At 36.2% G+C, this 57,671-nt stretch carries 57 protein-coding genes, 5 tRNA genes and 2 other RNA genes (2 of these 64 only partly in view); 41 read left to right on the top strand and 23 right to left on the bottom strand.

Annotated elements, in window-relative coordinates:
* A protein-coding gene (locus tag TDE_RS01245) for a hypothetical protein (RefSeq protein WP_002681178.1) crosses the window boundary here: on the bottom strand, positions 1-1,065 show its 5' portion. 429 nt of this gene lie to the left of the window's left edge; the window shows 1,065 of its 1,494 coding nt (coding positions 1-1,065); the start codon lies at positions 1,063-1,065; the stop codon falls past the left edge of the window.
* Between the two features lie 70 nt (positions 1,066-1,135).
* Positions 1,136-1,954: a hypothetical protein gene (locus TDE_RS01240; RefSeq protein WP_002681177.1), complete on the bottom strand. Its 819-nt coding sequence runs from the start codon at positions 1,952-1,954 to the stop codon at positions 1,136-1,138.
* A 216-nt stretch (positions 1,955-2,170) separates the two neighbouring features.
* On the opposite strand from TDE_RS01240, the gene TDE_RS01235 reads away from it, so the two are divergent.
* The gene (locus tag TDE_RS01235; protein WP_010956705.1) at positions 2,171-3,550 is read left to right on the top strand and encodes a tryptophanase; all 1,380 of its coding nucleotides are present in this window, start codon (positions 2,171-2,173) and stop codon (positions 3,548-3,550) included.
* 81 nt (positions 3,551-3,631) lie between these two features.
* A complete protein-coding gene (locus TDE_RS01230) occupies positions 3,632-4,957 on the top strand; it encodes a sodium-dependent transporter (RefSeq protein ID WP_002681171.1) in 1,326 nt (441 codons plus the stop codon).
* Between the two features lie 157 nt (positions 4,958-5,114).
* Here the strand turns inward: TDE_RS01230 and TDE_RS01225 are convergent, their stop codons facing one another.
* Both TDE_RS01225 and TDE_RS01220 read right to left on the bottom strand, forming a co-directional pair.
* Positions 5,115-5,678: a flavin reductase family protein gene (locus TDE_RS01225; protein WP_002681169.1), complete on the bottom strand. Its 564-nt coding sequence runs from the start codon at positions 5,676-5,678 to the stop codon at positions 5,115-5,117.
* A gap of 102 nt (positions 5,679-5,780) precedes the next feature.
* The gene (locus TDE_RS01220; protein ID WP_002681167.1) at positions 5,781-6,149 is read right to left on the bottom strand and encodes a DUF488 domain-containing protein; all 369 of its coding nucleotides are present in this window, start codon (positions 6,147-6,149) and stop codon (positions 5,781-5,783) included.
* 101 nt (positions 6,150-6,250) lie between these two features.
* Between TDE_RS01220 and TDE_RS01215 the strand changes: the two genes are divergently transcribed.
* The 9 genes from TDE_RS01215 to grdD all read left to right on the top strand — a co-directional run bounded on the left by TDE_RS01215 (position 6,251) and on the right by grdD (position 16,439).
* Positions 6,251-6,493: a hypothetical protein gene (locus TDE_RS01215; RefSeq protein WP_002673015.1), complete on the top strand. Its 243-nt coding sequence runs from the start codon at positions 6,251-6,253 to the stop codon at positions 6,491-6,493.
* 108 nt (positions 6,494-6,601) lie between these two features.
* A complete protein-coding gene (locus tag TDE_RS01210; protein ID WP_002681165.1) occupies positions 6,602-7,171 on the top strand; it encodes a TetR/AcrR family transcriptional regulator in 570 nt (189 codons plus the stop codon).
* Between the two features lie 152 nt (positions 7,172-7,323).
* Positions 7,324-9,042 (top strand): ABC transporter ATP-binding protein, encoded by a 1,719-nt coding sequence (locus TDE_RS01205; RefSeq protein ID WP_002681164.1) that lies wholly within the window; start codon positions 7,324-7,326, stop codon positions 9,040-9,042.
* Positions 9,043-9,053: 11 nt separating this feature from the next.
* The gene (locus TDE_RS01200; RefSeq protein ID WP_002681161.1) at positions 9,054-10,778 is read left to right on the top strand and encodes an ABC transporter ATP-binding protein; all 1,725 of its coding nucleotides are present in this window, start codon (positions 9,054-9,056) and stop codon (positions 10,776-10,778) included.
* The gene (locus TDE_RS01195; RefSeq protein ID WP_002681159.1) at positions 10,766-12,241 is read left to right on the top strand and encodes an ABC transporter ATP-binding protein; all 1,476 of its coding nucleotides are present in this window, start codon (positions 10,766-10,768) and stop codon (positions 12,239-12,241) included. Before TDE_RS01200 ends, TDE_RS01195 begins: the two co-directional genes overlap by 13 nt.
* A 1-nt stretch (position 12,242) precedes the next feature.
* Entirely contained in the window at positions 12,243-12,953 is a 711-nt protein-coding gene (locus tag TDE_RS01190) for an energy-coupling factor transporter transmembrane component T family protein (RefSeq protein WP_002681157.1), read from the top strand.
* A gap of 10 nt (positions 12,954-12,963) precedes the next feature.
* Entirely contained in the window at positions 12,964-13,566 is a 603-nt protein-coding gene (locus tag TDE_RS01185; protein ID WP_002681155.1) for an MptD family putative ECF transporter S component, read from the top strand.
* A gap of 167 nt (positions 13,567-13,733) precedes the next feature.
* On the top strand, positions 13,734-15,272 hold the full coding sequence (gene grdC, locus TDE_RS01180; RefSeq protein ID WP_002681153.1) for a glycine/sarcosine/betaine reductase complex component C subunit beta: 1,539 nt from the start codon (positions 13,734-13,736) through the stop codon (positions 15,270-15,272).
* Positions 15,273-15,284: 12 nt separating this feature from the next.
* Positions 15,285-16,439, top strand: a complete 1,155-nt coding sequence (gene grdD, locus TDE_RS01175) for a glycine/sarcosine/betaine reductase complex component C subunit alpha (protein ID WP_010956704.1) — start codon at positions 15,285-15,287, stop codon at positions 16,437-16,439.
* 74 nt (positions 16,440-16,513) lie between these two features.
* On the opposite strand, the gene trxA is transcribed toward grdD, so the two are convergent.
* The gene (gene trxA / locus TDE_RS13225) at positions 16,514-16,837 is read right to left on the bottom strand and encodes a thioredoxin (RefSeq protein WP_010956703.1); all 324 of its coding nucleotides are present in this window, start codon (positions 16,835-16,837) and stop codon (positions 16,514-16,516) included.
* 239 nt (positions 16,838-17,076) lie between these two features.
* Between trxA and rny the strand changes: the two genes are divergently transcribed.
* Positions 17,077-18,606 (top strand): ribonuclease Y, encoded by a 1,530-nt coding sequence (gene rny / locus TDE_RS01165; RefSeq protein WP_002681149.1) that lies wholly within the window; start codon positions 17,077-17,079, stop codon positions 18,604-18,606.
* Between the two features lie 43 nt (positions 18,607-18,649).
* Here the strand turns inward: rny and TDE_RS01160 are convergent, their stop codons facing one another.
* The 3 genes from TDE_RS01160 to TDE_RS01150 are packed head-to-tail and all read right to left on the bottom strand — an operon-like array spanning position 18,650 to position 21,164.
* Entirely contained in the window at positions 18,650-19,060 is a 411-nt protein-coding gene (locus TDE_RS01160) for a type II toxin-antitoxin system VapC family toxin (RefSeq protein ID WP_002666459.1), read from the bottom strand.
* Positions 19,044-19,295, bottom strand: a complete 252-nt coding sequence (locus TDE_RS01155) for a hypothetical protein (protein ID WP_002676581.1) — start codon at positions 19,293-19,295, stop codon at positions 19,044-19,046. The genes TDE_RS01160 and TDE_RS01155 overlap by 17 nt, the downstream gene beginning before the upstream one ends.
* A 57-nt stretch (positions 19,296-19,352) precedes the next feature.
* A complete protein-coding gene (locus TDE_RS01150; protein WP_002681147.1) occupies positions 19,353-21,164 on the bottom strand; it encodes an ABC transporter ATP-binding protein in 1,812 nt (603 codons plus the stop codon).
* Positions 21,165-21,346: 182 nt separating this feature from the next.
* On the opposite strand from TDE_RS01150, the gene TDE_RS01145 reads away from it, so the two are divergent.
* Positions 21,347-22,480, top strand: a complete 1,134-nt coding sequence (locus tag TDE_RS01145; protein ID WP_002681145.1) for a Fic family protein — start codon at positions 21,347-21,349, stop codon at positions 22,478-22,480.
* On the opposite strand, the gene TDE_RS01140 is transcribed toward TDE_RS01145, so the two are convergent.
* A complete protein-coding gene (locus TDE_RS01140) occupies positions 22,473-23,003 on the bottom strand; it encodes an O-acetyl-ADP-ribose deacetylase (protein WP_002681144.1) in 531 nt (176 codons plus the stop codon). The genes TDE_RS01145 and TDE_RS01140 overlap by 8 nt on opposite strands.
* Positions 23,004-23,273: 270 nt before the next feature.
* On the opposite strand from TDE_RS01140, the gene dnaN reads away from it, so the two are divergent.
* The 4 genes from dnaN (at position 23,274) to TDE_RS01120 (ending at position 28,656) form a co-directional block, all read left to right on the top strand.
* The gene (gene dnaN, locus TDE_RS01135; RefSeq protein WP_002681136.1) at positions 23,274-24,377 is read left to right on the top strand and encodes a DNA polymerase III subunit beta; all 1,104 of its coding nucleotides are present in this window, start codon (positions 23,274-23,276) and stop codon (positions 24,375-24,377) included.
* An 8-nt stretch (positions 24,378-24,385) separates the two neighbouring features.
* Positions 24,386-25,468 (top strand): DNA replication/repair protein RecF, encoded by a 1,083-nt coding sequence (gene recF / locus TDE_RS01130; RefSeq protein ID WP_002681135.1) that lies wholly within the window; start codon positions 24,386-24,388, stop codon positions 25,466-25,468.
* Between the two features lie 52 nt (positions 25,469-25,520).
* Positions 25,521-27,401 (top strand): ATP-binding protein, encoded by a 1,881-nt coding sequence (locus TDE_RS01125; protein ID WP_002681134.1) that lies wholly within the window; start codon positions 25,521-25,523, stop codon positions 27,399-27,401.
* A gap of 262 nt (positions 27,402-27,663) precedes the next feature.
* On the top strand, positions 27,664-28,656 hold the full coding sequence (locus TDE_RS01120; protein WP_002681133.1) for a hypothetical protein: 993 nt from the start codon (positions 27,664-27,666) through the stop codon (positions 28,654-28,656).
* Here TDE_RS01120 and TDE_RS01115 read toward each other — a convergent pair.
* Positions 28,648-31,281, bottom strand: coding sequence for a DNA methyltransferase (locus tag TDE_RS01115; RefSeq protein ID WP_002681132.1), 2,634 nt, complete (start codon positions 31,279-31,281; stop codon positions 28,648-28,650). The genes TDE_RS01120 and TDE_RS01115 overlap by 9 nt on opposite strands.
* Positions 31,282-31,573: 292 nt before the next feature.
* On the opposite strand from TDE_RS01115, the gene TDE_RS01110 reads away from it, so the two are divergent.
* From TDE_RS01110 to TDE_RS01080, 7 genes are all read left to right on the top strand, one after another.
* Entirely contained in the window at positions 31,574-31,873 is a 300-nt protein-coding gene (locus TDE_RS01110; protein WP_002681130.1) for a hypothetical protein, read from the top strand.
* A 16-nt stretch (positions 31,874-31,889) separates the two neighbouring features.
* Positions 31,890-32,162, top strand: coding sequence for a type II toxin-antitoxin system Phd/YefM family antitoxin (locus TDE_RS01105; RefSeq protein WP_002681127.1), 273 nt, complete (start codon positions 31,890-31,892; stop codon positions 32,160-32,162).
* Between the two features lie 200 nt (positions 32,163-32,362).
* Positions 32,363-33,022 (top strand): hypothetical protein, encoded by a 660-nt coding sequence (locus TDE_RS01100; RefSeq protein ID WP_002681126.1) that lies wholly within the window; start codon positions 32,363-32,365, stop codon positions 33,020-33,022.
* Between the two features lie 24 nt (positions 33,023-33,046).
* Positions 33,047-33,571, top strand: coding sequence for a GNAT family N-acetyltransferase (locus TDE_RS01095; protein WP_002666489.1), 525 nt, complete (start codon positions 33,047-33,049; stop codon positions 33,569-33,571).
* Complete coding sequence (locus tag TDE_RS01090) at positions 33,571-34,221, top strand: hypothetical protein (protein WP_002681124.1); 651 nt, start codon at positions 33,571-33,573, stop codon at positions 34,219-34,221. The genes TDE_RS01095 and TDE_RS01090 overlap by 1 nt, the downstream gene beginning before the upstream one ends.
* Before the next feature lie 40 nt (positions 34,222-34,261).
* Complete coding sequence (locus tag TDE_RS01085; RefSeq protein WP_002681122.1) at positions 34,262-34,402, top strand: ribbon-helix-helix domain-containing protein; 141 nt, start codon at positions 34,262-34,264, stop codon at positions 34,400-34,402.
* Between the two features lie 20 nt (positions 34,403-34,422).
* The gene (locus TDE_RS01080; RefSeq protein ID WP_002681120.1) at positions 34,423-34,911 is read left to right on the top strand and encodes a DUF721 domain-containing protein; all 489 of its coding nucleotides are present in this window, start codon (positions 34,423-34,425) and stop codon (positions 34,909-34,911) included.
* A gap of 239 nt (positions 34,912-35,150) precedes the next feature.
* Here TDE_RS01080 and TDE_RS01075 read toward each other — a convergent pair whose 3' ends face one another.
* Together TDE_RS01075 and TDE_RS01070 are read right to left on the bottom strand one after the other, a co-directional pair.
* Positions 35,151-35,669, bottom strand: coding sequence for a methylated-DNA--[protein]-cysteine S-methyltransferase (locus TDE_RS01075; protein ID WP_010956700.1), 519 nt, complete (start codon positions 35,667-35,669; stop codon positions 35,151-35,153).
* 7 nt (positions 35,670-35,676) lie between these two features.
* Complete coding sequence (locus tag TDE_RS01070) at positions 35,677-36,912, bottom strand: class I SAM-dependent methyltransferase (RefSeq protein ID WP_002681116.1); 1,236 nt, start codon at positions 36,910-36,912, stop codon at positions 35,677-35,679.
* 214 nt (positions 36,913-37,126) lie between these two features.
* Between TDE_RS01070 and TDE_RS01065 the strand changes: the two genes are divergently transcribed.
* From TDE_RS01065 to ssrA, 11 genes are all read left to right on the top strand, one after another.
* Positions 37,127-37,211 (top strand) — tRNA-Ser (locus tag TDE_RS01065).
* 26 nt (positions 37,212-37,237) lie between these two features.
* Positions 37,238-37,324, top strand: a tRNA-Ser gene (locus TDE_RS01060).
* Positions 37,325-37,335: 11 nt separating this feature from the next.
* Positions 37,336-37,409, top strand: a tRNA-Arg gene (locus tag TDE_RS01055).
* Positions 37,410-37,450: 41 nt separating this feature from the next.
* Positions 37,451-37,535 (top strand) — tRNA-Ser (locus TDE_RS01050).
* A gap of 47 nt (positions 37,536-37,582) precedes the next feature.
* A tRNA-Ser gene (locus TDE_RS01045) sits at positions 37,583-37,669 on the top strand.
* An RNA gene (gene ffs / locus TDE_RS01040) (signal recognition particle sRNA small type) lies at positions 37,670-37,768 on the top strand.
* A gap of 49 nt (positions 37,769-37,817) precedes the next feature.
* A complete protein-coding gene (locus tag TDE_RS01035) occupies positions 37,818-38,762 on the top strand; it encodes a cyclic di-GMP binding protein (RefSeq protein WP_002681114.1) in 945 nt (314 codons plus the stop codon).
* 44 nt (positions 38,763-38,806) lie between these two features.
* Positions 38,807-39,949, top strand: a complete 1,143-nt coding sequence (locus TDE_RS01030) for a tetratricopeptide repeat protein (RefSeq protein ID WP_002681112.1) — start codon at positions 38,807-38,809, stop codon at positions 39,947-39,949.
* Between the two features lie 82 nt (positions 39,950-40,031).
* The gene (locus tag TDE_RS01025) at positions 40,032-41,009 is read left to right on the top strand and encodes an ABC transporter substrate-binding protein (protein WP_002681111.1); all 978 of its coding nucleotides are present in this window, start codon (positions 40,032-40,034) and stop codon (positions 41,007-41,009) included.
* Positions 40,981-41,712 (top strand): ABC transporter permease, encoded by a 732-nt coding sequence (locus tag TDE_RS01020; protein WP_002681110.1) that lies wholly within the window; start codon positions 40,981-40,983, stop codon positions 41,710-41,712. The genes TDE_RS01025 and TDE_RS01020 overlap by 29 nt, the downstream gene beginning before the upstream one ends.
* An 82-nt stretch (positions 41,713-41,794) precedes the next feature.
* Positions 41,795-42,145, top strand: a transfer-messenger RNA (tmRNA) gene (gene ssrA, locus TDE_RS01015).
* 5 nt (positions 42,146-42,150) lie between these two features.
* Here the strand turns inward: ssrA and cobO are convergent.
* The 4 genes from cobO to TDE_RS00995 form a co-directional block, all read right to left on the bottom strand.
* Positions 42,151-42,666 carry a cob(I)yrinic acid a,c-diamide adenosyltransferase gene (cobO, locus tag TDE_RS01010; protein WP_002666509.1) on the bottom strand — a complete coding sequence of 172 codons (516 nt, stop codon included), beginning with the start codon at positions 42,664-42,666 and terminating at the stop codon, positions 42,151-42,153.
* A 69-nt stretch (positions 42,667-42,735) separates the two neighbouring features.
* On the bottom strand, positions 42,736-44,022 hold the full coding sequence (locus TDE_RS01005) for an SLC13 family permease (RefSeq protein WP_002681109.1): 1,287 nt from the start codon (positions 44,020-44,022) through the stop codon (positions 42,736-42,738).
* A gap of 46 nt (positions 44,023-44,068) precedes the next feature.
* Positions 44,069-45,235, bottom strand: a complete 1,167-nt coding sequence (locus tag TDE_RS01000) for a glycerate kinase family protein (protein ID WP_002681108.1) — start codon at positions 45,233-45,235, stop codon at positions 44,069-44,071.
* Between the two features lie 24 nt (positions 45,236-45,259).
* Complete coding sequence (locus TDE_RS00995) at positions 45,260-46,615, bottom strand: GntP family permease (protein ID WP_002681107.1); 1,356 nt, start codon at positions 46,613-46,615, stop codon at positions 45,260-45,262.
* 184 nt (positions 46,616-46,799) lie between these two features.
* On the opposite strand from TDE_RS00995, the gene TDE_RS00990 reads away from it, so the two are divergent.
* Positions 46,800-48,596 carry a leucine-rich repeat domain-containing protein gene (locus TDE_RS00990; protein ID WP_002681106.1) on the top strand — a complete coding sequence of 599 codons (1,797 nt, stop codon included), beginning with the start codon at positions 46,800-46,802 and terminating at the stop codon, positions 48,594-48,596.
* Positions 48,597-48,608: 12 nt separating this feature from the next.
* Here TDE_RS00990 and TDE_RS00985 read toward each other — a convergent pair whose 3' ends face one another.
* Both TDE_RS00985 and gltX read right to left on the bottom strand, forming a co-directional pair.
* Complete coding sequence (locus tag TDE_RS00985; RefSeq protein WP_002681105.1) at positions 48,609-49,673, bottom strand: adenylate/guanylate cyclase domain-containing protein; 1,065 nt, start codon at positions 49,671-49,673, stop codon at positions 48,609-48,611.
* 55 nt (positions 49,674-49,728) lie between these two features.
* Entirely contained in the window at positions 49,729-51,249 is a 1,521-nt protein-coding gene (gene gltX / locus TDE_RS00980; protein ID WP_002681104.1) for a glutamate--tRNA ligase, read from the bottom strand.
* A 125-nt stretch (positions 51,250-51,374) separates the two neighbouring features.
* Here gltX and TDE_RS00975 point away from each other — a divergent pair, with 125 nt between their 5' ends.
* Positions 51,375-52,397, top strand: a complete 1,023-nt coding sequence (locus TDE_RS00975; RefSeq protein ID WP_002681099.1) for a hypothetical protein — start codon at positions 51,375-51,377, stop codon at positions 52,395-52,397.
* Between the two features lie 175 nt (positions 52,398-52,572).
* On the opposite strand, the gene TDE_RS00970 is transcribed toward TDE_RS00975, so the two are convergent.
* Positions 52,573-52,851: a flagellar biosynthesis anti-sigma factor FlgM gene (locus TDE_RS00970; protein ID WP_002676478.1), complete on the bottom strand. Its 279-nt coding sequence runs from the start codon at positions 52,849-52,851 to the stop codon at positions 52,573-52,575.
* A 73-nt stretch (positions 52,852-52,924) separates the two neighbouring features.
* Positions 52,925-53,581, bottom strand: a complete 657-nt coding sequence (rsmI, locus tag TDE_RS00965; RefSeq protein ID WP_002681097.1) for a 16S rRNA (cytidine(1402)-2'-O)-methyltransferase — start codon at positions 53,579-53,581, stop codon at positions 52,925-52,927.
* A 76-nt stretch (positions 53,582-53,657) separates the two neighbouring features.
* Between rsmI and TDE_RS00960 the strand changes: the two genes are divergently transcribed.
* Positions 53,658-54,068, top strand: coding sequence for a hypothetical protein (locus TDE_RS00960; protein ID WP_044971528.1), 411 nt, complete (start codon positions 53,658-53,660; stop codon positions 54,066-54,068).
* Between the two features lie 4 nt (positions 54,069-54,072).
* On the opposite strand, the gene TDE_RS00955 is transcribed toward TDE_RS00960, so the two are convergent.
* The 3 genes from TDE_RS00955 to TDE_RS00945 are packed head-to-tail and all read right to left on the bottom strand — an operon-like array spanning position 54,073 to position 55,646.
* Positions 54,073-55,062 (bottom strand): asparaginase, encoded by a 990-nt coding sequence (locus TDE_RS00955; protein ID WP_002681095.1) that lies wholly within the window; start codon positions 55,060-55,062, stop codon positions 54,073-54,075.
* 9 nt (positions 55,063-55,071) lie between these two features.
* Positions 55,072-55,452: a PIN domain-containing protein gene (locus TDE_RS00950; protein ID WP_002684748.1), complete on the bottom strand. Its 381-nt coding sequence runs from the start codon at positions 55,450-55,452 to the stop codon at positions 55,072-55,074.
* Positions 55,452-55,646: a type II toxin-antitoxin system VapB family antitoxin gene (locus tag TDE_RS00945; protein WP_002681091.1), complete on the bottom strand. Its 195-nt coding sequence runs from the start codon at positions 55,644-55,646 to the stop codon at positions 55,452-55,454. The genes TDE_RS00950 and TDE_RS00945 overlap by 1 nt, the downstream gene beginning before the upstream one ends.
* 145 nt (positions 55,647-55,791) lie before the next feature.
* On the opposite strand from TDE_RS00945, the gene TDE_RS00940 reads away from it, so the two are divergent.
* The 3 genes from TDE_RS00940 to TDE_RS00930 all read left to right on the top strand — a co-directional run.
* Positions 55,792-56,325: a GNAT family N-acetyltransferase gene (locus TDE_RS00940; RefSeq protein ID WP_164920588.1), complete on the top strand. Its 534-nt coding sequence runs from the start codon at positions 55,792-55,794 to the stop codon at positions 56,323-56,325.
* Positions 56,326-56,385: 60 nt separating this feature from the next.
* Positions 56,386-57,528, top strand: a complete 1,143-nt coding sequence (locus TDE_RS00935) for a vWA domain-containing protein (RefSeq protein WP_002681086.1) — start codon at positions 56,386-56,388, stop codon at positions 57,526-57,528.
* A 104-nt stretch (positions 57,529-57,632) separates the two neighbouring features.
* Positions 57,633-57,671 carry the 5' portion of a hypothetical protein gene (locus TDE_RS00930; RefSeq protein ID WP_002681085.1) on the top strand. Its footprint extends 1,983 nt past the window's final position, so the window shows 39 of its 2,022 coding nt (coding positions 1-39); it begins with the start codon at positions 57,633-57,635; its stop codon lies beyond the right edge, outside the window.

The following is a 57,671-nucleotide window of genomic DNA, read 5'->3' as shown; positions in this document are numbered from 1 at the left end:
ATTTTCCGGCAGGCTGCTCATCCAAAACCAATGTAAGTTAGGTAAACGATCCGGCTCCGGAATGTCTTCGGCAGAAAAACCGAATAAATCAACCGTAGTAAAGCCCTCCAATTTTCTAAATCGGGATAGCATAGAAAGGTTAGAAAGAATACCGGGTTTGCCCCATAGCCGCAATTCCCGCAGCATCGGGTATGCTTTTAAAATCTCGGCTACATCAAGTTCTGTAATCTCTGAGCAATGCAGTTTGCCCAAGTCTTTTAGCTCCTGTATTTTAGGCACTATTTTAGTTGCTGTTAAAAGTAATAAAGCTCCGTTTTCAACAGCATGTATTTTACAGTTATTTGTTACTTCACCTAACAGAATAAGTTCTTCCAATTCGTTATTCAGATACAGTTCTTCCACGCCGTTCATATCAATAGAAAGTCTGTGCAAATGCGCATTGGAAAAATCCAATCTTTTTTGCTGATGATTTTCAAGTACCAGCTCATCTAAAAACGGACATGATTGTAAATATTCATATAAACCGATATGCCATTTTTTACATGCCAAATAGGATAAGCATGGAAAGGCTTTTAATTCCAGCACATTTTCAAAAGGAACATCATCATGTATGCGATGTCTGGAAACCGCCATTTCTTTTCCGGCAAATATAATTTTTTCCTTACTGCTCTCCGCTTTTTTAAACGCATCTCTTTGCTCTTTAGGAATTTCCTGCCATTTAAGTTGACGATATACTTCGTATCCGTTTCCCCAAGACCTTGCATAGGTATTTGTGCTTTCATCGGTTAATGGCTGCATGTTACCGATTAACATATGGTTCGCAGGCACCATGACATCAACATTACAAAGATGCAGACCACGTTTCCAGTACATAAAGTCCTGATAAAGCGGCTTTAGTAAAGGTAATTCTTCCTCTTTGAGAGGCTGTTCACCCGACCAATCTAACCAGAGCTGCACTGCTTTCGGCTTTTTATCACCTTCCTCTATCTTGGTTATTTGGCACGCAGTATATTTTTTTAAATATGAATTATACACACAGTATACATCTCCGCTTTTAGCTTTCATCACCGGAATTCTCCTTGTCTTTTTTTTATTTTCTATAACTTCGTATCTTTCATATTGGAGCTTTTTTGTTCTATTCAACTACTACTTTTTCCAATCGTTTAATTAGTTGTTTCGGGTTTTTAAATAATTCATAGCCTTCTTTTGACAGAGTACACTCAGCCCAATCGGGAAATGATTTTGTGAGTACAGCTTTGTCAGTATTTCCGTAAATGTATATTCGGATAGTTTCATTGTTAAAACTCCAAACGGTATAACGGTATAGCAGTTGTCTTCCTTTGTGTACACTCTTTTCAGGTAAAACGCTTCCCGAAAATCGGTTTTCATATATATCACCGGAATAGATGTCCATTATTTTGCCGAACATTTCCAAGGCTGACGGAATACTCGCAGCAGATACCAGAAAACCTTTTGCATCATAGACAAAAATATTGTTATATCTATTTTGATACCGAATAAGTTCCTTTTTTAATAAAGCAGGCCTGGACAGTATGTTGTATGCTTCTCCAAAGAGCACCCATGCAAACACATCCGGCATATCATCGCTTTTCGGTGTATTGGGTATATATGCGATTTGACTGTTTGCATAGATAAGAAGGCTTATGCTGTTAGATGAATCTTTGAATATTTCATATCGATAGGCTATCTCGGCATTTGTAGGTGCCGGCACAAAAGCGGCATCGTCGACGGAAACCTCGACGCTCTCTAACAACAAATCATTAAAGGCTTTAATGTCTACGTCTTCTGTCAGTTCACACACCAGGACCTCTTTCGCATCATACACTCTAATAGCGGGTATATCTTCGACTTTATTGTCATCAGCAGCAAAAACGAACGCAGCACACAGTAAAAAAGCTGCACAAAAAAATATATGCTTTACCATTTTGATCATACGGTTCTCCATAATATATATATTATATCGATATGATATAAACATTGTAAGCAGGTAGTATAGGGCTCCCAAAATATTGAAATCAGTTACCCTCTATATATTGTATTAGATAAATAGTTATATGCTATTACCTACAGTATTAAAAAAAGAAGACCTTGACAGTACAAAAAAGGCATGGTACACTAAAAGCTATAATAATTTATAGGAGGCTTTTTAATGAAAAAGTATGTACCGGAACCTTTTAGAATTAAGATGGTTGAACCTATCAAAATGACAACACGTGAGGACCGCATTAAGTATCTTGAAAAAGCAAAATACAATATGTTTAACTTACGTGGAGAAGATGTCTACATTGACTTATTGACAGACAGCGGCACAAACGCAATGAGCGATAAGCAATGGGGAGGCGTTATGGTCGGAGATGAAGCCTATGCCGGAGGAAAAAGCTATTTCAAATTGGTTGATGCCGGAAAGGATATCTTCGGATATGAATTTATCCAGCCCGTCCATCAGGGCCGAGCAGCAGAAAAGGTTTTATTCCCCTTGTTGCTCAAAAAAGGCCAAGTTGCTATTTCAAATATGTTCTTTGACACAACCAGAGCTCATGTAACTCTGGCCGGAGGAAGACCTCTCGACTGCGTATGTAAGGAGGCAAAAAAACCTTCCGAATATGCACCTTTTAAGGGAAATATGGATGTTGAAAAGCTCGAACAGCTTATTAACGAGCATGGAAAAGAAAAGGTCGGAATGATTGTAATGACTATTACAAACAACTCTGCCGGAGGACAACCTGTTTCAATTCAGAACATCCGTGATGTTGCCAAAATTGCAAAAAAATACGGCATTTTGTTCAATATTGATGCAGCACGATTTGCAGAAAATGCCTACTTTGTAAAACAAAGAGAAGAAGAATTCAAGAACAAGCCCATTAAAGAAATTATTCGTGAAATGTTCAGCTATGCCGATACCTTTACGATGAGTGCAAAAAAAGATGCTATCGTTAATATGGGCGGTTTGATAGGTATTAAAAACAATCAAGAAATCTATCAGATGATTAAGGGCAACTGTATTTCTTTTGAAGGATTTATTACCTACGGAGGTCTTTCAGGACGCGATCTTGAAGCATTAGCCATAGGTTTATACGAAGGTATTGATGAAGAATATTTAAAATACCGAAACGCTTCTATGGAATACCTAGCCTCTCAGCTCCTTGATGCAGGCGTTGCCATTCAAAACCCTGCAGGAGGACACGGTGTTTATGTTGATGCCAACGCCATGTTCCCGCACATTCCCTATTATCAATTCCCCGGCCATACTCTTTGCGTAGAGTTATACAAAGAAGCCGGAATCCGAACATGCGACATCGGTTCCTTTATGCTCGGAAACGATCCCGAAACAGGAGAACAGATCAAATCGGAATTCGAATTTGCCCGTCTTGCAATTCCAAGAAGAGTATACACCCAATCTCACTTAGACGTTATTGCAGGAGCTTTAATTAACATTAAAGAAAGAGCCTCTCAGGTTAAGGGCTACAAAATTATCTGGGAACCACCGATTCTTAGACACTTCCAAGCTCATTTGGAACCCATAAAATAACCATTTAGCGGATGGATAGCCGTTAATTATCCTTCCGCCGGTTTGTATTGTATGTTGTATTTATAAAATAAGGAGGTCTATATGGCAAACATAGAATCAAAGCGAGATCAGTTTAACTCAAAGTGGGGCTTTATTCTTGCTTGTATCGGGTCCGCTGTCGGTATGGGAAACATCTGGCTTTTTCCCTTCCGCGTCGGACAATTTGGAGGAGCGGCTTTTTTAATTCCATACATTATTTTCGTTGCCGTTATCGGTTATACCGGCGTAGTTGAAGAAATGTGTTTCGGTAGGGCTATGAAAACCGGCCCCCATGGGGCATTTTTAAAAGCAACAAGAATGAGAGGAAGCGAAGCCGGTAATTATATCGGTTGGATTCCCGTTATCGGATCTTTAGGTATTGCTATCGGATACACTGTTGTTGTGGGATGGATTATCCGATTTGCAGTAGGAGCTTTTACAGGTTCTATGCTTGCTGCAGAAAACAGCGGTGCATATTTCGGTACTATCGCCGGACCCTTGTCAAGCTTACCTTGGCACATCATTGCTATTGCATTTTCATTCTTTGTGATGGTTGCAGGTGTTTCAGCAGGTATCGAAAAAATAAATAAAATTATGATGCCTACATTCTTTACCTTATTTATTATTCTTGCAATCCGGGTTGCAACGCTGCCTAAAGCCTTGGACGGTTATAAATTCCTTTTTAAAACGGATTGGTCTGCATTAGCCAATATCAAAACATGGGTATTTGCCTTAGGCCAGGCATTTTTTTCTCTTTCATTAGCAGGAAGCGGTACCGTTGTATACGGAAGCTATCTAAATGACAGTGAAGATGCTCGGACCAGTGCAAAGTACACAGCAATCTTTGATACCCTTGCAGCTATGATTGCAGCCTTGGTTATCATTCCGGCAGTTTTTGCTTATGGACTGGAGCCTGCCGCAGGACCGCCTTTGATGTTCATAACAATGCCTATGATCTTCAAAGAAATGCCCGCGGGAACCCTCTTTTCAATTATATTCTTCATTGCCGTATTATTCGCAGGTATTACATCTCTAATAAACCTATATGAAACCCCTGTAGAACTTATGCAGCAAAAGTTTAATCTCAGCCGAAAAGCAGCTCTTGCAATAGTTCTTGGCCTCGGCTTTGCAGTAGGTTTAGTAGTTGAGGACGGAAACGTACTTGGTACATGGATGGATGTAATTAGTATTTACATAATTCCTCTGGGAGCCTTACTTGCCGGAGTCATGTTCTTCTGGGTTGCCGGTAAAGACTTCGTTCTTAATGAGGTTTCAAAAGGCAGACTGAAAAGAGTCGGAGATTCGTATGCTATTCAGGGAAAATATATATATTGCGGTTTAACCTTAATAGTTTATATTCTCGGTATCTTCTATGGAGGCATCGGCTAGAATAAGCCGATCTTTTAAAGACTCAAACAAAAAAACCACCGATTAGCCAACAAGACTAATCGGTGGGGTAACATTCTGCTGTTCCTTCAGAAAAGGCGCCAAAATACTGTAAACAAATAGAACATATTTTAAATGAATATTATTAAACACCGGTTTATTATTTAAGCTTTAAACCGTCTTTAAAGGCTTCACCGACACGCTCTGATACTTTGTAATATCCGTGTGTATATGGATCAAAGGCTATGGCATTTACTAACGACATATCAAGCTTTCCATTCGGCATAACACTTTCGTCAGCAGTTACATTGACAACCTTTCCTATAACACCGCAACCATATTTATCATTCTGATACTCAATAAATTCACATTCCAGACAAATCGGAAATTCGTTTATAACAGGAGCGTCAACGGTTTCCGCCTTGCTTGCGGTAAGACCGGTCTTCTCCAGCTTATTAGGAACCTTATTGCCGGAAGCAACACCAAAGTAGTCGGCTTCAAGTACATGAGCAGCATCAGCAATACTAACGGTAAAAGCGCCTCTCGCCTTGATATTTTTTACTGTCTTATGTGTTTCGGTCAAATTAAGAGCTATAATGGAACGTTCTTGCATAGTTCCCCATGCAGCGTTCATAACATTTATGCTTCCATCATCATTATAGGTAGCAACCATTAATACGGGCATAGGAAAAATTCCGTCGGTAATATCTAATTTTTTTCTCATAGAAACCTCTTCTATACATAATTATATTCAAATTAACAGAAAAAACAAGTCTGATTTGCGCAAGATTTAATTGTATCAATTAAGATTACAGCAGCAGTGCTTTCAGCCGTTCAGAACTTTTTCGATAAAGCGTTGCAAAACGGGAATATGGCTTTGTTCAACATCTTTATTCGCATACAAAACTGTAACATTTCTATTTTTTAATTCGGCCTTGATTTTATCCGTAAAATCTTTTGTGCATGGATTTTGCACCAACTCTTTTGCGTACAGCTCCGAAAAAGTTTTGTAATCGATTTCGCTGCGGTGATAAGCTTGCCGCAAACCCGATGAAGGTGTAATTTCCTTTGCCCATTCGCTGATGCAGGCCTTTTCTTTCGAAATTCCGCGCGGCCACAGCCTATCCGCCAAAATCCTAAACCCGTCGCCTTTTTCCGGCAGATCGTACACCCGCTTCCACAACAATTTTCCCATAATTTCCCCTTTATTGATACTTATTATACGGCTGTTCTTTCATAGCTGCAAGGGCTCCATCCCTAGATACCCCTCTCCAAAAATGCTATACTCAAATCACTATGAAAAACTATCCCTTTACAGCCATCTTGGGGCAAGATGAAATGAAAGCAGCCTTGATTCTTAATTTGATTAATCCTAAGCTGGGCGGTGTTTTGATACGGGGACAGAAGGGAACCGCTAAATCGACAGCGGTGCGGGCTCTTGCGGACATCAGCATGATTAAAACAGCTCAAACAATAGCCGCTTACAAAAGTTTTTTATCTTTTATGTTAATCTTTTTAAGAGGCATAGAGGTAAAATAAATAAAATTTGTTTACCTCTATTGACAAATATCGAATAAAGATTTATTATTAAATTGTAATTCAGTATTGATAGAATAGAAAGGAGAACGTTTCGAGCGTGCAGGCGGTATGCAGGTATTAAAAGAAGAAGTCAAGGATAGAATTCTGACGGCTGCGGAAAAAGTATTTTATGAACAAGATTACAGAAGTGCAAAGCTGACGGATATTGCAGAACAGGCTGATATTCCCGTTGCGCTTATTTATACCTACTTCAAAAACAAAGAAGGATTATTTGATGAAGTAGTCGCAGGCGTATTGGATAAAATCATTAAGATGATGGAAGATGAGGAAAAGATGGAAGCCGGAAGCCCCTATGAAAGATTTAATCGGGGCGGAGCATCTCAACTTCCCAAACTGTTAAAAAACAGAATTAAACTCATCATTTTAATAGACAAGAGCTCGGGAACGAAACATGAGAATGCAAAAGATATGTGGGTTAAACGATTGGAACAGCATATAAAAGACGGTTTAAAAAGATATTCAAAAACCAAGCACGATCCCATGCTTGCTCATATTTTGGCAAATAATTATGTTGAGGGACTTATGGAAATTGCACGGCACTATAAAAATGAAAAATGGGCAGAAGATATGCTCTTTGTTCTTAACAAGTGCTATTTTAATGGAGTTGAATCATTGTAAGCTGTAATTACAGTAGTATAGAAGAGAATTTATTTTAGGAGCGTTCAACCGCTCCTCATTTTATCTATCAATATTGAATAAATATTCAATATTATTTGGTTTTAAAGATAAACGAATATACATGCGCATTATAGATGTAGAAAGGAGTAGATATGACTGAAAAGGAATTGAAAAAACAGGTAACGGGTAAAACCTTTTTGTCCAATGTGCTGCTTGCGCTTAAAATAGTGTTTGACTTACTACCGCAGGTTTTATTGGTACTGGTGATAAGCAGCCTATTTTCGGGAAAAGCGGAAAAGGAATATTTTAAAATGATTGCCGGAGGTATTTTCATCTCATTTATGCTCAAGGCGTGTTGTAATTATCTTGCCGTAAAGACAGCTCATGACAGGGCTTTTAGTACATTGACGGAATTACGGCTTGCCATAATTGAACACCTCAAAAAATTGAATTTAGGCTTTTTTAAAAAGCATACTACCGGCGAGCTTACAAGCATTGTTGAACACGATGTAGAGCAGATTGAAATATATCTGGCGCACGGTCTTCCGGAAATTATGGCGGCAACCCTTCTTCCTGTTCTGGTTTTTATTGCAATGCTTTTTATAGATTACCGGCTCGCATTAATAATGATTGCAGGGGTACCGCTCATGTTCCTTGTACAACAATTATCTGCAAAGACCATGCAAAAAAGATTTCAAATATATTTTGAACGAGAAATGCAGATGAGGGAAGACATGATGGAGTACGTAAAAAATATTGCCGTCATAAAAGCCTTTGCAAAAGAAGAGTGTTTTAGCGGTAGGACTTTGAATTCCGCACGCTCTTATGTGCAAGATGTAAAAAAGAGTATGGGTGCCGTTACGGGACCGATGGTGCTTATCGATATTTTTATGGAAGCCGGAGCGGTATCGGTTATGATGTTAGGAAGTATACTGCTGTTACATAACAATATTTCTACCGCTCAGTTTATATTGTCCGTTATCTTATCTTCGGTATTTGTGTCGGCAATAAGTAAAACCGCAACCCTCCATCACTTTTCCATCGTGTTTACTGAAAAGCTCAAAAGCATAGCGGTGATTCTCTGTGCGCCTCTTGCAAAAGAAAAGATCAGCGAAAAACTGAAAACGGGGGATATAGAATGCAAGAACGTACATTTTAAGTATGAAAAAGACGGCTTTGCGTTAAAAGATATTACGGTACAGTGTAAAGAAAACACTTTAAATGCGCTTGTCGGGCCGAGCGGTTGCGGTAAAAGCACGCTTGCGAATCTTATCATGGGTTTTTGGGATGTTGATTCAGGTGTGCTCACAATTTCGGGCAAAGATATTTCACACTATGATACGGACAGCATTTCCGCTCTTATCGGAAGTGTTCAGCAGGAAGTAATTCTTTTTAATATGAGCATCTTTGAAAATATCGCGATCGGTAAGGCGGGCGCTTCGGAAGCGGAAGTGATAGAAGCCGCTCAAAAAGCACGATGTCATGATTTTATTTCCGCCCTGCCTCGTAGCTACAACACAAGTGTCGGAGAGATGGGGGTAAAACTTTCGGGAGGAGAAAAGCAAAGAATATCCATTGCTCGGATGATTCTTAAAAATGCCCCAATTCTTATTTTAGATGAAGCGATGGCTGCCGTAGACAGCGAAAACGAAAAACTCATAAACGCGGCGATTGAAGAATTAAGAAAAAACAAAACGGTCATCACGATTGCGCATCACCTGAACACCGTACAAAACGCGGACAAAATAATCGTTATGGATAAAGGCCGCATACTGGATTCCGGCACACATGAAGAATTGATTTTGCGATGCACCTTTTATAAAGAAATGGTCGAAGCCCAAAACAAAGTAGACAACTGGCGGGTGGAATAAAGGAGACATTTATGTATAAAGAATTATTTGCATTTTTGAGTAAGAGGGGAAAAATCGATGTATGTATTTCTTCTCTGTTTTTTACCTTGTACGGATTGAGCTCCGTGGGGATGTTACTTACGGTGTTTTCGATTTTGTTTAAGATTGCTGCCGGGACTGATGTTCAGGGGCTCTACGGGGCTTTTGCAACGCTGATAGGCTTGGTCGTTTTTAAGGGACTTTGCAATATGATTGCCGACTTAAAAAAGCACGGAGCCGGCTTTGATGTGGTGCAGCAAATACGGGAGCGGATGATTGTAAAATTAAAGCTGTTTAGTTTGGGCTTTTATACGAATGAACGGCTGGGAGAATTAAATACGATTCTTCATAAAGATGTGGACAATATGTCCATGGTAGTCGGTCATATGTGGCCGCGGATGTTCGGTGATTTTCTCATTGCTCTTGCGGTATTTATAGGTCTTTGCTTTATCAACCTTAGTGCAGCCCTTGTTATGGCCGCGTCGATTCCGCTTCCGCTTGCCTACCTTTTTTACACAATTAAGGGAGCACAAAAAACGGAGCATAACAATAATTCCGCACTTGCCGATATGGTGAGCTTATTTGTTGAATATGTACGCGGTATTCCGGTGCTCAAAAGTTTTTCGCATAATAAAAGTCTGGATAATGAACTTTTTGAAAAGACAAAAAAATTCGGAGAAACAAGTAAGGCTGCTTCCCGGTTTAAGGCCAGACAGCTTTCGGTCTTTTCGTTTTTAATCGATGCAGGGTATTTTGTTCTTTTTATTTATTCCGGTCTTGCCGCATTACGTGGAAGCATTGATGTGCTCAGCTTTATGATTATCGCAGTCATTTCAAAAGAATTTTATAAACCTTTTGCAGCGATGGAAACACACTATATGTATTATGTGTCTGCCGTAGATAGCTATCACCGCTTGGGAAAAATTCTTCATGCGGAGGTAATAGCCGATAAAACGGACGGAGTTACTCCTGCACAAAACGATATTGTTTTTAAAGATGTAGCATTTTCTTATGAAGAAGATGAGTTCAAAATGAATGGAGTAACTTTTTCCGTTCCGGAAAAAACGATGACCGCGCTTGTAGGAGAATCGGGAAGCGGTAAGACGACGGTTACGAATTTGCTGTTGCGGTTTTACGATGTGCAAGGCGGAAGTATTACGCTCGGCGGAATTGATATACGAGATATTCCCTACGATGAACTTTTAGATCGCATCAGCATTGTTATGCAAAATGTTCAGTTATTTGATAACACCATCGAAGAAAATATCCGAGTAGGAAAAAAAGGAGCAACGAAAGAAGAAATCATCGAAGCTGCAAAAAAGGCAAGGATTCACGATTTTATTATGAGCTTGCCGAAAGGCTATGAAACAGATATTGGAGAAAACGGAGGTCTCTTATCCGGCGGGCAAAGACAGCGGATTTCCATTGCACGAGCATTTTTAAAAGACGCTCCGATTTTAATCCTCGACGAGATGACCAGTAATGTCGATCCCGTAAACGAGTCTTTAATACAGGATGCCATTACAGAACTTGCAAAAAATAGAACGGTCATAGTGATCGCTCATCATTTAAGGACTATTCAAAAGGCAGATCAAATTCTTGTCTTTCAAAAAGGCTGTCTTATCGAAAAAGGAAAACACGATGAACTTTTGGAAAAGGACGCTTACTATGCGCGGCTTTGGAAAGCACAATACGGGAGCGGAATGTGCTCTCGCTAAAAGATATTTCGTATAAAACAAGGACAGGTCTTCTCATTCTCGACAATATAAACCTCGAAATAAAAAAAGGAGAATTTGTTGTCATTACCGGAAAAAGCGGAAGCGGGAAGAGCACACTCGGCTCTGTTATCAACGGCCTTATCTCGCATTACTATGACGGAGTATTAACCGGCGAAGCTTATCTAAACGGAAAAGATATACGCACTATGGAGCTTTCACAAATAGGCTGCATGGTAGGCTGTGTATTCCAAGACCCGCGAAGTCAGTTTTTTATGACCGATCCTTTTAGTGAAACGGCATTCGGCTGCAGCAATATGCTTTTGAACAGGGAAGAAATACTGAAAAGGGTAGACAACAGTTTGAAACTGCTTGGAATAAATCATCTAAAAGAGAAGAGTATCTTTAAACTTTCAAGCGGTGAAAAACAAAAACTGGCTATCGCGTCATGCTATGCGATGTCGCCTGACATTTTTTTGTTCGATGAGCCTACAGCTAATCTGGATATTCATTCCATCTTTGATTTGGAAAACATATTACGGAGCTTAAAAGAAGAAGGGAAAACCATTATCGTCTTGGAGCATCGATTATTTTATCTTTCGGCCTTATGCAGCCGTATGCTCGTTATGGATAAGGGAAGAATTACGGGCGAATACTCAAAAGACGAATTTCTTGAGCTGCAAAAAAACAATAAAAATATTCGGCCCATATATTTGGAAAATCTCGATACGGTTCATTCTAAAAGTATTATCGATAAAACCACCCCATTGTTTGAAATAAAAAACATTTCATATTCACATTCAAAACAGGAAAAAACGGATGTGCTTAAAGACATATCGATAAGAGCTTATGAAAAAGAAGTTATCGGCATTATCGGTGAAAACGGAGCGGGTAAAACAACTCTCGCTAAATTGTGTACAGGTTTATTAAAAGAAAAAAGCGGAAGCGTTTTAATTAAAGGAGAAAAGCGGAGCTATAAGAAAAGGGCGGGAAGTATGTATTTTGTCATGCAGGATTCCGACTATCAACTTTTCGGTAATACCGTAGCGGATGAATTGGATATAGGAAAAAAAGGCGGCGGTTTGAGCGGTACGGAAAAAGAAACCGTTTTATCGGATTTTGAAATTCTTGATTTAAAAGAATGGCATCCGCTTGCCCTCTCAAGAGGTCAAAAGCAACGGCTTACCATTGCAGCGGCTTTTTGCAATAACTGTAAGATACTTTTTTTGGATGAACCGACAAGCGGTTTGGATAAACATTCTATGGATTTGGTTTCTAAAAGTGTTCTCACTGAGGCAAATGCAGGTAGGCTTATATTTGTAATATCGCACGATTATGAATTTTTACTGTCTGTCTGTAATAGAATTATTTATTTAAAAAGTGGAATGGTTCACGCTGATTTCAATTTAAATAATGATACCAAGAAAATGCTCTGGGAGCTTTTAAGTAAAAAAGAGGAAATGTGAAGTGAATACAAAAAGAAAAGCGGATCCGAGAACGGTACTCGGCATTGTATTTATTTTTATCTCGTTCGGTCTTGCCGTCAATAAGCCTCTCCCCTCACATGTTTTACTTATTATTTGTAATTTCTATTTATGGGATGTACGCGCTTATCGTGAATCCGTTTTATACAGCGGAATGTATAGTATCATTGCTGTGTCGATGTTTTATATTCATTATATTCCGAATTCGACAATTGCTCTCATGATTGTATCCTTAAGTTATTTTATTCAAAAATTCGTTATTGCGGTTATGATGATTATATTCTTGAAAAAGAAAACTTCCATGCCCTCTATTATATCGGCTATGCAGACGATGAAATTTCCAAACATAATAGCAATTCCCTTAATCGTTGTATTTAGGTATCTCCCGTCCTTAAAAGAAGATTACGGCTGTTTAAAAGACAGTTTAAAAATAAGAGGAATTTCTATTTCGGGCTTAAGGTTTTTAATGCATCCCATTCGTTCTTTGGAACTTATAATTGTTCCGATTTTATTTAGAAGTCTTCGCATAGCTGAGGAACTTTCCACATCGGTTTTGCTGAGAGGAATTGAAAATTATAAAAACAGAACAAATATCTATCCGCTCAAATTTACGAAAACGGATTTTGTATACGGATTATGTACGGCTATTGCTGTGGGTGCGGTATCGTACTTACAGTTTAGTAATATTTTTTAAGGAGAATGTCATGGAAACAAAGACAAACAAATTGAATGCGCGGGATTTTATTTTTATCGGAATCTTCGCTGCGGTTGCACTATTAATTTTCTTTATTACGGGAGCACTCGCTGCATTAACGCTTTTCGGCACGATAGCCAATATCCCGATTACGCTGTTTTTTGTATCGATAGCATTTATGCTGGCGGTATCAAAGGTAAGAAAAACGGGCGTCTTTTTTATTATGGGGATAATTATCGTTTTACCGGGATTTATGGCAGCAAACGGAATAGGCGTCGGCCTTTCAATTATCGGCTGGTTCATTGCGGAGACTCTTGCGTCAACGATGAAGTACAAAGATAAAAAAGCAATTATTCTGTCCTATGTGCTGGGCTCCACATTGCAGACAGCCTTGTTCACCCTGCCTATGTATCTTTCGCATGGAGAATACTTTGTGCAAAGAAAGGAGATTTTACATTTAACGGATGAAGCTTTACAACAGTATTTGCAAGTTGTGGGTTCATGGCAGATGTACGGTTCAATGATTGCATTAACAGTTATAACAAGTTTCGCGGGAGCGTGGATTTCTATGCGGATATTAAAAAAGCATTTTGAAAAAGCGGGGATGGTATAGGGGAAATTGGCAATGGGTAATTATAAATTAAACTTCTGAATGCTTTGCGTTTAAATTCTATAATATATAGACCCTTGAATAATAAATGAATTTAATATAGAATAAAAATGCCATCATTATTAATTGGCAAAGCATTTTAAATTTTATATAAATTTTTTGGAGGCATTATGGCAAAAGTCGCTATAAAAGGAGCAAGCTACATCTTAGTTCATGCTCCCGATCTTCTTTTTCACAACGGTTCAACTCAAACAGGCACAAGGCTTGCAAACCCTGAGGATGAATATTTAAAGGCAATACCCTCTCACTTACGCAGCTTTGAAGAGGCAGTAAACTATCCGCCTAACCAAGTTTATATCGGAAATATGGCTCCCGAAGACTTGGAAAAACTTCCCGAACCTTGGTACAAGGATGCAAAAAAGGCCGAAAGAAAGGGTAAATTCGGCGAAATTATGACTCAGGCCGAGTTCTATATTTTGATGAAACATGCCGATGTTTTTGAGCTCGTTTATTTTTCAAAAGAATTCACAGCCCAAGCTGCAAAACTCATCGAAAATCACCCGATGATGAAAACCCAAGACATTAAGCTTGGTGAAGGCCACGACATTGCCGAAATCAAAAAAATGGTTGATGCCCACACAGCAGAAGGTCTTTACGAACAGGGAAAACTCATCGGTTGTGTAAAGCAGGCTCACGATACGGACGAAAACTTAAGTGCCCACACCATGCTTGAAAACCTCGCCACAAAGGCTTCCGGTATTCTTTCCGCATGGCACATGGGAAAACTCGAAGGCATCGATATGAAGGATGTCGAATACATCATCGAATGTTCTGAAGAAGCTGCTGGCGATATTAACCAGAGAGGCGGCGGAAATATTGCAAAGGCAGTCGGAGAAAAATCGGGCTGTGTAAATGCAACCGGTTCAGACGTTCGAGGATTCTGTGCAGCTCCCGTTCACGCAATTATCCACGGAGCAGCCCTTGTAGCAGCCGGTATCTTTAAAAACGTAATGGTCGTTTCGGGAGGCTCGGTACCCAAGCTCGGTATGAACGGAAAAGACCATGTAAAAAAAGACCTTCCCCTCTTTGAAGATATGATTGGAGGCTTTGCCGTTATGCTCAGTGCGGACGACGGAGTCAACCCCGTTATCAATACCGAAGTTGTAGGAAAGCACGTAATCTCTTCCGGTTCCGCCCCTCAGGCCGTTATGAGCGTATTGGTTTACGATCCTCTTAATGCCGCCGGTTTAAAGATGACCGACATCGAAAAATACTCGGCAGAGCTTCAAAACCACGAAATCACCGCTCCTGCAGGAGCCGGTAACGTACCCGAAGCAAACGTAAAGATGATTGCCGCTTTAAGCGTTATGAAAGGCCAGCTTGAAAAAACTCAAATTGCCGAATTCGTAAAAAAACACGGAGTTGTAGGTTTTGCTCCCACTCAGGGACATATCCCTTCGGGCGTTCCCTTTATAGGACATGCACGCCGAGATATGATGGCAGGAAAACTCAAAAACACAATGATAATCGGAAAGGGAAGTTTATTCCTCGGCCGTCTTACAAACCTCTTCGACGGCTTAAGCTTCTTAATTGAAGCCAATGACGGAAAAGGCTCCGCATCTGCCGGTCAGGACACAGCCGGAATAAAGAAGATTGTTGCCGAAGCAATGAGAAACGTAGCCGAAAATATTCTCAAATCCCAAAACTAAGGAGATAAGAATATGGCAGATAAAAAACAAATTGCTGATTTATTTTTAGGACTTGCCGAAGGGCTTGAGGGCGGCTCCTTTGCCGGCCGATTCTCCGTCGGTTTAACCATTCCGGGAAGCGAGCACGGCGAAGCGGAACTTGTTTATGCCGCAGAGCTTGCCGCAAAAAGAAATCCCGATCTGGATGTAATCCTCATCGGAGGACCGGAAGCAAAGGGCTTAAAACATTTCCCCGCAGCAACTCTCGAAGACGCTCATAAAGAAATGGAACGCCTTTTTAAAGAAGGAACAATTAAGGCTTGTGTAACCATGCACTATAACTTCCCCTTGGGCGTAAGCACCGTAGGAAAGGTTGTAACCCCCGGAAAGGGCCGCGAGATGATTCTTGCCACTACCACGGGAACAACCGATGCAAACCGCTACAAGGCCATGCTTTTAAATGCTATCGGCGGTATTGCCGTTGCTAAGGCTTCCGGAATAGCCGAACCCACCGTAGGTCTTTTAAACATTGACGGTATCGCCGTTATTGAAAAGGCTCTAAACAAAATGAAGGAAAAAGGCTACAAGGTAAACTACACCGAATCGAACCGTGCAGACGGAGGTGTCCGCATGAGAGGAAACGACCTTTTGCAGGGAACTCCCGATGTAATGGTTTGCGATACACTTACGGGAAACTTGCTGATTAAGCTCTTTTCTTCCTTTGTAACGGGCGGAAGCTATGAAGGCTCAGGCTTCGGTTACGGCCCCTGTATCGGCTCGGGCTATGATGATGTTGTCGGAATTATTTCGAGGGCATCGGGAGCTCCCGCCATAGCCAATGCCTTAAAATTCGTCGCCGACTGTGCAAAAAACAATGTTCACGGCATCTATGCAGAAGAACTTAAGGCCGCTAAAAAGGCGGGCTTGGATGAGCTTTTGGAAGATATGCCTGGAGCAAAGCCCGTTGCAGCAGCTGCTGCCGAAGAGGTAAAGGCTCCGCCTAAGAAAACCGTTGATGCCGGTATTCCCGGAATCGATGTTATCGAAATCGAAGATGCATGCAAGGCTCTTTGGAAGGAAGGCATCTATGCCGAAACGGGAATGGGTTGTACCGGCCCCGTAATCATGGTAAGCGAAGAAGACTTAGCCAAGGCAAGGGATGTACTCCATAAGGCCGACTATATTTAAAAATATCCGGTTTTAAAGATAAACCGATTAAAAACAAAAAAGGCGGGGGCTTTTAAAGCTTCCCGCCTTTTCTTTTAGATATGCTTTGAAACAAAGTTTACAAGGCTCTTTTTATCCATATAGCCTGTGTGCCTGTCCACCTCTTTTCCGTCTTTTAAAACGATGAGGGTAGGTATTGACATAAACTTAAATTTTACTGCCAATTCACGTGCATTATCCACGTTAGACTGTGCTATCACAGCCTTGTCGCCGAGTTCCGCCTCGGCAGCCTGCAGCTCAGGACTGAGCTGTACGCATCCCGGTCACCACGGTGCCCAAAAGTCAATTAAAACGGGCTTGGCGGTTTTTACGGTTTCATCAAAATTAGCATTTGTAATATCCAATACTGCCATAATCATCTCCTTATAATCTTAGATTAGAAAAAATCTTTTTTCCCGATTAGTTACAATATACAATATTCTAAAATATAGGGCAAGACGGAAAATCGATTTATTCGTGCAGAGGGTTTAATACTCTGTTGCCGTGCAACGTACGATAAAAATTTTTTATAACTTATTTTCAAAATTTTCATTGACTTTTTTTTCGATTGCTTGTATTATGAGACTGGACAGTAGTCATTTTTTTAAGGAGCATACCGATGAATTGGATTTTGTATGTCATCCTTCCTGCTGTCTGTATAATTCTTGGATGGACGATTCGCTGGCTTTATGCCAGATTTCAACTATCTGCTTCTGAACAACGTGCAGAACGGATTTTACAGGAGGCAATAAAAGATGCTGAAGCTCAAAAGAAGGAATTCCTTCTTGAAGCAAAAGAGCAGCTGATTCGGGAACAAAAACAGCAGGAACGGGAAAATAGGGAACGCAGGAGTGATCTCCAGCGTTTCGAACGCAGGTTGGCGCAAAAAGAGGAAGTCCTCGATAAACGTGTCGAAACTGTAGAAAAACAAGAAAAAGAGCTTATCAAGAGGGAAGCCGCACTTGATGAGAGGACTGAAATTTTAAGCGGCGAAGAAGAAAGATATAGGGAAGAATTGGAAAGAATTTCCGGTTTGACCCAGCAGCAGGCAAAGGATTTGATTATCCGTGACTTGGAAGCTGAAGCAAAGCATGATGCGGTTACTATCATAAATAAGATAGAACAAGAAGCTCAGCTGACAGCAGAAAAAAAAGCACAGGATATTCTGATTACGACGATTCAACGTCTTGCAACGGAAACGGCCAGCGACATTACTGTCTCAACGGTCAGCTTGCCCAGCGATGAGATGAAAGGAAGGATTATCGGCCGCGAGGGCCGCAATATTCGAGCCTTGGAAACTCTTACCGGTGTAGACATAATCATTGACGATACCCCTGAGGCTGTTGTAGTATCTTGTTTCGACCCTGTGCGCAAAGAAATTGCGAGGGTTGCCTTGGAGAGATTGATTCTTGACGGCCGAATTCATCCGGCTCGCATTGAAGAGATTGTGCAAAAGGTAACCAGAGAAATTTCGCAAAAGGTTTATGAAGAAGGAGAAAAGGTTCTATTCGACCTCGGCATCCATAACATGAACCAAGAAGGCGTAAGGGCCTTGGGAAGGCTTTATTTTAGAACGAGCTATGGGCAAAATGTGCTTCAGCATTCTAAAGAAGTAGCCATAATCGCAGGAATGATTGCAAGCGAAATCGGTGCAAATGTCGAAATCGCAAAACGCGGTGCCCTACTGCATGATATCGGAAAGGGAGCAGAAACCGATTCCGATAAAAACCATGCCGAAATAGGAATGGAGCTTGCAAAGAGGATCAATGAAGATCCGAGGGTTGTCAATGCCGTAGGTGCTCACCACAACGATATAGAGCCTACCTGCATTGAATCGGTAATCGTACAGATTGCAGATGCAATTTCGGCTGCAAGACCTGGTGCAAGACGCGAAACTATGGATAACTATGTTAAGCGGCTTGAAAACCTTGAACAGCTGGCTGAAGGCTTTAACGGAGTTGAAAAAGCTTACGCAATCCAAGCCGGACGGGAATTGCGAGTTGTTATCAACAACGAAAAGATTTCCGATGCCGATACCAAGATTTTGGCCCGGGACATTGCAAAAAAAATCGAAAACGATTTGCAGTACCCCGGAAGAATCCGCGTAACCCTTATACGCGAAACACGTATAGTAGAATACGCCCGCTAAAAAATCACTCAAAAAAAGCCCTCGAAATCGAGGGCTTTTTTGCTTATAAGCTCTTTAAAAACTCGGAAGGTGTATAAACCGGTATTTTTGAAGAGAAAAAATCTTTTTTATTCCGTGTAATTATACAGTCAACAAATTCTTCTAAGGCACATTGATATTGCAATCCGTCTTCAAAATCAGTAAATTCCGTATTTTTCAAGGCCTCCAAAACGGAATTCTTATCGGCTCTTCCAATTTCAATAATTTCAAATAAATTATAAAAAATATCTCTCAAGGTTTCCGGTGAAACATATTTTTTTAATAAATAAAACAGAGTAGAAACCGTATGAACTGCCACTATGCCTATTATTTCTCCATCTCTGCATTTACTTATTATTTTTTCAGCCTCATTAAAAAACACTGGCCGTTTTGATAGAAAATCGACTATTATGTTCGTATCAAGTAATACTTTCATATTTTTTTAAAGCCGCTTCCATATATTCCTTTTTATAATCAATATCGGAAGGTATGCATCCTGTATAGTTTAATAAATTTTCATATGCAACAATTTTTTCTTTGCGGCCATTTTTTTTAGAGCAGCCTTTATTATTTTTTTTTGATTTTAAGAGCAAGTATTCAATATAATTTTGAACCTCGCTCTGAAATTCTTTTGGAAGTAAATTATATCGTTTCAATAACAAATCACTCATAAATGCCTCCACTAATAATATACTTTATGCCCTCATATCTGTCAATATATTAATTTATCAGCCATACCGGGCACTTTGTTTTTTAAACATTTCGGCATAGCGGCCGTTTTTATTTATAAGCTCGGTGTGAGTGCCGGTTTCGGCGATTGAGCCGTCTTCAACTACGATTATTCTGTCGACACTGCGGCAAAGGGCTAGCCTGTGTGTAACGACTATTGCCGTTTTTCCTTTCATAAGTTCAATCATAGCTTCAAGAACCTCATGCTCGGAATCGGGATCAAGAGCCGAGGTAGGTTCGTCCAAAAGGATTATTTCCCTATCCGCCCAAGCACAACGCATTAGGGCAAGCCTCTGCCATTGGCCGCCCGATAAATCAAGCCCTCCTTCAAACTGCCTTGTAAGCAGGGTTTTAGGCTCCAACATTGAATTTGCTATCGGAAAACACTTACAAAGCTCTTCAAATTTAAAGGCATCTATCTTAAATTCTTCTTTTTCAGCTTTAAAAGAATCCGGTTCATCATTAAACTGCTCGGCAATCTCGGAAATTGCCGCATTTTCTTCAAATGTCATAGGAAAACGGGCAAAGTCTTGGTAAACGGTCGCAAAAGATCTTCTTAAATCATTAACCGCAATCTCTTTTGAATTTTTTCCATTAAAAAAATAGCCACCTTCAAAATCGGGATACATTCCGCTTATGATTTTAATCAAAGTAGATTTACCGGAACCGTTTGCCCCGACAAGGGCTATTTTTTCTCCTTTTTTAATTTCAAGGTTTATATCTTTAAGAGCCTTTTTTTCACATTTAGGATAAGAAAATGAAAGAGATTTTAAAACTATAGCATTTTGTGCTGTCTGAGGAGGATTTATTTTCTCATCATAGAACTGACTTTTTTCGATCATAGTTTCATCGTAGTTTATAACATCAAAATAAGGCTTTAACCTGTTAAAATCGCTTTTAAGATCGACACCGAATAAAAGCACAGTAAAGGCATTTTGCCGTAGCTGAATAACCGCCGTAACCGCAAAAACGAAGGCTCCCGTTGTTAAGGCGTTTCGGCTTACAAGCATATATAAGTATGCAATCACAGCACAATCTACAAGCCCCTCAAAAATATGGGCTAAAAGGGTCATTCCCATGCTTTTATTTCTAAGCCGGGAAGTTTCCCTTAAAAGATTATATCTATTTTTCTTCCATCTTTTTAGAATAAATGAAGCGGCATTCCACAGGCGTATTTCTTTTGCAAAGGCAGAATCCAAAAGAATGTGCTCATGAACAGCGGCCTCCTTATAGGACTCTCCGTTTTGAATTTCCAATGCCCATAGCCTTTCTTCAAGATTCCATTTTATAATTAAACTCGGTAAAAAACCCGTTATCAGAGCAAGGGGCACCCACCAAGCTGTCGTAATTCCAATCCATAAAAAAGGCAAAGAACCCAACACTCCCGAAAAAAGCATAGCAAGAGAATTAAAAAAGCTGTTAAATTTGGGAATGAGTTGATCGGCCAGTCTTAGCTTATTTAAAAAATCCGGATTTTCAAAGATGTCTATGTACGCATATTTTGAAACCTTTTCCAAAAGCCTTTCTTTCATTTCCAAAAAGATTTTCCCTTCCATATAGGTAGAATAGGTCCAGCGGATAGCTTCAAAACTGTCGTTTGTAACTAAAAATGCCCCTATAAAAATTATGTATAGAATGACATTTTGAATTTGGGAAATGCTTGAAAGAGCATCGATTGTTTTTGAAAGAGCCCAAAAACTCACAAAGGGAGCCAAGGCCGACACAAGGGCCAAAAAGAACAAGACCGAAAGCTGTCTAAAAGGCAATATCGAAAAAAAATTATTTTTAAAGTTTAAAGTCTTAGGAGTCATTTAAATTTACCTAAATTGAGTACATTATAAATAAAGAAATTATATTGTCAAGCACGAAAATACACCAAGAATCGTCGTTAAAGTAAATTATAAATTCTCATAATTTACTTTAAGCCTTTAAAGTAAATTATAACTTGCTATTTTGCTAAATTTATGTTAAAATAAATCCATTGGGAGAAAAAATGGATATAAAAGACTTTAAATCCGGCAGCTTAAAACAAGGATATAAATATCAATATTTTATGCCTGAAAAGATAAATCATGATTTTTCATGGGAAGATACCTCTATTAACACTCTTTTAGAAAAAGCTTCTTTTCATTTAGGAGCCTTAAATTCTTTTTCATCTCTGGTTCCTGATGCAGATATGTTTATCATAATGCATATTTTTAAAGAAGCCGTTATATCAAACCGTATTGAAGGAACTCGAACAAATATTGAAGAAGCATTAAATGAACAAGACAATTTAGACCCCGAAAAAAGAAACGATTGGCAGGAAGTTCATAATTATGTAAAAGCCATGAATAACGCAATACAGGAGCTTGAAAATTTACCCCTTTCAAATCGTCTGATTAAAAATACTCATAAAATATTGCTTTCAACCGGAAGAGGAGAACATAAAAGTCCGGGAGAATTCCGGATTTCTCAAAATTGGATAGGCGGGACAACTCTTTCGGATGCAGTTTTTATTCCTCCTGCACATGAAGAACTTCCCGAGCTTTTATCGGACTTGGAGCTTTTTTTAAATAATACCAATATCAACATTCCGCACTTAATACGTATTGCAATAGCCCACTACCAATTTGAAACAATACATCCATTTTTAGACGGAAATGGACGAATCGGCAGACTTTTGATAAGTCTTTATTTGGTACACAGTAAGGTCTTACAAAAACCTCTTTTATATCTTTCCGATTTTTTTGAAAAAAATAAAACCCTTTATTATGATAACCTCACCTTTGTGCGGACAAAAAATGATATGTCTCAATGGATAAAGTATTTTTTAGAGGGAGTAAGTCAAACTGCCGAAAATTCGGCACAAACCTTAAAGAAAATAATTGAGCTAAAAACCGATTTGGAAAAAAACAAGCTGCTTTCTCTTGGTAAACGTACCAAAACGGCAAACGAATTTTTATATTTCCTTTTTCATAGTCCCGTTATTACAAGTACTGCCCTCCAAAAAGAAATGAAAATTACAGCCAAAACAGCCAATAGCTTAATAGATGCCTTTATCGGACTGAATATACTCAAAGAACGTACAGGATATTCACGAAATAGAATATTTGTTTTTAATAAATACGTCGAACTTTTTATGTAGTATAATTTTTTTCCATTAATTTTTTATAAATCTCCTCATTTTCCTTTCCAAAGCAGACGATAAAAACTTTCATACAATCCTTATGTTCTTTTAAAAATGCGGAAATTTCATTTAAGGCTATTTTTGCAGCTTCTTCTTTAGGATAACCGTAAACTCCGGTACTTATACAGGGAAAAGCGATGGATTTACAACCATATTCAAAAGCTAAATTCAAACAAGACCTATAAGAATTCGCTAAAAGTTCAGGTTCTCCGTTTTTTCCGTTCTCATAAACAGGGCCGGGAGTGTGAATTATATATTTTGAAGGAAGTTTATAGGCTCCTGTTATCTTAGCTTTCCCTGTTTTACAGCCCTTTAAGGTTCTACATTCTTCCAATAATTCAGGGCCTGCAGCGGCATGAATAGCCCCGTCAACACCGCTTCCGCCTAAAAGAGTAGTATTTGCAGCGTTTACGATAGCATCTACTTTTAATTTTGTAATATCGGCATTTATTATTTCTATTAAAGTACTTGTATTTTCCATAATTATAGATTATAACATAAAAGTCAAAATAAAACACCATATTTTGACTGTATAACCTCTGTATTTTTTTTAGAATATATGTTAATATATGATTAAGTTTTGTGGATAACTTTTTTATTGCTGTATAACCAGTAATAAAGTGTTTATAATTTTACTGACTTATAAATATTTTAATTCCATATCCAATATAGAATTAAGTAACTTATCAACAAATTCACATGGCTTACTACTATAACTACTAATTATTATAAAAGATATAAGGAGAAAAAAATGAAAATAAGTTTTGACAGAGACACTCTTTTAAAAGAAATATCCATCGCTCAGGAAATTATCGCTACAAAAACGGCTTTAACGATTCTCTCAAATGTATTGCTATCTGTTAAAGACGGAAGCCTTACTATAAAGGCCACCGACATAAAAGTAAGTTTTGAAACAAAAATACCCGTAAACATAATAGAAGAAGGCTCAACAACTGTTTTTTGCGATAAATTCGCAGGTATTCTTTCATCTTTGCCAGCAGGCGAAGTAGAAATAGAACAAAAAGACCAAAAACTCACGATAAAATCGGTAGTAAAAAAGGCAAAATTTCAACTTAAAACAATACCTGAAAACGACTTTCCTGCCTTTACAGAACCCACAAATGTAAACTTCTTTAATATTCCCACAAAAGAATTTAAAGAAATGATTCATCAAACTATTTTTTCGGTTTCAGATGATGAAACACGCTATTTTATGAATGGTGTTTATATCGAAAACAAAGAAGATACCTTATATTTTATTGCAACCGACGGAAGGCGTCTTGCTCATATTAAGAAAAATTTCGGAATACCTATTCCCGAATTTAAAGGAGTAATTGTTCCTCCTAAAATTTTAAACATAATCAATAAAAGAGCATCTGATGAAGGAAATATAGAAGTTGGAATCGGTGAAAAAAACATATTCTTTAATTTTAATTCTTATAAATTCTCTTCTGTTTTGATTGACGGTCAATTTCCCAATTATGAAAGAGTAATCCCTGAAAATCAGAACCTTTCTTTTGAAGTTTCAAGAACGGAATTTATAGAAGCTTTAAAACGAGTTTCTCTTTTGGTAGAATTAAAAACAAGAAGAATATTTTTAAACATTCTTCCCGGTTCTCTTATTATTTCTTCTCAAGAAAATGAAATAGGAAGTGCACGCGAAGAAATTCCTTGTAAATACGACGGTCAAGAAGTTATGCTGGCCTTAAACTATGTTTATATAGAAGATCCTTTAAAGACCATCACTTCAGACAGAATAAAGGTAGAATTTACCGAAGCTATGAAAGCTATAACATTAAAACCTGAACCTGAAGAAGACTTTTTCCATATAATAATGCCTATGCAGACGGAGTAAGGTTATAAGTGCCCTTTCTTTCCGCCTCTTTCTATAATTTTAGAAATCTGGAAAATGCTACAGTAGATATTTCTTCCCCTGAAGTTTTTTTAGTAGGAAAAAACGGACAGGGGAAGACTAATTTTTTAGAAGCTCTCTATGTTTCTTCTTATGGAACTTCATTTAGAACTCGCTCTTTAGCTCAGATATGTACAAAAGATGAAAAAGAATTTAGTATAAGGGCTCTTTATAAAGAAAGCGATAATATAAGTCATACTATTTCGATAATAATTCAAGATAAAAAAAAAGATATTCAAAAGAATTTTAAAAAAATTAAAAATTCTAAGGAATTGATAAGCACTATTCCATGTATTTTGTTTCATGGGGACGATATAGAATTTGCCGTTGGAACTCCTTCAAGGAAGAGGTTTTTTATAGATCAATCGGTTTCGCTGTGTAATTCCGACTTTATAGAAGTTTTAGTAAAATATTCAAAGGCCTTAAAATCAAGAAATGTAATTTTGGAACAAAAAAAAGCTTCTCTTTTAGATTCTATAGATGAAATTTTTGCTTCCCTTGCTCTTTTAATCACAAATGAAAGAAAAAATATTGTAGAGGAGTATGCAAAGCATTTTTCTTTAATCTATGAGGAAATAAGCGGTGTTTCCGGTGTAGAAATGGTTTATCGCCCTTCGGTTAAGGTAGAAAGTGAAGAAGATTTGCTTATCTTGCTTGCAGAAAAACGCCAAAACGATTTGATTGATAGGACGAGCTCTACAGGTCCGCACCGCGACCGCATTCATTTTATAAAGGATAAAAAACCCTTTACCGAAAGAGCCTCAAACGGCCAAAGGCGGCTTATCTCCCTTGTTTTAAGAATGATTCAAGCCAAAATCTATTCCGAAAAAACCGGCCGAAAACCTATTTTTCTGATGGACGATATTCTTTTAGAACTCGACCCCGAAAAACGCCAAAAGTTCATGGAGCTCCTGCCCCCCTACGAACAACTCTTTTGCACCTTCCTCCCCGGCGAACCCTACAAAAACTACCAAAAAGAAAACACCAAAATATTTTTCGTTGAAGATGGAAAGTTTAGTGTGGAGAGGGGGTAGAAATCTCTAAAATATGGATTGTAAAAAGGTTTGTTTTGTGGTATGATGCTGTATGCGTATTAAAGTACAGAAAGCAGCATCTCTATTTTTCCCAAATACATCATTAGAATTTGTATATTTTGAGGCTATAGCTAATTCTATAGATGCAAATGCAAGTAGAGTTATAATTAATATAGAACTTGAAAAATTTTCAGAAGAAAAAAACTTATTAATTTCAATAGAGGATAACGGTGAAGGTTTTATTGATAGAAATTTTGAGAAATTTTGTAGCATATTAGATACAGAAGATAAACAACACAAAGGTATTGGAAGGTTAGTTTATTTAAACTATTTTTCTAATATAAAAATAGAGAGTATATTTTCTAATAAGAAACGTGTTTTTATTTTTAATGATTTTTTTGATGGAGCAAATGAATTATCTGATACAATTCAAGAAAATAAAACTATTCTGTCTTTTGAAGGATATAAAAAAGATAAGATTGGAAAATATGATTATATAATCCCAGAATCTATAAAAGAATCAATTATTTATCATTTTTTACCAAAATTATATTCGATGAAAATAAAAAATAACATTTTTCATTTGTCAATCAATCTTAAAACACATGATGATAATACTGAAAGAGGTTTTTATACACATTCAGTAGAATTTGATTTAAATGATTTACCTGTTTTAAAGGAAAAAACTATTAATGATAGTACATCATTATTTAGCTATTTTAAATTGATGTATTCAATTGAACATGTTTATACTGATCAATCTGTAATAAGTGCTATTTGTGCCGATAATAGAACTATCCCAATGGAATTAATAACAAATAAAGATTTTCCTTTTGGATATAAAATGGTTTTTATTCTTTATTCTGATAATTTTGATGGTAAAACTGATAATGCAAGAGGTGCATTAGAACTTGATAATAAAACGATTAATTATGTAAGACAAGTGTTCTTAAAGCTAGTTGCTGAGGTTATTCAAGAAGAAATACCAAGCATAGTAAAACAAAATAAAGCTGTTGAAATAAAATTGGAAAATGATTATCCACATCTTGATGGATATATTAATACTGAAACAATTGGCCTTGTAGATAAAGATAGTATAATTGAAGAAGCTCAAATGAAATTTTTTAATGAACAGAAAGAATTACTTGAAGCTTCTGATTTATCTGATGAGCAATACAAAAAATCATTAGAATTTTCATCTAGAATTTTAATGGAATATATTCTTTACAGAACTAAAATAATATCAAAATTAAAAAAAATAGATAAAAATAATAATGAGTCAGAAATACATGATCTAATTGTTCCAAGAAAAAAGGAATACAATAAAGATAATTTGATTGAAGATATTTATCAAAACAATGCTTGGGTATTAGATGATAAATATATGACCTATAGTAAAGTGTTAAGTGATAAAGAAATAGAAGATATTTATAATACATTATCTATTAGTAGTACTCATGTTTATTCTCATAAAGATAATGGAAGACCAGATATTACTATTATTTTTTCAAATGATCCTAAAAAATTTACTGCTGTTGATGTAGTAATTATTGAATTTAAGAAATTAGGTTTAAAATTGGCTTATAAGGAAGAAATTATAAGTCAATTAAAACAAAGAGCTAGAAGGCTCTTAGAATTTTATCCAAATAAAATACAACGGATTTGGTTTTATGGTATTATTGATTTTGATAAGGAATTTAAGGCATCGCTAATAGAAAGTGGATTCACGAAGTTGTTTTCAAATGGAGAATTATTTTATAAAAGTCAGGATATAGTTATTAATCCAGAAACAGAACAAATTAAGATTGCAGATATTTTTTTACTTTCTTATGATGCAATGCTTGATGATGCAGAATCAAGGAATGAGACATTTTTAAGAATATTAAAACAAGGAATCAAACGACCAGTATCAGAAAGCCAATCCACGCTTTAATATGATTTTACTTTTCACTGTAGGTTAATATATTTTAAAATGAAAGATACTCATTATTTATTTAGATAATCTTAAAAAATAATTTTAACAGGATGTCATATATGATTAATCTATGCAAAAAAGCCGTAAAAAACATGATGATTTAATGAAAATTAATCAAATCAGCAGATAGAATTTAATGAAAAAATAATATTTTGCTCTGAGTATAGAAGATTATACTTTATAAACTAATTTATATATATATTTAGCCGATAAGTAAAGTATGAGTAGGCGTGAAGTAAAAAATCAAACAAATATTTCTAGAATTGAAGGAATTAAACCAAATGATGCTTATGTTGCTTATGTATGTGTACAATGTAACAATTTGAATATGATAAATATTGGACAAAAATTATTAGATCCAAGAGAGGCTTATGAAACACAAGAATGGAAATGTGAAAGATGTGGATTTTTACATAGTAAAAATAATTCATTGTCTTATTCAAACTGGCCAGAAGAAAGTAAAAAGAAAGGTTCTATTCCTGTACAAAGATTTTGGCAAGCTTTTTTTAGAGTATATACAGAGAATAAAGAAGCATATTGGAAACAATGTAATTGTTGTGGAAAAATATTACCATTTTCCGCATTTAGCAAGCATATTGGTTTTGGCCCTCTTGAAAGACAAATGGAATGTAGAGCTTGTAAGGGAGTGATAAATGCATTTTTAAATCCAGAAAGAACAGAAGATCAATTAAGAGAGTCAAATGTTAGGAGACGTGTTGCCGATTTGTTTGTTAAAAAAGAAAATAAATCTAAAGATGATGGATTTATTAAAGATTTATTTAAACGTTTTGGTTCAAAGTGCTTTAAAACAAAGAAATATCTAAATATTCATGATAGAAATTCTTGGGCTATAGATCATATTTTACCATCAAAATATCTTTATCCTCTTACAAAAGAAAATGCTGCACTATTATCTGTAGAAGCTAATTCCAATAAAAGAGATCGTTGGCCTTCAGAATTTTATACAAATAATGAATTAATAGAACTTGCTACAATAACAGGAGCTGATTTACAATTATTATCAAATAAAACACCTATTATAAATCCAAATCTTACTGATGAGGATATAAATGCAGGTATTGAGAATTATTTGTCTGTTCGTGAAAATTCAAACCTTGAGAAGCGAGTAGCTGAAATAAAAAAAATCATAATAGACTATCAATTAACGGATAAATTATCGAAAAGCAACAAGAATTTACTTGGTTTATCTTAAAATTAAAAATTGATGTTTATCTACTGTGCCAATGTCCTTTATTCCAAAATTTTGGCAATGGGAGACATCTTCTGTAAATAAGTCATATTTAGAAAACCATTTATTTGCTGTTTTTATTAAACATTCTGCCATATCACATTTTTTACTTTTTCCAAGATGAAGAACTAAAACTCCATGCTTAGATAAACGTTCTCTTGATTGCATAAAAAATGATTCATACACAGAAAAGGAAAATTTTTGCCGTTCATCAATGAAAGAATGTGGTTTTGTTTGAAAATCATTTACTTCCCATCCACAAAACCAAAGGCGAATCCAATTAGCTAAATAAAATCTTGTGCTATCAAAGAAAGGTGGAGAGGTTATTATGGCATCTAAATTATTTATATTTGTTGGCCAAAATTTAGTTGAATCCTGTAAATATGCATGTCCCAAAAAATCATTTTTTGGGTAATCTTCTATATCTTTATCAATTTTATTAGTTAGATGTTCAATTAAATTTTTATAAACAAATTCTCCTGTAGGTGAATAAGGTACTATTGGATGAGATCGGCGACTTAAAGCATAAGGTCTATTACCATGAAGAATATGTAATATTGCTGAAATTATAAAAAAATCATGTGTATCATTTGGCAAATTTTCTTGAAAATATTTTCTAGCTAAAATTATTTCTTTATAAGTGTTTGGTTCATAAAATAGAGGAATTTTACCATTAAATCCAAAATCGTTATATTTTTCTAGTTCAATGCTATTTAAAGAGTTATTTTTTATATAGTTGTCTAAATTTATAATTTTATTTTTTAGAGTATTTTTATCAATTTTACCTAATTTAGCAGCTGAAATATAATAAGCTGGTAAACTTATGTCAAAGCTAAAAGAATATTTATTATTTAACCTTGCTTCAAAAGGAATTGTGCCGACTCCTGAGAAAGGGTCAAGTATAGAGCCGTTTTCAGGGACGAAAGTATTAACTAAAAAATGAGCAATTGATGGTTTTAGTTTTCCTTGATAAGAACACAGAGAATGTAATTTATTACCCCAATTTTTTTTTGAATATGGAATTTTTTGATAAGGAATATTATTCTTGAAAAAAGACCATTTTTCTTCCCATTTTGGAACATATACATCTTCTTTCTTTTTTATGTCTTGTTTTGAATTATTTGTAAAAATCAATAAGATCTGTTTAATCGTTTCTCCAGAACGCGAACGCCGTTCTCTTAGTTTTACACTATCAATAAGCTTATATTCTAAAGTCAATAAAATTTCTATTAAAATCAGATCAGTAGGAATATGAACTCCACCAAAAATTGAATCGCCAATATCGATAGCAATTTTTCCATTTGGTTTTAGGTATTCGCGGATACTTAAAAAAGTTTTATACATATCATAAAAATAATGTTCAGCCATTACAGGAATTCTATTATCATAAGAATTAGATTTTAAATTATTAATCGTTTTATCCAATAATTTTGAAATTCCTTTTAAATTCTTGTTTCGATTAGATAATATAACATCATTTATTCCACTAGTTATTATTTCGTCTCTAAAAAAGCGTAAATCGTCTTTAGTTTTTAAAAATTCCATAAACCAAAGTTCTAATTTAGTATTTCTAATATAGTTTGTTCCATTTAAATATGGCGGACTTGTAATAATACCATCAAATTGAATATTTTTCATATATTCTATTTTTTTTGAATTAAATAATATTTGTGTTGCATTTATTTTGAAACTTTCATTATAAGATATTATATCTTCTACGATAATTCTAAAATGATTGTTAAACACTTCTATTGGATGAATATCTTCCTTTTCTAATTCTTTTTTTGTTTTAAATCTAACATCTCCCGATTTTTTTAATAAAGAGATATGCATTAAACAAGAAATCATAGTGATTGTTAAAACTTTAGCAAGTAAAGGATTCTCATCTTCAATTTTTTTGATAATTGATTTTACCTTTAAAATAAAGGAAAAAGATATATCTGTAAAATAGATACTTTTTTCAAATACACGATAATAATTTTTTTTAAGTTCAGCATCTTCTTGCAGTAAAATAAGGTGCTGAAAATTATTTTTAAAAATCTCTACATCTTCTAAAAGCATTTCTTTATTTTTGGGTGATAGTCTAAAAAACTCTAACTTTGCTTGAATTTGATATGCCATTATTGGGTTTACCTCAGAATAATAACAATCTTTATTGAAATTATTACAAGCAAAAATTGTTGTTCCTGTTCCTGCAAAGGGTTCATATAGTATTTTAGAATCAGAAAAATATTTTTCTAAAATACTATTTACAAAATCAATAGAATAACCTTCTGAGTAATTATACCATCGTTGAAAAGGTATATCTTTACTTGTTCTGAATGTCATATCTCCATAAATGCATTTATTTAATTTTTCTGAAATATGATATTTTATATATTGGCTTAAATTTCTATTTTCAGCTTTAGCATAGTCAATTAAATTTTCTAAATATAGTACATTTATTAAGGTTCTAATTTCATTATTTGTTTTATTGGAAAATAATAAAAATAAATCTTTTTCTTTATTTGAGAAAGAAATTGTAATACTTTTTCCTTGTTTATTTTGGTAGTATGAAGGAAAGTATATAGATTTAAATTGTTGTTTCATAATGTATATATCATAATATGATATATACTATTTGTCAATATGTTATACTTTGTTTTTAATTTGAATTAAAATCGGAATTCTTGAAATAGACAAAATTAAGGCAAAATTGTATTTTAAGGAAAAAAAGATTGATATGTTGATAAGTGAATATCTTAAAAGTAAATTTGAGAAATTTTTATAAATTAGAATTTTCCACTATATATTCTTAAATGTATTTTAATTTTTAAATAAAAAAATTAATTTATCAACAAAATCAAGAAAAATACTGTATAATTATAAAAAAAGGATAGCTGTGGATTATGTTTTTGTAAAAGATACGGAAGGATTTGTCGTTAAAAAGTTAAAATCACAGGTAGAATGTGATGAAATAATAATTTCTGAGGCGGAATATAAAAAATTGTCAGGTGATAATTATTATGAATTTCATTTTGGGCATGGAGGCAAAAGACCCGGAGCCGGTAGAAAACAAAAACTAGGCTCGCCCTTAAAATTTCAGATTAGGGTAACGGAAGAAGAAAAAGAATTTATCAGCTATGCACGTGAACATAACTTTGATTATAAAAAAGTTATGGAACAAAAAAATATACAATAATATCAACGGAGGTCTTATGATTACGGCAATGACAATTACAGAGGCGAGAAAGAAAATAACCTCGCTTGAAGATACAATGGATTATGATGATACTATTTCTATAACCAATCATGGGAAGGAAATTTTTGCTCTAATAAAATGGGATACATATGAGAGTATTTGTGAGACTTTAGAAATTTTATCGGATGAAGAACTTTCAAAAAATCTTGCTATTGGTGTTCAACAGATTAAAGAAAATAATTTGTTGGATTTCGATTCATTTAAAAAAAGTCTTTCATGTACACAATAAAACTTAGTGAAATTGCTGCAAACTATATTGCTTCATTGGACAAAAAGCATGATATTTATGAATTGATGAAAAAATACATCAAAACCGGATTGCTGGATAACAAATAAAATCCACCATGTAATGTTGGTTGATTAACAGATTGTAAGAACTTGTTTTTTGTGATATTATTATATAAAAATATTACTGAGAAGGGGAATAAAATGGCTATTCGTAAAGTTATTTTTTTAACACTCTTAATTATGATGCTTTCAAGCTGTACAACCTCCGGTTATGATAGTTTTCGAACAAGAGAAAGCTCCTTTAACCAAACACAAATCGTTACGAGTAATTCTGCTTTTTCAAAAGAAATGATAACAACAATCCTTGAAACGAAATTTCCTCCAAATAAAATTGTTTCTATAGCGATTTTATTTATAGATAAGCAAAGTCCATATTCTGCAGATTTTTCTATTGAAATAATGAAAAAAAGTAATTTAATAAACGGAGTAGAAAAATTTGTTTCTGTACCATCAATAATGATACCAAATAAATTAACTTTTGATGATATTCAGCAAATTGGAATTCGCTCACTTTGTGAATATACTTTAGTCTTTTATTCAGAATCAAGAACAGAGATGTCATTCACCCAATTTATAAAAGGAGAGATAGAATTTAAATCTGATGTTGAATTTTCATTAATAGATAACCAAACGACTGCAGTAATTGCTTCTGATAGACTTGTAACAAAGATAATGAAAAAAAATAAGTTTTTTAACGATAAAATTATTGAACAAGCAAAAAATGAAGTATTTAATGAACAAGCAAATATTTTAGTAGTTAAATTAAATGCCCTTTTTAGTAGTAAATACCAAAAAAAGTAACCACTTAAAACAGATATATAAAAAATGAGTGATACAAGAATTATTAATATTTCTAAAATAATAGCAAATGACTGTTATGAAATTTCAAAAAGCTTTGAAGAACAACAATGGCAAAAACCAATTGAGCAATATATCCAATACATGGATGATCAAAACAATGGTTTAATTGATGTTCTATTGGCTAAAGATAATAATAAATTTGCAGGATATTGTATAATTCAATGGAAGTCAGAATACACATTCTTTTATAAAAATGATATTCCTGAAATAAAAGATTTGAATGTCTTAAAAAAGTACCAAAGAAAGGGAATTGCTACGGCATTAATGGAAGAAGCGGAAAGACGAATATTTTATAAGAGTAATTTATGCGGTCTTCAAGTTGGTTTAACAAATGATTATGGAAAAGCTCATCAACTGTATATAAAAAGAGGATATGTCCCTGATGGAAACGGATTAATTTATAAAAACATAAATGTAAAATACAATGAGAGGGTTGTTGTAGATGATGATCTTACTATTGCATTGTTAAAAGCAAAAAAGGAGAACTAATGCAGCAAACCTTTTCAGACCTAAAAACAAAAATAGATAATCTCTTAAAAGAAGATACAGAGGAAAAAATAGTTCTTATCCTACAAGATATAATGTACACCCTTTTATCCGATTATGTATTTAAAATACAAGGAAATAAGGGCTTTGTTACAATTGATCCCATCGAAATAGAAGCGTATTTTTTTAAAGAAGTTTGCTTTGAAGATGATTGTGTGCATCGCAATGAAAAGCAAAAAAACAATTTCGGGAATCTCTATGTGCATAAAACTAAAAACAATCACTTAAAAGGCGGAACAAGGAAGGGAATGGACCTTTGTCTTTCCGACAGTGAAAGCTATACCCTTGCCTTCTTAATAAGAAGTGCCTATGTAAACAGCATGAAAAACAGGATTTGCGGTCCTTCTTTGTTGACTGATGGAGTATTTGAAGAGCTCGGATTCGATTATAAAAAATACTATAATAAACTTGAATCCCAACCTGTGCTTTTCAAAGAAAAAAAACCGGAAGCCGAATTTTACCTAAGCAAAAGAATAAATGTAAATTCAAAGATGCAGAGCTCTCTTTTAAGAATGGTGCGAATTGAAGATAATTATTTTACAGGCTTAAAAGAAATTAATAAACTTAAAAGCCGGCCTTTTTTCATTGATTAGTCATACAAAATGATGTATATTGTATGCAAGGAGGTGCGATATGCCGTTATTGCAAGTAAGAGAATGTCCTGAAGATATTTATAGAAAAATTACTTATGCCGCAAAGAGTGAAAATAGAACTATTGCACAGCAAATCATTGTTTTACTTGAAAAAGCCTTGAGGCAAATTGTATTAAGTTAAAATCTTTATGAACAAAAAATATGAAACTTTTTAAAACATCAAAAGAGATAGTAGATAATTTTTCTCAAAAGTTTAATGAAATGGCGGAAATTTCCTCGAATCTAAATAATGAGCAAGCCCTATCTGTCTTTGAAGGATGGGAAAAAGTCATAGGCGATAAAAAATTGGCAGCATATTGCGAGCTTTATGATATAAAAAATGAAACGGCAATCATAAAAACCGGACATACAGGCTGGAGTCAGCAGCTTTTAATGCGGAAGAAGAAGATTCTATATAATTTTAAAAAATTTTATCCGGCATTAGATGTAAAAAATATTTCGATTGTTGTTGAGTCCGAATTTGAACTAAAGAGAAATTCTGATGTATCTGAAAATCTTAATCAGAACTTATCTATAGATATTGAAGAAGATAATCCAAAAACAACTGACGAACCCGATAAACCCCTTCCGCCCGAATTAGCAAAAGCTTTAAAATCCTTAAAAAAATCCATATTAAAAAAAAATAAGTGAATGGCAACATATTCACAGTTATTCAAATTTAATAAACAAGTTATCCACAAGTAAAAATTGGAGTAATTTATAAAATCTTTTTATATCGATATCTTTTTTTTGAAAAAAGGAAGAAAAAAGATGATAATACTCTAAAAAGTCCATCAAAGGGGTTGTTTTAGGCTTATTTTTGATTATTTTATAACTAAAAATGTTTTACGTGAAACATTTATTTTATGTTTAATTTTAACTTAAGTTTATCACAAGTTATCCACAAACGGAATTAATTCGATTTGGCATTCTTTTTGCTCAAGGTATAAAAGAAATCTTTTGCGATCCAGACCTGCGGAAAAACCGCCTAATTTTCCGCCAGTGCAGATTACCCTATGACATGGAATTATAATCGGGATAGGATTTTTTCCGTTAGCGTTTCCTACGGCTCGGCAAGATTTAGGATTGTTTAAATTTTCTGCTATCTGTTTATAGGATAGAGTCTTTCCATAGGGAATTTTACAAAGCTCTTTCCACACGGATTTTTGAAAATTCGTACCTTCAGGAGAAAGCTGTACCGTAAATTGTTTTAATCTTCCTTCAAAGTATTTTTGTAATTCTTCTTTGGCCTGTTTGCATATTTGTGCGGCTTTTGTAAAATTATCTTGAGTTTGTTCAGCTAGATTTGTAATGGATTCTTTTTTTATAAATCTTAATTCTTTTAGACCTGAATTATCTGAAATAATTAGTATCTTTCCAATCGGACTATCAAAATATTCGTATACCATAAAGACCTCATATTTGGTTTTCACTTAAAAGTTTTTCTAGACAAGGTTCAATTAAAAAAGCTTGTTTTATCTCTTTAAATTCTTTTTTTGCTTTTTCAATAAGTAGCGTTTTATTTTTTGCCTTATTATCAAGCTTTACTGCCTTGATTAAGATGTTTTTAGGTGTATGTTCAGTTTCAATAAATTCCTCAACGCTTACCTTATATCCTTCCGATTCCAGTAATTTTCCTCTAATCGTATCCGTAAGCAAGGATGCAAATTTTTCGGTAATAATGCCGTAATCAAGTATCGGGGATAGCGACTTTATTATCTTCTCCTTATTTTTACGAATTTGAGTGTTAAGCTCATGCTGGCAGCAGGGAACTGCGAATATTATTTTTGTATTGCTTTTGACAGCCTTGGCTATAGCTAAATCCGTTGCCGTATCGCAGGCATGGAGGCTTATTACCATATCCGGCGGCGTATCAAACTTAAAGCGGCCTATATCTCCGACTTCAAAGGTAAGATTGGCGAAACGGCATTCCCGGCTTAATTTATTACAAAAATCTATTACATCTTCTTTTAGATCCAAGCCGCATATTCTAACGGGTAATTTTTCAATTTCATTTAAATAATAATAAAGGGCAAAGCTTAAATAGGCCTTCCCACAGCCGAAATCCACAATTTGCAGTTTTTCCTTTTCTTTTAAAATATCTTTTAGTTCAGGAAGAACGGATTTTATAAATTCCAGATATTTATTTATCTGCCGAAATTTATGGTATTTGCTTTGAATAATCTTTCCGTCATCGGTAAAAAAGTTAAGTTTTTTTAAAAAGAGCGGCATCTTGGAAGTGCTTAAAATATATTCTTTTTGTTTATTGTGTTCAAAACTTTCGTTTATCGATGCATTCCCTTTCTTTAAAAGTTTTTCTTTTTTTATCGGTTTTGTCTTGAAATGAATAACCCCTTTATTATTTTGCAAAAAAATAAGTTGATTATTTGAAGAGTTAAATTCTGCAATCTTAAATTCAAAAAAAAGACCTTCAAGTTCTTTTTGAAGATTTTGAGGTAAAAGATTTTTATGAAAAACCTTTGCGGCTTCAAAGATTTCTAATTGATATTGTTCTTGATTTTTTAACATTATTTTTCTTAATTTTATTTTTTGAATATGCGAATCTTTTTTTGCCGGCTTTGAAAAAAAACCTGAAATAATATTATGCTCAATACAAAGTTCCGCTGCTTTTTCTATTGATACTGTATTCATACAATGCTCCGGTAATATCTTATCATAAAACCTTATGTGATACAAGAATGCAAAATGTTTCACGTGAAACATTTTATGTTTTAATTATATAGATAAGTATAAATCTAAAATAATTGTACTGTGAAAAGAAGGATTATCTAAAAAAGAGTGATGCGGTTGTCATAAACCTATTGACAAAAACTCTGTTTTTAGGTTAATATATACCCTACATTTTGGAGCGATGGCCGAGCGGTTGAAGGCGGCGGTCTTGAAAACCGTTGTGCTGAGAGGTACCGGGGGTTCGAATCCCTCTCGCTCCGTTAATGTTTGTAACTGTACAAACTCTGGAGTGGTGCGAGAGCGGCCGAATCGGGCTCCCTGCTAAGGAGTTGTACCCTTACGGGTACCGGGGGTTCGAATCCCCCCTACTCCGAATATTTTTTTGAGGCTATAGCTCAGCTGGATAGAGCGTCAGATTGCGGATCTGAAGGTCGGCAGTTCGAACCCGCCTAGCCTCGTTAATAGCCGGCTGAAGATTTCAACCGGCTTTTTTATTTTTGGAGAGATGCGAGAGCGGTCGAATCGGGCGGTCTCGAAAACCGTTGTACCGCAAGGTACCGGGGGTTCGAATCCCCCTCTCTCCGTTTTATGACGGAGAAAAGATTGTACTGTAAACGCATTCCTTATTTTTGGAGAGATGTCCGAGTGGTCGAAGGTACACGATTGGAAGTCGTGTGTGCCAGAGATGGTACCGAGGGTTCGAATCCCTCTCTCTCCGTCCCGGGGCCTATGCAAAAAAGGTTTTTCGAACCCCGTCAGATCCGGAAGGAAGCAGCGGTAGATTAATTCTTTTTGTGCCGTAGTGTTCCCGGGTTTTTTATTTTAGCCTTATTGACCTTTTAACAAATAACTATTATCATATAAGTATGGCCTTTGCAGCAAGTCAGCAGTTAAACAGATATTATAATCTATATAAAAATATAGATGTAACTTTCTCAAAAGAAGTCGTTTCTACCCTTAATTTTGAGCCTAAACAGGTTTTTGTTCGTTGTTCCGGCGGACAATGGCCATGTATTATCAATTCGGCTTCTATGACAAAGGCTAAAATAATTTGCGGCAAAAAAAGCGGTTTTCTGGCCAGGTTGAGGAGCGGCATAACATCCGTAAATATAAGATTTGCCTTTTTTGATACTGAAGGAAAAGATTCTCTTTCTTTTTTTGTTGCAGCTAAGTTGGTCGGTATTTCTTCTTATGAAGCCGGAAACCAAGATCTTGTTTTAATAACCTTCGAATATACCCAGAGAGCTCCGGATGATTTAATAGAAAAATTAGGCATCTTACTTGAAGCTAATATCAATTCACAAAAACGCCGAAATGAGCGAGTTGTTATCACTCCCGAGATAAGCAGAAAAATAGGTCTTGTAGAAAAAGGAACGGTTGTGTATATTGATGCCGTTCCCAGACGCTGTCTTATTAGGGACCTTTCTTTTTCGGGCGCTAAAATTCTTCTTGTCGGTATTGCTAACTTTTTAATAAATAAAGAAGTAATTCTCCGCTTTGCTTTTGATGATCCGCAGTCTGTTTTTGGAATAAAAGGAAAAACTGTGAGAACCGAACCTGTTGAAGGCAGAAAAGACTTGGTTGCTCTTGCAGTTCAATATTATCCGAAGAATATCCCAATGATGTATAAGATGTACTTAAATAAGTATTTTTCCGTTGTGCGTAAACCTGCTTCGGATGGTTTTGGAGATGACTTTTTGGAAGATGTGGCTCCTGCTTCATCCTTTACGCCTGTTTCTTCTCCAATCGGTACCAATACGGCTCCTCTAACGCCGCCCCCAGCTGATTCTGCTCCGGAACAAATTTCTTAACAATGACCTGCTGAAATTTCAAATTACCATATTTAGGAGATAAAATGCAAAATCCTATCGATTCGCTTTTATATGTAAAAATATCGGCTGAACAAGCTGGCAAGATTTTTGAAAATCTTGAGTCTTCAATTCCGCTTCCTATTCAATTATCCGAACCCGGCCAAAAAGAAGATTTTAAGGCCGAAAATATAAAGCCGGAAATGATTTTAGCCGGAATGCTTACCGTTTTTGCCTATGACAGGGAAAATCCCCATATTACATATTATCGAAAAATATTTAATTTACTCCGTCCCGATATCCGTAAAGAAATGACTGAGGCTGCAATTATCAAAATCAAAAATAATGATTTTGATATGGCTGAAGAGATTTTACTTTCTCTTGAAGGTTTAAATCCGGATGACGGTATAACCAAATTAAACCTTGCTCTTTTGATGGAAGAGCGTTCTCAATTCTGTGAGATGAGAGAACTTTTTGAAGATGCTTTGAGCTTTAATAAAAGAGCCGAAGAGCTTTATTCAGAGCTTATACTTTTTGAGCCTCCATTGCCGGGTGTTTTTTTTAATGCTGCATATTTTTTTATAAAACAGAAAAACTATATAAAAGCCAAATCCCTTTTAAAAACATATTTGGAAATAGAAAATGATTCTTCAGAAACAGCCGAATTCCGAAAAGCTAAGGCTTCCGAGTTGCTTAAAACTATTTCGGAACAAGCTCTTGACGATGAGCTTTTCCAAAAAGCCTATAAATGTATTGATTTAGGCGAAGAAGAAAAAGCCGCCGAAAGTATAAAGCTTTTTTTGCGAAAAAATCCTAAGGTTTGGAATGCTTGGTTTTTGTTGGGCTGGGCTTTAAGACGAATGGGCCGTTGGGAAGATGCCCGATCTTCTTTTTTAAAAACCATTGAACTTTTAGAAAATTCCGAAATTTCAGACAAAGAACCTCTTTGCGATGTTTACAATGAGCTTGCAATTTGTTTGATGGAGTTAGAACTTTTTGATGAAGCCGAAAAACATCTTATAAATGCCTTGAGTTTAGATTCCGAGAACATAAAAATTATTTCCAATCTTGGCACCCTCGCTCTAAAACAGGGAAAACAAGAAGAAGCGGAAGCCTTTTTTAGAACCGTTTTAGAAATAAATCCTGACGATAAAATAGCTTTAAATGTTTTGGGTAAACCTCGGGCATAAGTTAAATCAGGTTAATCTCTTGACTTAAAAAGATTATTTGTAGTATTCTTATCCGGCCGGAAAATCGGCATTGGAGGAAAGTATGAAAAAAATATATTCGAGTTTCTTTTTCTTGTTTGTTGGTCTTAGCTTACTATTTGCAGGCGGAACCAAGGAAAAATCTGTAAATGACAGCTTTAAAGCTAAGGTTGTATTACCCGCAGGAGCTCCTGCTGCAGCTCTTTCAAAACTTGTGTATGAAAAAACACAGTTTGATAATTCTGAAACGGAATATGAAGTTGTTTCAGGTCCGGAGCTTTTACAAGCGAGGGTTTTATCTGGGGAGGCCGATATTATAGCCGTGCCTACCAATCTTGCATCGGTCTTATATTCCAAACAGAAAAATATAAAATTGTTGGCTCCCATTGTTTGGGGAAATCTTTATTTTATAAGTTCGGAGCCTGTTTCTTCGATAGCAGACTTAAAGGGCAAAACTATTTATTCTTTCGGAAGAAATAATACCCCCGATTTGACAGCCCGCGAAGTGCTTAAGAAGAACGGTATTGATCCTGATAAGGACGTGAGTTTTGAGTATTTAAGTGCTGTCGGGGATATTCCCTCTGCTTTTATAAGCGGGAAAGCGAAGTATGCTCTTGCTGCAGAACCTTCTCTCAGCATGATCATGACAAAAAAGCCCAATACTAAGATTGTTGTTGATATTCAGGAAGAATGGAAAAAAGCTTTTTCAGGAGCGTCTTATCCTCAAGCTTCTTTAATTGTAAACGCCGAATTTTTACAAAAACATCCCGAATATGTAAGTGCTTTTTTAGATAAGGCTAAAGAGTCTTCCGAATGGGTAAAGGAGAACCCTCAAAAGGCTGCCGAGTATGCTTCCAAAATTGCTGCATTGCCTCCTCCGCCCATTTTATCCAAGGCTATTCCTAAGCTGAACATAGTTTTTGTTGAGGCCGGAAAAGCAAGACCTGCTGTAGAAGCTTATTTGAAGGTTTTGGCTGAAGCCGATCCTAAATTTATAGGCGGAAGTTTGCCTGATGATGCTTTCTACTATAAAGCAAAATAAGTTTAAAATAGGCGGGGCTTTTTTTTGCCTTATCCTTTGGGAAATATTTGCCCAAGGCTTAAAAGCTCCGCTTATTATCCCCCCTATAAAAGAAATATTATCAGCTCTTTTTGTTATTATAAAAACTCCGGAAACTTATGTTTTTATTTTAAGCACCCTTATCAGAATTTTTATAACATTGGCTATAGATTCCTTTATTGCATTTCTTTTAGGTATAGCTTCCGGTTTAAATAAAAATGTTGAAGATTTTTTATCGGCTCCCGAAAATATTTTAAAATCCAGCCCTACAATATCCGTTTTGCTTTTAGCCTTAATTTGGTTTAAATCGAATATGACGCCCATCTTTGTAACAAGTTTGATTGTTCTTCCTCTTTTGTATAGAAACATTGTAGACGGAGTAAAAAACATAGATAAAGGTCTGATAGAAATGTCTTACGATTTTAATGTTCCTTTTGGTAAAAGATTAAAAAGTTTATACCTTCCCTGCATAAGACCTTTTTTGAAGAACGGTTATATTTTAAGTACGGGCTTTGCCGTGAAGGTTGTTATAATGGCAGAGGTCTTAAGCCAGCCGAAATACGGCATAGGCTCTGCTTTTCAAACAGCTAAGATTCAGATTGAAACCGCTTCTATCTTTGCATGGACGGGAATAGCCGTCTTACTTGCCGCCTTCTTACAAAAGGGAGTAAAAAAAATTTTATAGTATAATGTTTCGATTTTAGTTTTCTATATTCTTGACTTTTTCATATAAATTTAATATAAATATAGTAATCTATTTACAGCTTGGGGATGTTCCGGTTTCGACCGGAAAGACGGAGGCTTAAGCTGCAGGCGGAGTGCCGATCTCCTGATTCGGCAAACACTATAACTGCCGAAAATAACGACAGTTTCGATTACGCCTTAGCTGCATAATCGCGGAATCTGCTTTGCACTGCTCCGAGCGGGGCATGATTCCGACGCCAATCGGGGCTTGCTTTTTAGCGGCGTGTAAACGTTAAAAGGGACTTTTTTTACACTAAGGATTCGACGCTTTCGGTGCTGCTACCGGATCCCTACAACCACCTCGCACCGATAAGCCTGTAGACGCTTCTGATTCCCTTTTCGGGACGGGGGTTCAATTCCCCCCATCTCCATCAGCTTTTTAAGATTCTATACCACGCCTTGCCTGTACACCGTCATTAAAATAGTGCTTTATCATCTTCATTTCGGTTACAAGGTCGGCCGCTTCAATTATTTTTTTATTTGCATAGCGGCCGGTTAAGACGAGTTCTACGGATTCGGGCTTGTTTTTGATAATATGCAGGATGCGTTCAATATCAAAAAGGCCGTATAAAAGGGCAACATTTACTTCTTCCATAATTACAACATCGTACTCGCCCGACATAATTATCTTTTCAATCTTATCCAAGCCTTCATTTGCTCTTTGAATATCCTTTTCCGTAGGATCATTATGAACAAAGTGAGCTTCTCCGTATTGTTCTATTGTAAGATTGGGTAGATACTCAGGGGCTTTTAGCTCGCTGTAATTCATTCCCTTTAAAAATTGACCTATATAAACTTTGTATCCGGCACACACGGCTCTAAGAGCAAGCCCGAAAGCCGCTGTCGTTTTTCCCTTACCGTCTCCGGTATAAACTTGGACATAACCTTTTTTCATATTTCCCTCCAGAAAAATTAAGCAAATTCGCTATGTCTTGATTATACCAGCTTTTTATTAAAGATACAATTACACGCCGTAACAAAGCCAAATAAGAATATAACCTATTACAACCGCAGTAAGGGTGTAAGGAACGCTCATCTTCATAAATTCGCTGTTTTTTACCTGATGGCCTTCGTTTCTTAAAATACCGAGAGATGTAATATTTGCAGAAGCCCCAATGGGCGTAATGTTCCCGCCGAGGGTTGCTCCTGAAAGAAGTCCGAAAAACAAAATGGGTGAAGCTATATTAAGGCCTTCCGAAAGTATTTGTATAATAGGTATCATGGCAGCAACATATGGAATATTATCTACAAATGCAGAAATTAAAACCGAACCCCAAACTATTATTGTGTAAATTAAAAATACATTTGAGCCAAGGGTTAAAAACCAGTCGGCAATGGCCTGTATAACTCCGGCCCTTGTAACGGCTGCAATAACAGTAAAAAGCCCCATAAGTAAAAAGAGGGTTTCAAAACTGAGTTCTTTTTTTACGACTTTTAAAATATCAAGTTTTTTTGTTTTTATGATGTTATAGATAATACCTACGATCATAAGGCCTGTACAAATTAACCCGTTTATTGTTTGGGGCTTTTTTTCCTCCGGTAAAAATGAGGCTCCAATCATAAGTACGACCATTACTATAAGCAAAATTGAAGGAAAATAATCCGTTACCTTGGTAAGTTCAACCTTATCCGGCTTCTGGACGGCCTTTCGGAAAATAAAATAGATAATTCCGGTGGCGGCAACAGCTGCAATTTCGACGGCAAAGAAAAGAGAGGGTTTTCCCAAATACCAAAAAAAGTCGAAGAAGGTCATGTTTAAATGGCTTCCTAAAAGAATTGAGGTAGTGTCTCCTACCAAGGTGGCTGCTCCTTGAAGGTTTGCCGAAATTGAAATAGCAATTATGGGTTTAACAGGCGACATGTTGAGCTTTTTCGATAATACAACAGCAATGGGTGCCAGCATTAAGACTGTGGCAACATTATCCATAAAGGCTGAAATAAAACCCGCAAAGAGGGATAGACATACTATAATCCATTTTACATCGGGTACATTGTTTATAATCTTATCTGCAATGCGTTGCGGCATTTTAGATTCGGTAAAAAGGGCAACCAAGCCCATTGTTCCTGCAATCATTAAAATAACATTCCAGTCAATGGCAAAAAAAACTTCATTATAAGGGAGTATCCCTAAAAGTACGAAGATTAGGGCCGATGAACAGGCCACTATCGGCCTGTGGTTTGTCAAGGTAATCATCAAAACATAGGTCAATCCGAATAAGACGGCCGCTAAAATGAGAGGATCTGTAACCATGGTAATCTCCTAAAGGGTAAATTCTTACACTAAATGAGAAAATTTGTCAACATATGGAAAAAATTCCGATTAGGCGCAAAACATCCTTCATTGTTGCGGTCAAATCCGTTTCGGCCGTTTTTTTTGCTTGGCTGAATGGGACGGCAAGACGGTTTATACTGAATACGGCGGAAACTCCCATTTTATAGATATCGTCTATGCCCTCTTCTGCATCGCCTACGACAGCTATCACAGGCACATTTTTCTTTTTGGCTCTTTGGGCAACGCCTGCAACAACCTTTCCTCTTAAACTTTGACTATCCAATTTGCCTTCTCCCGTAAAAACAAAATCGGTATTATCCAGTTTTTTCTCAAAGTCAACCGTATCAAGAACAATTTCAATACCCATTTTTAACTCGGAACCTAAAAAGACAAGAGTTCCGTAGCCCATGCCTCCGGCAGCCCCTGCCCCGGGGATTTCTGCCGTTTCAGAACCGGAATTGAGGGATTCGGTTTTTCCTGCAACCAAGGCCAGACGTTTTAGGCCTTGGTCGAGTTCTTCAACCATGCCGGGGTCTGCACCTTTTTGCGGAGCAAAGATGTAGGCTGCTCCGGTTTTTCCGAAAAGAGGATTATCTATATCGCACATAGTCGTAAACCTTGCTTTTTTTACAAGAGGGCTTAGACCTGTCATATCTATGCGTTCAATATTTTTTAAGGTTCCGCCTGCCGGAATAAAACTTTTTCCTTCCTTATCAAAAAACTTAACTCCCAAGGCTGCTGCAGCTCCGCAGCCTCCGTCATTTGTCGCACTTCCGCCCAAACCGATTATAATATTTGTACAGCCGTTTTTAAGGGCATCGGCTATGAGTTCACCTACCCCATAGGTCGTGGTAAGAGATGGGTTAAGCCTTCCCAACGCAAGAGGGAGGCCCGCACAGGCGGCCATTTCAATTACAGCAGTCTTTTCGGCATTTGGCTCTTCATTTTTTAAAATACCGTAAAAGCCTTCCATTTCTTCAAAAAAAGGATTTTTGACTTTAACCGTTTTTTTTATGCCGCCTATAGCTTCTAAAAAGGCTTCGACACTGCCCTCCCCGCCGTCTGCGACAGGGATTGAAAGAGTTTGAGCTTCAGGGAAAATCTCTTTTATCGCATTTTTCATCAAAGTGCATATCCGAGCCGAGCTCATTGTTCCCTTAAAGGAATCGGGGATAAGCAGTATCTTTTTCATAGCATTAACCTCTTTTAAATTGTTCTATAAAAATAAGGATATGATAAATATACCTATAATTGCGGCAATACCGATTACAAGAGTCATAAGGGTTTGCGTCTTGTATCCGTCCTCAGCCTTTAAACCGCCGAAGGTTGTGACTACCCAGAAATAACTGTCATTTGCATGAGAAACGGTCATTGCTCCTGCTCCGATTGCCATAACGGTTAAGGCCGATAAGGGAATGGTAGCAAGGCCTAGGGGTGCCATAAGAGGAGCAAGGATTCCTGCCGTAGTTGTAATCGCAACCGTCGATGAACCTTGTGCAGATTTTAAAATAGCAGCCAAGAGGAATGGGAAGAAAATGCCGACGGTTTTTAAAACGGCAGCATGTTCAGTAATATAACCTACTAAGCTTGATGAAGCTATAACCTTGCCTAAAACACCGCCTGCGGCAGTTACAAAGAGAATGGGGCCTACAACCTTTAAGGTTTCATTTGTGAGAATATAAAAGTCCTCTGTCTTTTTTTGGCTTGCAAAAAGTATGACACCGAAAATGAGACCTACCGCTAAGGCCATAATAGGGGCTCCGAGGAATTTTAAGATATCGGCACCGGTACCGCTCATATTTGCCATAGAAGCAACTGAAGAAAGAGCCATGAGGAGGATCGGCACAATAATAGGAGCTATGGCAGTAAAACCGTTTGGAAGAGATCCGTAACTTGCAACCAGTTCTTCATAGGATTGTGAAACCTCATCTGTAGAGCTGTCTTCTGAAGCCTTTACCTTAGTTCCTATATATCTTGCAAAAAAATAACCTGCTATGAGGGGGAAGATAGAAGCTAGGGCTCCCATACCGATTACTAAAAGAAGGTTGTTTCCTATGCCGAGAGAGCTTGCAGCTGCAATAGGCCCGGGTGTAGGCGGAATAAATACGTGAGAAATATACAAACCGGCCGATAGGGCTACAGTCATTGCAACGCTCGATATTCTTGTTCTTTGCACAAGAGCCTTTCGTATCGGGTTTAGAATAACAAAACCGCTGTCACAAAATACGGGAATTGAAACTATCCAGCCCATAATCAGCATAGCAAGTTCAGGATGCTTTTTACCTACAACCTTGATAACCATATCGGAGAGCTTTAGGGCTGCTCCTGTTTTTTCAAGGATTGTTCCGATTAGGGCACCAAGAATAATAACAATACCGATACTTGTAAAAGTTCCGCTAAAACCGGCTCCTATTGTGCCGGGAATCTTTACCAACGGTATTCCTGCGGCCAGAGCCAAAAGGAGCGAAACTCCCATAATCGATAAAAAGGGATGAATTTTCAGCTTTGAAATAGCGAAAATCATAAGAGCAATAGCAATAACAAATGTAATAATAAGTGCTATACCTTGCATATAAACCTCCGGACATTTAATAAATGTAAGAAGAATTATATCATATAAATGTTTATAATGCAAATTTAAATATGGTAAAGGCTTTCAGTTTTATGTTTCAAGTTGATAAAGTCTTGACATCATTTTGAAAAACCGTCATCATAGCCTTATCATGTTTAATTATTTTAATGCGAGGTTTTGTTTTATGGGTATAAAAAAACTAAAGAAGACTATAATTTTTATGAGTTTTATTTTTCTTGTTGCGGCTTGTTCGGATAATAAGCCGGAGAAAGAACAAGATATAAAAACTGTTGACGGCAAAAACGATGTTAAAGAAGAAGAACCCATAAATTTGCCTAATACGGAATCTATAAGCTTGATCACGGCAAAGTCAAAGGGTGAAAAAATAAAGCTTAGGGTTGAAAGATTTGTTTCCAATCGTGAGCCTATATGGATCGATTTAAATTCAAATAAAAAAATGGATGAAAATGAAGATATAACGCCTTTTGTTGTACCGGGTATGTCCGCTTATCGTGATTATACTATTGATAGTGAGGTTATAACTATATATGGTAAAATAAATAGGTTTTTTTGTGAGGGAAACCGTATAACAAGTATTGATTTAGCTAATAATCCTTCATTAACACATCTTTCTTGTTCCGATAATAACCTTCAAGACTTATCTCTTATAAATAACAGGAATCTGGTATATTTATCTTGCGGTAAAAATAATTTGACTTCTATAGATTTTAGCCAAAATTTCGATTTAAAAGAAATTTTTTGTGATGAAAATCTAATCAGAGAACTCGATGTTTCTCATATTAAGGTGTTAACAACTTTAGAAGCTCAAAAAAACAAATTGAAATTTCTCGATATGTCGAAAAATACATCTCTTATAACTTTATATTGCCATGAAAATGAGCTGACATATTTAAATACGGATAATTGTAAAAACTTAAAATTTCTTTCTTGTTCCGAAAATGCTCTTACATCCATAGATATAAGTTCAAATCCTATTTTGCGTAAATTATGGTGTGCAAATAATAAACTTAAAAATATCGATTTATCGAAAAATGTGAACCTTACATTTCTTGTGCTGAATAATAACTTATTATCGGAATTGGATATAAGCAATAATCCCAGCTTAAAAGAGTTTTGGTGCTATAAAAATAATCTATCCAATTTATCTTTAGATGGTCATGAGAATCTTGAAATATTATCTTGTTATGATAATCAACTGAATTCGCTTGATATTTCTCATCTTCCGGAATTACAAGAATGCTATTGCTACAATACAAATATAAGCGAGCTGGATGTATCTAAAAATAATAAGTTGATAAGATTGTCTTGCGGCAAAAATAATCTTTCTCAAATAAACTGTTCTAATCTTAAAGATCTTGAGTTTCTTTATGTATCTGAAAACAGCCTTTCAGCTTTGGATATAACGCAGAATTTAAATCTTACGGAGCTTGATTGTGGAGGAAATATGTTGACAGAATTGAATATAAACAGTAATAGAAAACTAAAAGAATTATATTGCAGAAATAATAAACTAAAGGCTCTTAATACATCTAATAATGTAAAATTAATTTATCTATACTGTAAACAAAATGAAATTACAGATATCGATCTTACAAAAAATACGGAATTGCAGTTTTTGTCTGTAAGCGAAAACCGTTTGAAATTTTTGAATTTACGAAATAATGTAAAATTGGAAAAGCTATGGTGTTACGATAACTTACTCATGGGGCTTAGTGTTTTAAATAATAAGAATATAAAACTTATATCTTGTTATAATAACCAAATAAAAGAAAAAGAGATGGATAGGCTCATAAAATCTTTACCGACCCGTTCAAGCGAAGAAAATGGAAGATTCTACGTAGTCGATAGACGGGAAAATAGTACAGATAATAATATCTGTACTATTCAGCAGGTTAATGATGCAAAGAAAAAACATTGGAATGTTCTAAAATCCGATAGCGGCGAATTTACGGGCCATTAAAAATTTTATAGGCTAATCTTTAACCTTTATGTGGTAAATCGTCGATTCTTCTTTTATTCCCTTAAAAGTAATACGTTGGCGCTGAACTTTGTTTGTGATTGCTGCTATGGATTTTTGTATTTCGTTATTGTTAAAAAGTTCTTCTGAAATTACTACCTCATTCGGCTGAGCTGCATTTTGGATACGGGCAGCCATATTTACGCTTGTACCGAAGTAGTCTAAGCGGTTGTTTAAGGTAACGACCAGAGCGGGGCCTGCATGAATGCCGATTTTCACTTCAATTTTTTCGATTTCGGGGTTGTTTTTATAATGCTCGTGCAATTCTTTTTGCGCTTCAATGCTTGCATCTACGGCTTTCTTAGAGTTCATAAAAACGCCCATAATTGCGTCTCCTATGGTTTTTACCGGTACGCCTCCGAACTTTTTTATTACATCAAATAGAATTATAAAATGATCTCTGACAAGGGCAAAGGCCTTTGCATCTCCTAACTCCGAATACATAAGGGTTGAACCCTTAATATCCGTAAAGAGAATTGCAGCTTTCATTACTTGGAGGGATTGCCCCGGTATTAAAACATCCGATCCCATGAGGTCCCTGTAAAGGTTGTTTTGAATTAAATCGATTCCCTTTATGGAATTAGGGGTTTTCCAAGTAAGATAGTTTCCTTCATTTACATCAGTTTCTATTTTTGCAAGATAGTTTTCCTTCAATGAAGAATCCAAGGGTAGTATATTCGGGTGAATGGAGAAGAAAACTTCAATATTGTCGTCTAAGGTATTGTTAAAGTTTTTTTGGCAAGCCGGACAATAGTTTTCTGAAACAGCTTCATGTATTGAAAGGGTTTCATGAGCTACACTTCCACAGGTCGGGCAATGATATATCCAGTCGATTATAAAAAAACCGTCATATACGCCTTGGATAAAAATATTTAAGGCTGTTTCTCTGTTTAGACTTAATTCTTCTGCAAGACCATACACATCTATGTGAAATAATTTTTCTTCTTGCAGTGCCGATAAGGATGCCGCAATTTTATCTGCTTCTTCTTGATTTTGATTGTATTGTAAATTTAAATTCATAAAATAACTCCGGAGATTTAACCCGGAGTTATTATAAAAGTTACAAATTCGATATTTAAAACCTTTCTGCTATAGCTTTTTCGATGCGTTTAATAGCTTTTTCTATCCCTAAAATCTGGATTGAACCTACAAGGGGCGGGCTTATTCTGCTGCCGGTAACGGTCATTCTGACAGGCATCATAAAGTCTCCCATCTTAATACCCATAGCATCTGCTTCTGCCCTAAAGACTTCTCCGCCGGCATGGTCGTCAAGACCTAAAATTTTGGGCATTACTTCGATTGCCTTTTGAAGAACTTTTTTTGTAGTTTCGGCATCAAGTTTTTTCGGTATTATTTCTTCTGCCGGAGGAACAGCCGGTTCTTCAAAGAGAAAACGAACCATTTCGGTTATTTCGCTTAAAAGGTGAAGTCTCTCTTTTACCAAAGGCATCACCTTCATTAAAATTTCTTTTTGTTCTTGGGTCGGCTTTAAATAGGTTTGATTTTCAAAACGGCATCCGGCTTTTTTCAGCTCTTCTTCATTTATTTTTCCGAAAAGGCCTGAATTTGCAATGTAGGGCCATGTAAGAGCAAAGAGTTCTTCATCGGTTTTTTCCCGCATATATTGGCCGTTAAACCATTCCAGCTTTTTATAGTCGAATACGGCAGGGGCCTTGTTTAAATGTTTAATGTCAAAGAGTTTTTCCAAGTCTGAAAGGCTGTACATATCACGGCCGTCTTCATAAGAGCAGCCCAGCATAGCAACATAATTGATAATGGCTTCTTTTAGGTAGCCCTTATTTCTGAATTCGTTGCAGCTGGTGGCTCCATGCCGTTTTGAAAGCTTTTGTCCGTCATTTCCCATAACCATGGGCAAATGGCAAAATTGAGGCGGTTCCCAGCCGAAGGCCTTGTACATTATAACATGCATTGGGGTGGATGGGAGCCATTCTTGGGCACGCATAACATGGGTTATGCCCATAAGGTGGTCATCTACTATGTTTGCCAAGTGATATGTCGGGAACCCGTCGCTTTTTAAAAGGATTTGGTCGGGGTTTATATCTTCATTTTTCCATTCAATATCGCCTAAAAGGGCATCTGTAAATTTGGTGCTGCCTTCAAGCGGAACCTTTAAGCGGATAACATAGGGAATACCCTCATCCATTTTAGCTTTAATTTCTTCATCGGTTAAATTGCGGCAAGCCCTGTCATAGCCCGGAGGCATCTTGTTCATTGTTTGAATTTTTCGGATTCTGTCGAGCCTTTCCGAATCGCAAAAGCAATAGTAAGCAAAGCCCTTGTCGACAAGTTCTTGGGCGTATTTTCGGTAAATATCGAACCTTTGAGACTGAATATAGGGTGCACAGGGGCCTCCCTTCGGTCCGCCTTCATCCCATTCAAGGCCGAGCCATTCAAGGGTATCATAAAGGTTCTGTTCATATTCTTCGCTGTATCTTGTTCTGTCGGTATCTTCAATACGCAAAACGAATTTTCCGCCTTTTGAGCGGGCAAAAAGATAATTAAACAAGGCTGTACGGACTCCGCCTATGTGCTGAAAGCCGGTGGGAGAAGGAGCATATCTGACTTTAACTTGCATAGTTACAAAACCTCCTAACTGTTATAGATAATGTCAAGTTTATTAAGGGGCCTATTATACATTTTTTTAGTCTTAGGTGCAAGGCTAAATTAAAGCTTATTTTTTTTAAGCCGATACAGGTACTAATGAAGACTTCTCGTATTAAATTTGCCGTTAGGCTAATGTTTTTTTTATTTTGTGTTTCAGCCGTTTTTTCCGAATCCGGAGATATAAAGCAAAATATTCCGGTTACTTCGATGCCCCCTAAGTGGGAACCCTTGTTTCCGTCAGCTTTGTGGGTAAAAAATATTCCAATCAAACAAGAAGTTTTGATACAAACTGTAAAAACAAAAGAAGAAATGGATGCTTCTCTTAAATTTGACGAATCAAAGCTGCAATCCGTTTTATTGAATAACGATATTTTTGCTCTTTATGGAAAACCGGGAGCTTATACTATGGGCATTTTAGGAAGATATTCTCCTGAAGAAATCGAACCGATTATGAATGAGTTTATAATAACTTATGATGAAGTAAACAAGGAAAGAGGAATTATACCGGCTTTTTATCTAATTTACGGAACATGTTGGCCAGAAGGCGAAATCGGTCTTCTTCGCTTATCCACTGTCAAAAAATATATAGAATTTGCCGCCGAAAGAGGCTGGTATGTATTTATTGACCATCAAATCGGAAAATATACGGTAGAACAGGCTATGAATGCAATCTTGCCTTTTTTGAAGTACCCGAATGTGCATTTGGCTCTGGATCCCGAGTGGCGTACAACTCAGCCGATGAGGGTTATCGGCTCGGTTACGGGTGATGAGATAAATAAAGCTCAAGAAATGATGGATAAATACATAAAGGAAAATAATATTACGGGCAGAAGAATGCTTGTAATTCATCAGTTTAATTCTATAATGATTAAAAAAAGGGCTAATGTAAGAAGCGATTATGAAAGAGTTCAGCTTATTCACTGTGCGGACGGATTCGGTTCTCCCCAATTAAAGAAAGATTCTTATGCCTATAATGCTCTAGCACAAAATATTCCGCTTAAATCTTTTAAGCTTTTTTCAAAACCGACTGTTGCAGGTGCAGGTTATGACCAGCCCATGATGACCCCTGATGAGGTCTTTAACTTAAACCCTCGCCCCTACCTTATAATGTATCAATAAAAACACCAAATCAACAACCCCGACGCTCTGCGTCGGGGGATTAAACCCTCCGCACGAATAAAAAAGGCTGTAAGCTCATAAAGAGATACAGCCTTTGTTGTTTTAAAGATGATATAGAAACCATGATGTCGGTTCGGCACGGTTTATCCATGCTTTTATCAATAAATTATTTTAATTAAAATCCCAAAGAGTCTAAAATTTTATCTGCTGTTTGATCCAAAATACTGTCTATATATGAAGGATCTTGAAGTTTTCTTGCAACTTCTTCTATCTTTTCCCGGCGGATATCCGGAGCAGCCTTTACTGCATCCATTGCAAAATAAATTTCCGATAATTTTTGAGCTTCAGGAGATACTTGCACTGAATCGGAAACTTCTACCTTTTCCATTCTTCTTGGTTTTTGAGTGTTTTGTAAATTTTTGATCGGATCAATTCCGCCCAATTTTTCTATCATCATGTTTTCCTGCCTTCCTAACCGATTATCGGTTAATCTTTATCAAAAGTTAAGGTTTTATTTTTATAAAAGTCTATTTTCCTGTAACAAAAACAGAAAATTCCCCTTTTATCGAGGGCCTTTTTTCAAAATTTTGCAAAACTTCACTTGCCGGCCCCTTGATAATCTCTTCATGGAGTTTTGTAAGCTCCCTCCCTATAATAAGCTCACGGTTACTATCTATTTCGGCAATATCGGCTAAGAGCTTTACGATTCTATAAGGGGATTCATATAAAACAAAGCCTGCCCCAAAGTCAAATAGCTCTTGAAGCCTCCGTTTGCGTTTTCCGGCCTTAGGCGACAAAAAACCCTCAAACACTACCGTTTTGTCGTAGGTTCCAGCTATACTCATTATAGCACCAAAGGCTGACGCACCCGGAATCGGAATTATTGTATGCCCTGCTTTCCTTGCCGTCCTTACTAAAATAGAGCCCGGATCGCTGATTGCCGGTGTTCCCGCGTCGCTTGCATAGGCTATTTTTTTCCCTTCATCTAAAAGTTTTACAATTTTTTCGGAGGCGGCGGCTTCATTTACAGCCCTGCACGAAATTAAAGGCTTTGAGATCTCATAATGAGTTAAAAGGCCTAAAGTGTGCCTCGTATCCTCACAGGCGATAAAATCGGCTTCTTGAAAAGTCTCTAAAGCTCTAAAACTGATATCTTTTAGATTGCCTATAGGAGTGGCAACCACAAATAAAATTCCCACTTATTCATTATATCATAGTTTTAGTATTGAATCAATAGAAAAAAAGGTGTATGATGTATTTATGACGGATTTACAGCCTTTATCATGGATGATATTAGTTTTTATAGGCCTTTTTTTAATTGTATTCGCTTATGTTCTTTTTAGTGCATCTGCAAAACATGCAAGCGGCAAAAAGATTAGGCAAACGGGGAAAAAAGGGTCCCCAGGAGTTTGCCCTGTTTGCGGTACTGTTTTGGCTAGAGATGAACAGGTAAAATCGGCTGTGTATCCGGGAGCGGATGATAGATTATGCTATATATACGGCTGTCCGCATTGTTATCCCGGTTGTGAAAAGGGTGTGCAGCGTCAATGTCCCGTTTGCCATAAGACTGTTCCAAATGAAGCTCATCTAATTGCAAGATACTTCGACCGAAAAAAAGGAAAAAAGCGGGTTCATATTCTAGGCTGTTCAAACTGCCGCTTTATGAGTTAAAAAGTTAAAACTGAGGAACAACCTCTCCTGCTGTTTCACCCCGATGATTTTTGATGTTTTTATCGGCAAGATTATCAAAATATTCGTAATCGGCTTTATCGATTACACCGAGTTTTTTTAATAAGTGAACCAAAACGATATCTCTGGTTTTTGAAATTCCGTCATAGGTTTTGACGGCAATGCCGTATTTTTTATCGGGTAAAAGGCCGCCGAAATATCCGTTTGCTCCCGATTTTACAACAAGTTTCTCGGGATATTTTTTTACCAAGAGATGGTCTATTCTATCCGTGCCGGAAGTGTATTCGGAACAGGCTGTTATGGAATCTATTATGTCCTTCGCATGGGTAGATAAATTTTGAGGCAGGTTTTTATAGTCGGCCATTCTTGCCATTCCGAATGCAAAATTGTAAAGGGGCAGGGAGTGAACCGGAACTCCGCAGCCGTCAACCGAGATATTATCATCGGGAATCTTGCAATCGCAGATCAGCTCTATCATTTCTCTTATTTTTTGCTGAACGGGGTGCTGAGGCTTGTAATAATCGTCAGTAGAAGCTTTCATTAATACGGCTGCCGCCAGCATACCGGAATGCTTTCCGCTGCAATTATTGTGAATATCGCGAGGTTTTTCATTATTTACCTTCATTCTCAATTCTACTTCCGGTTTAAAAGGATAGTGGGGGCCGCACTTTAAGGCACTTTCATCAAGTCCTATCTTTTTTAATATTCCCGTTACGGTTTTTATATGAAAATCTTCGCCTGAATGGGAGGCACAGATTTGAGCTATTTCTTCATGGCTTAGATTGAACTTTTCCTTGGCACCCAATGAAAGAGGCACCAGAGCCTGAATAAGTTTTGCACTTGAACGCGGAAAGGATACTTCCTTTGGGTCTCCTGCCGAGTATACAATCTTGCCGTTCTTATCGACTACGGCGATTGAACCGAATGTATAAAGGTCTTCAATTTTGCCCCTATAAGATTTTAAAAGTATTTCCATTTTGATCTCCTATTTATGTATAAGTTTTAGCCCAAATAATGAGCTCATTAATTTGAAATGTTTATCTAAACTATAAAGATGTAAATTGGTTTGTATAGCATTTTGTGCTATAATCAAATCTGGAATTCCGACTTTGTTTATTCCGTTTTGCAGATTTAATGTTTGCATTTGAATCAAACCGTTCCAGTCTATATTCATCTTTATCCTGTCCAAGTTCAATAACAGTTTTTTTAGCTTGTTTTCTTTTTTTTGTATTATAAATGGCAATAGTTCTGTTAAAATCAAATCATTTATCGCAAGAGTATTTGAATCTATAAGGTCATTTAAATTTTTAACCTGTTCGTTCCCTCTAAAATATTCAATCCAAACAGACGTATCTACTAAAACCATTAAGCTCTATTCCTTAAAGTATCAAGGTCTATTTCTAAGTTGCATTTACCAAAATAGCTTTTTAGGTCTTGAATTTGATATTTTTTTATTAAATTATCAATGGCAACTTCAATGAGCTCTGTTTTGGTTTTTATTTTTGTCAATGCAAAAGCTTGTTGAATCTTTGACTCATTTAATACAATAGTTGTTCTCATTTTATCCTCCATACATAATTCTATTATAGTTTATGCATATAGTCAATAGTGATTATATGTCTTTGTCAAGACTATTACCGGAAAGCCGAAAATAGCGTTATTTTTATACTTGAAATTTATACATAAATCTTATAGTATGTTTTCTATGAAATTTGAACCTATAAAAACGAGCAGGCTGGTTATTGTTGAATATGCTCCGGAATATTTAAATGAGGTGTTTGCATACCGTTCCCTTCCTGAAATTTATAAACCTTACACTGCAAAAATAGATACCCCTCAAGTTCTTGCAGAATATTTTGAAGAACAAATTACCGAATTTGATAATCCGGAGGGCGGTTATTCGGTTTTTCTTATTCTTTTAAATTCAAAAGTAATAGGAGAAATTACTGTATCGTTTTGGGATCATAATAACGAAATTAATGAAATAGGTTTTGCCGTTCATCCTGATTATCAAAAACAGGGGTTTGCTTCTGAAGCATTAAAAGCCTTTATCGATTTTCTTTTTAAAAAAATGAAACGGAACCGTATTCAAGCAGGATGCGATTATGACAATATAGCTTCCAGAAAATTACTCGAAAAAGCAGGGTTAAAAATGGAAGGACATTTCCGCAAGTCTAAATATGATAATGGAAAATGGGTAGATACTTGTTATTATGCGGTTTTAAGGGATGATTTATAAAATATTTTTTGCAAAAAAAATTCTATTTACAAAATAAGAATTTTATCCGATAATTAATATATGCAAAAAAGAAAGTTTTTATGGATTCTTGTTGTCGGATTTCTTTCTGTTTTTCTTGAGGCTGAGGACTTAAGCCTTTCAAAAGAAGATTTGCTTGTTATACAAAACCCTAAGGGCGGCTACCATTTATATATAAAAGCCAAACCCGATATAAAAAGTGTGCTTTTAACGGAGACGACAAAGGATCCCGATTTAAAATTGGATAACTATGCCTACCGTGATCCCAATTATAATGAAATAAACGGAGATGAAAAAAGGCTTTTAAACGGTGAATTTTTGCTGCCCGAAAAAAGACTTTACAGTCTTATAGATTCTACTCCCGAAAAAAATACGCCTCTGGGGGAGGCCTATCATATTTGGATTCCCTATATAATTTTATACGGATATGATTGGTCGCGAAGCGGCGAAATCGAAGTAAAAGACGGAACCTTTTTTAATATACGCACCTTTGCAAAACCTTACGGAGATTATACGGGAAATTTTCAGGACAATCCTTTTACCTTGCGGGTAACCCAAAAACCTGTTGAAAAAGACCCTCCCCCTGATCTTTCGTATAGTGATGAGGCCGTAAAAACTTTTACGGATTTAGCCGACACAACCGAAGGAGAAATGATTTATGCAAAGGGGCCTGAGGATATTCTTTCAACAATAAAAGAAATTTTAAAAAAGGGAGAAAAGGACCATCTTGATTTACTCTTTGCTTTAGATTCCACCGAGAGTATGAAGGATGATGTTGAAGAAGTGCGTAAAAATATCAGCTCAATGCTTGCCGAGACTTTGCCTCAATATAAAACTTATAGAATAGCCTTGGTTTTATACAAGGATTACCGTGAAGACTTTTTAGTGAGGGAAGCCTGCGTTTTTACCGATAATTTAAAAAAATTTGAAAAAGCCTTATACGGCTTTAAAGTTTTCGGAGGGCGGGATATTCCCGAAGCCGTATATGAGGGTATCTTCTTAGGGCTTCGTCAGTCATGGCGCGCCTTAGATGCCGATGTTGATAAAAAACTTATTCTTATAGGAGATGCTCCTCCCCATCCCAAGCCTCGAGGCAAGGTAACAAAAGAAGATGTAGATAAACTTGCTGCAGAAAAGGGAGTAAAGATTTACCCCATAATATTGCCGCATTCTTTGTCGTATTAAGAGCTTTTAAGGCCGGCAATTTAGCCTCCTCCTACTTTTATTTTTTCGTCTTATGTGATAAAATATCACCTCGCTAAAAAGTTTTCGATAAGAGGAGGTAAAAGATGAACCCCAAAGATGTTGCCGAATGGCGGGAAAACATT

Source organism: Treponema denticola ATCC 35405 (genome assembly GCF_000008185.1).
In the GTDB taxonomy this organism is placed as follows: Bacteria; Spirochaetota; Spirochaetia; order Treponematales; family Treponemataceae; genus Treponema_B; species Treponema_B denticola.
Note: the sequence above shows the minus strand (reverse complement) of the source record. Positions and strands in the feature narration are given on the sequence as shown.

What these genes read in the sequence shown, in the direction of transcription:
- TDE_RS00970 (WP_002676478.1), bottom strand. Translation starts at nt 52,851, where the DNA reads ATGATAGAAAAATTGGGCGGAATTGATCCGATCAAAAATTTACAAAAC.
- TDE_RS00955 (WP_002681095.1), bottom strand. Translation starts at nt 55,062, where the DNA reads ATGGAAATACTTTTAAAATCTTATAGGGGCAAAATTGAAGACCTTTAT.
- TDE_RS01225 (WP_002681169.1), bottom strand. Translation starts at nt 5,678, where the DNA reads ATGAGAAAAAAATTAGATATTACCGACGGAATTTTTCCTATGCCCGTA.
- TDE_RS01210 (WP_002681165.1), top strand. Translation starts at nt 6,602, where the DNA reads ATGCAGGTATTAAAAGAAGAAGTCAAGGATAGAATTCTGACGGCTGCG.
- TDE_RS01085 (WP_002681122.1), top strand. Translation starts at nt 34,262, where the DNA reads ATGCCGTTATTGCAAGTAAGAGAATGTCCTGAAGATATTTATAGAAAA.
- TDE_RS00935 (WP_002681086.1), top strand. Translation starts at nt 56,386, where the DNA reads ATGCAAAAAAGAAAGTTTTTATGGATTCTTGTTGTCGGATTTCTTTCT.
- TDE_RS01095 (WP_002666489.1), top strand. Translation starts at nt 33,047, where the DNA reads ATGAGTGATACAAGAATTATTAATATTTCTAAAATAATAGCAAATGAC.
- TDE_RS00985 (WP_002681105.1), bottom strand. Translation starts at nt 49,673, where the DNA reads ATGAATTTAAATTTACAATACAATCAAAATCAAGAAGAAGCAGATAAA.
- TDE_RS01115 (WP_002681132.1), bottom strand. Translation starts at nt 31,281, where the DNA reads ATGAAACAACAATTTAAATCTATATACTTTCCTTCATACTACCAAAAT.
- TDE_RS01120 (WP_002681133.1), top strand. Translation starts at nt 27,664, where the DNA reads ATGAGTAGGCGTGAAGTAAAAAATCAAACAAATATTTCTAGAATTGAA.
- TDE_RS01220 (WP_002681167.1), bottom strand. Translation starts at nt 6,149, where the DNA reads ATGGGAAAATTGTTGTGGAAGCGGGTGTACGATCTGCCGGAAAAAGGC.
- TDE_RS01090 (WP_002681124.1), top strand. Translation starts at nt 33,571, where the DNA reads ATGCAGCAAACCTTTTCAGACCTAAAAACAAAAATAGATAATCTCTTA.
- TDE_RS01070 (WP_002681116.1), bottom strand. Translation starts at nt 36,912, where the DNA reads ATGAATACAGTATCAATAGAAAAAGCAGCGGAACTTTGTATTGAGCAT.
- grdD (WP_010956704.1), top strand. Translation starts at nt 15,285, where the DNA reads ATGGCAGATAAAAAACAAATTGCTGATTTATTTTTAGGACTTGCCGAA.
- grdC (WP_002681153.1), top strand. Translation starts at nt 13,734, where the DNA reads ATGGCAAAAGTCGCTATAAAAGGAGCAAGCTACATCTTAGTTCATGCT.
- TDE_RS01100 (WP_002681126.1), top strand. Translation starts at nt 32,363, where the DNA reads ATGGCTATTCGTAAAGTTATTTTTTTAACACTCTTAATTATGATGCTT.
- TDE_RS01005 (WP_002681109.1), bottom strand. Translation starts at nt 44,022, where the DNA reads ATGGTTACAGATCCTCTCATTTTAGCGGCCGTCTTATTCGGATTGACC.
- TDE_RS01240 (WP_002681177.1), bottom strand. Translation starts at nt 1,954, where the DNA reads ATGATCAAAATGGTAAAGCATATATTTTTTTGTGCAGCTTTTTTACTG.
- TDE_RS01105 (WP_002681127.1), top strand. Translation starts at nt 31,890, where the DNA reads ATGATTACGGCAATGACAATTACAGAGGCGAGAAAGAAAATAACCTCG.
- TDE_RS01145 (WP_002681145.1), top strand. Translation starts at nt 21,347, where the DNA reads ATGGATATAAAAGACTTTAAATCCGGCAGCTTAAAACAAGGATATAAA.
- dnaN (WP_002681136.1), top strand. Translation starts at nt 23,274, where the DNA reads ATGAAAATAAGTTTTGACAGAGACACTCTTTTAAAAGAAATATCCATC.
- TDE_RS01230 (WP_002681171.1), top strand. Translation starts at nt 3,632, where the DNA reads ATGGCAAACATAGAATCAAAGCGAGATCAGTTTAACTCAAAGTGGGGC.
- TDE_RS01205 (WP_002681164.1), top strand. Translation starts at nt 7,324, where the DNA reads ATGACTGAAAAGGAATTGAAAAAACAGGTAACGGGTAAAACCTTTTTG.
- TDE_RS00940 (WP_164920588.1), top strand. Translation starts at nt 55,792, where the DNA reads ATGAAATTTGAACCTATAAAAACGAGCAGGCTGGTTATTGTTGAATAT.
- TDE_RS01020 (WP_002681110.1), top strand. Translation starts at nt 40,981, where the DNA reads ATGATGCTTTCTACTATAAAGCAAAATAAGTTTAAAATAGGCGGGGCT.
- TDE_RS01140 (WP_002681144.1), bottom strand. Translation starts at nt 23,003, where the DNA reads ATGGAAAATACAAGTACTTTAATAGAAATAATAAATGCCGATATTACA.
- TDE_RS00990 (WP_002681106.1), top strand. Translation starts at nt 46,800, where the DNA reads ATGGGTATAAAAAAACTAAAGAAGACTATAATTTTTATGAGTTTTATT.
- gltX (WP_002681104.1), bottom strand. Translation starts at nt 51,249, where the DNA reads ATGCAAGTTAAAGTCAGATATGCTCCTTCTCCCACCGGCTTTCAGCAC.
- rny (WP_002681149.1), top strand. Translation starts at nt 17,077, where the DNA reads ATGAATTGGATTTTGTATGTCATCCTTCCTGCTGTCTGTATAATTCTT.
- TDE_RS00975 (WP_002681099.1), top strand. Translation starts at nt 51,375, where the DNA reads ATGAAGACTTCTCGTATTAAATTTGCCGTTAGGCTAATGTTTTTTTTA.
- TDE_RS01080 (WP_002681120.1), top strand. Translation starts at nt 34,423, where the DNA reads ATGAAACTTTTTAAAACATCAAAAGAGATAGTAGATAATTTTTCTCAA.
- TDE_RS01155 (WP_002676581.1), bottom strand. Translation starts at nt 19,295, where the DNA reads ATGAGTGATTTGTTATTGAAACGATATAATTTACTTCCAAAAGAATTT.
- TDE_RS00950 (WP_002684748.1), bottom strand. Translation starts at nt 55,452, where the DNA reads ATGGTTTTAGTAGATACGTCTGTTTGGATTGAATATTTTAGAGGGAAC.
- TDE_RS01200 (WP_002681161.1), top strand. Translation starts at nt 9,054, where the DNA reads ATGTATAAAGAATTATTTGCATTTTTGAGTAAGAGGGGAAAAATCGAT.
- cobO (WP_002666509.1), bottom strand. Translation starts at nt 42,666, where the DNA reads ATGAAAAAAGGTTATGTCCAAGTTTATACCGGAGACGGTAAGGGAAAA.
- TDE_RS01160 (WP_002666459.1), bottom strand. Translation starts at nt 19,060, where the DNA reads ATGAAAGTATTACTTGATACGAACATAATAGTCGATTTTCTATCAAAA.
- TDE_RS00960 (WP_044971528.1), top strand. Translation starts at nt 53,658, where the DNA reads ATGACGGATTTACAGCCTTTATCATGGATGATATTAGTTTTTATAGGC.
- TDE_RS01030 (WP_002681112.1), top strand. Translation starts at nt 38,807, where the DNA reads ATGCAAAATCCTATCGATTCGCTTTTATATGTAAAAATATCGGCTGAA.
- TDE_RS00945 (WP_002681091.1), bottom strand. Translation starts at nt 55,646, where the DNA reads ATGAGAACAACTATTGTATTAAATGAGTCAAAGATTCAACAAGCTTTT.
- TDE_RS00995 (WP_002681107.1), bottom strand. Translation starts at nt 46,615, where the DNA reads ATGCAAGGTATAGCACTTATTATTACATTTGTTATTGCTATTGCTCTT.
- TDE_RS01125 (WP_002681134.1), top strand. Translation starts at nt 25,521, where the DNA reads ATGCGTATTAAAGTACAGAAAGCAGCATCTCTATTTTTCCCAAATACA.
- TDE_RS01025 (WP_002681111.1), top strand. Translation starts at nt 40,032, where the DNA reads ATGAAAAAAATATATTCGAGTTTCTTTTTCTTGTTTGTTGGTCTTAGC.
- TDE_RS01075 (WP_010956700.1), bottom strand. Translation starts at nt 35,669, where the DNA reads ATGGTATACGAATATTTTGATAGTCCGATTGGAAAGATACTAATTATT.
- TDE_RS01235 (WP_010956705.1), top strand. Translation starts at nt 2,171, where the DNA reads ATGAAAAAGTATGTACCGGAACCTTTTAGAATTAAGATGGTTGAACCT.
- TDE_RS01215 (WP_002673015.1), top strand. Translation starts at nt 6,251, where the DNA reads ATGAAAAACTATCCCTTTACAGCCATCTTGGGGCAAGATGAAATGAAA.
- TDE_RS01150 (WP_002681147.1), bottom strand. Translation starts at nt 21,164, where the DNA reads ATGACTCCTAAGACTTTAAACTTTAAAAATAATTTTTTTTCGATATTG.
- TDE_RS01035 (WP_002681114.1), top strand. Translation starts at nt 37,818, where the DNA reads ATGGCCTTTGCAGCAAGTCAGCAGTTAAACAGATATTATAATCTATAT.
- TDE_RS01185 (WP_002681155.1), top strand. Translation starts at nt 12,964, where the DNA reads ATGGAAACAAAGACAAACAAATTGAATGCGCGGGATTTTATTTTTATC.
- TDE_RS01000 (WP_002681108.1), bottom strand. Translation starts at nt 45,235, where the DNA reads ATGAAAAAGATACTGCTTATCCCCGATTCCTTTAAGGGAACAATGAGC.